The organism is Campylobacter sp. Cr9 (genome assembly GCF_020138295.1).
In the GTDB taxonomy this organism is placed as follows: Bacteria; Campylobacterota; Campylobacteria; order Campylobacterales; family Campylobacteraceae; genus Campylobacter_E.
Window position 1 is genome coordinate 1 of record NZ_JACGBH010000006.1, and the last position, 57671, is coordinate 57671.

Genomic DNA, 57671 nt, shown 5'->3' on the forward strand with positions numbered 1-57671 from the left:
GATTAAGGCGGGAACTACTACAAGTGGATTTAGCATAAACGGAGTTCAAATCGGAACAGTTGATGTTAAAGATAAAGACGCTAATGGTGCTTTAAGAGCTGCGATTAATGCTGTAAAAGATCAAACAGGGGTAGAAGCTTCTGTAGATGCTAAGGGTAGATTAGTACTTGCTAATAGAGATGGTAGAGGTATTAAGGTAGAAGATAACACAACAGGTGCAGCACCTGCAAAAGATTTCCATAACCTAGTAACTCAAGGTAAAGCAGGTCAAGATAATGTAAAAAAAGCTGTAGATTTAAATGTAGGTGCGACTTGGACTACAGCTGCAGGAACAGAAGGCTCTATTAAGAATAAAGACAATAGCTTTGCAGATGTTAAGAATGCTTTAGGTGCTCAAGATGCACAAATTAGAAAAGATGCAACAGATACGGCAAAAGCTGAAGCTCTAGCTACTAAAGCTGCAAATGATATAGCAGATGTTCAAAATAAAGCTATTGACGAGCTAAAAACAAAATTATCTGATGGCTTAGATACATTTAGAAAAGGTTTAACTCTTAAAGCTAATGCTAATCAAGCAGATTTTAACACTTTACAATCAGCTTTTATTACAGCTATTTCAACTATTGAAAAAGCAACTAGTTTAGAAGCAATATCAGACGCATTAACCACATTGGATGGTGTGGCTAGTACAGGTGCTAGTTCATTAGCAACAGTAACTGATCAAAAAATAGAAGATTTGCATGATTTAGCAGCAGGAAGTGTAAAAACATATGCTGAAACAATGCAAAAAGCTGTAAAAGCAACTCAACAATCATTTGTTGATAATGGTGTAGATGTTACTAAAGGAACGGCACAAACAGTTAATGATGCTTTAACTGACTACAAAGCTCAACTAGATACGCAATTAGGAACAACTGGTTTTAATACGGCAGGAAATACAGCTGCTAATGCAAAGGCAAGATTTGATGCTATTGCAGCATTGGCTCCTGAAGATACTGCATATAACACAGCTGTTGCAGATGTAGTAGGTAAAGAAGTTATCTTAACAAATTTAGCATTACCTACAACCGGCGCTATGCAAATGGCAGCAAATGATTTGGTAATAAGTGATGCTTCAACAGATCCTGATATGAAAGCTATTAATGATATGTTTAAGGATTTAAAAGCACAAACAACGATTGAAGGTGCTAACGCATCTCTTAAAAAAATTGATGATAAGTTAAAAGAATTAGTAGATGGAGCTGTAGGCAAAAGTATGGATAGCAAAGAAGCTCAAAAAGGTATCATAGCTCACTCATTGCAACAATACTTCAGTGCTGTAAAAACAAGCATAAACGAGCCTGAAGCAGGTGGTCTAGGTAACATGATAGGTTTAAATGCTACAAACTCAACAAATATGGGAAGACTTAGCCTAGTTGCAAACAATGGTAGAGATATTCAAGTTGAAGTTAAAGATGCTAATGGCTTTATAGCTAACTCGGCTTTAGGATTTGATAAGAATGTTAGCGAAAAAACTGTTTCATTAAGAGAAACAAATGCTAAGATAGATGTGGATACTGCAGATGCTATGGGTTTTAACAATGAAGAATGGCAAGCAACTGATGCAGGAGATAATGTTAATGGTTACGCAGCAGGCGTTATGACACTAAAAGGCGCTCAAGCTATGATGAATATTGCTGAAACAGCTCAAAAAGCTCTTGAAGCAATTCGTTCAGACCTTGGTTCTGTTCAAAACCAACTTGTTTCAACTGTAAATAATATTTCAGTTACTCAAGTAAACGTTAAAGCTGCTGAGAGTAATATTAGAGATGTTGACTTTGCAGAAGAAAGTGCTACATTTAGTAAGCACCAAATATTAGCTCAATCAGGTGTTTATGCAATGAGCCAAGCTAACGCTGTTCAACAAAACGTAATGAGATTATTACAGTAGTAATAATAGAAGTTTTTAAGGTGCTTGTCGCCTTAAAAACGACTAAGGTTATTGCAATAGTAATAATTAAAATAATATTTAAAGGTGCTATTCTTAGCACCTTTTTACTTCTTTAACTTTTTAAAAAATATAATCAAAAAACATTTTAAACTTTTTAAGAATTTAAAATAGGAATTTGAAATTATCATATTATTTAATTTATCACTCACAAGATTATCTCTAAACCAAAGCATAAAGCTTTAGTTTTTTTGGGGATAATGAGAGTGAATTTATTTGCTTGATATATTTTATATTTTTAGCTTTTTTATTTTTAAATTTATTTTTTTAAATTCCTATTTCAAATTCTTTTTTGTTTTTAACCACTCTTGAGACTATTATTACAAACTAGCAAATAAATTGCTAGTTTGTAATAATAATGCGAGTGAATACTAAGAGCTAAGATTTTAAAAATTTATGCATAATCTAAATAAAAGTTTAAACGCCAAATTCCGAATTCAAATTCTTTAAAACTTCTTGGAATTTGAAATAAGAATTTAAATATTTATATTATTTGCTTAGCAATCTTAAAACTATTGCTTAAATGCCAAATTCCGAATTCAAATTCTTTATTTTTGTTTTACGAATTGCAAGATAAAAAGTATCGCGAAAGAAAGAGCTAATAATATTAAGCTTATTTCATTTGCCTTGCTAAGCTCAAGATTTTCCAATGCTTCAAAAACAGCAATAGAAGCTACTTTAGTTTCGCCTTCTACGCTTCCGCCTATCATCATCACAACCCCAAATTCTCCCATCGTATGCGCAAAACTCATAACACAAGCACTAATTATGCTAGGCTTAATTAAAGGTATGCAAAGGCGAAAAATAAGATTAGCTTTAGTTTTTTGCAATAATTTCGCCCTATGAAATAAATTATCAGGCAAATTTGAAAACGCACTATAAATAGGATTAAACATAAAAGGCAAAGAATAAATAATAGATGCAATCAACAATGCCTTGAAATTAAATACTAATTTAATGTCAAATTGTGCTAAAAATTTGCCTAAAAAATTATTAGGACTAAAGCAAACTAACAAATAAAATCCTAAAACGGTTGGTGGTAATACTAAAGGCAAAGATAGCACACTAAGTAAGACTTTTTTGCCAAAAAAATCATTTCTGCTTAAATAAAACGCAGGATATAAACATATAAAAAATAATATTAAAGTAGTTATGAAAGATAGTTTTAATGATAATATTATGGGCGTTAAATCGTGCATAAAAACTCGTTATTTTGGATTTTTTCTAAATAAAATTCTTCTTTATTTAGGCATTTTTCAATTCTACCATTTTTTACGAAAAACACCCTATTTGCAAGAGCATTTATCTCAAAACAAGAATGCGAAACAAAAATTATCGTGCTTTTATAATCTTTATTGATTTTTTTAATTAGCTTAATTAGGGCTAATTTATTACTATCATCTAAAGCACTTAAAGGCTCGTCTAATAAAATATATTTTGAGTTTTTACTCAAAGCACAAATTAATGCTAAGCGTTGCTTTTGCCCTCCACTAAGGCTTGAAATGGGTTTATTTTTAAGCTCTTTTAGATTAGCAAGCTCTAATAATTCATCATAAAATTTAGCGGTTTTACTATCAAGTAATTTGCCAAATTTATATTTTAAATCATCAAATAGGCTTTTTGTATTAGTAAAAACTAAATTGTCATAAACATTAAAATTTTCAAATAAAGTGCAGTCTTGAAACAAAAAAGCAACATCTTCTAATAAAGGCTCATCAATAAGCCCTGCAATTAGTTTTAACATAGTGCTTTTACCACTGCCACTATCTCCAAAAAGTGCGATGATTTCAGAGTCTTTAAAGCAAATCTTCGCATCAACACTAAAATCATCAAAATTATGCTTTAAAACAAGCTCATTCATAGCCATATTTACTAAATACTTCCTTTGCCTTATCGCTTAATAAAAAGTCAAAAAACACCTTAGAATCAGGGTTTTTGCTAGTAATTATCATACCTTGTAAAATAGGTTCGTATAAATTATCATCAAGCTTTAAAATATTTTTTTCACTATATCCTAATTCTTTTAATTGTTCTAAACTTGAAGCCGCAATAAAAGCATAATCACAAGCTTTTGTAGCTTGTAGCAAGGTTGCTTGAATATTGGTTGCTGTTATTATGTTTTTGCTATTAGGCACTTTTTCTAAAACTTCTTTTGCTGCTTGTCCGTAAGGTGCTGTTTTTGGATTTGCGATTGCTATGCAAGGTGCTGTTTTTAAATCATCTAGACTAGGTGTTTTTTTAGCTGAAAATAATAATAACTTGCCTTTAACATAGGTGATTGCTTTATTATTTACTAAATTTTCTAAATCTTTAGCAAAGTCCATATTAGCAGCTAAAAATACATCATATTCTGCTCCGTTTTTAATCTGAGCATTAAACGCACCGCTTGCACCCGAATTAATATTTAGCTTTATATCAGGGTGTAAATCTTCAAAAATTTTCTTTAGCTCATTTAATGGATAAGCTATGTTTGCAGCTGCTGCTATGTTTAAATTACTTGCTAATAAATTTGAAGCAAGAACTAAGCTTAATAATACTTTTTTCATACTAACTCCTTTAAAATATAAAAAATTATATAATAAAAAAGCTTTTATAAATATTAATTTTATAATTTAAAATATAAAAAACTATATAATAAAAATTAATTTTTTTATTTAATTTTGCAATTATTTAATAATGATAAAATTTTGCCCTAAAATATTTTAAGGAGATCTTATGAAAAAAGTTTTACTAAGCTTAGCAGCTGTAAGCGCTTTAACACTAATGGGCTGTGATGATAGCAAAAAAGAAGAAGTAAAATCAGAAGTTACACAAAGTGTAAAATCAGTTGTAGATGAAGGTGCTAAGAAGATAAATAATGCAGTTGATGATGCAGCTAACAAAATCACTGAAAACATTGCACCTATCGTAGAAAAAGCAGAGCCTATCATAAATCAAGTAGTAGCTAATGCGAGCGAAAATATTAGCGAAACTTCAAAAAATGTTGCAAATACTTTAAAAGAAAGCACAAACGAAGTAGCTAACGCAATCAAAGAAAATGCAGATAATGTAGCACAAGCTATTACTTCAAGCATTGATAATGCAAGCAAGAATATTGAAAGTGCTTTAAGTGTTGATGGTGCAACTTTATTTAAAAAATGCGTTGCCTGTCACGGAAAAAAAGCTGAAAAATTAGCTCCTGGTGCTGAAATTATCATAAATACTTTAAGCGAACAAGAAATCTATGAAGCATTAAGTGGTTATAAAGCAGGAACATTCGGCGGAAAATCACAAAAAACTATGCAATTACAAGTAAAAAATCTAAAAGATGAAGATTTTAAAGCGTTAGCAAAATACATCAAAACTCTATAATCTAAACGGCTTTTAAGCCGTTTAAAATATTCAAAACATAAGAAGTTTTAATATAATAAGCAAAAACTATAAAGGATTTTTATGATTTTTGTTTATTGTAAAGAAAATTCTAGCGTTATAAAATACGAAATCAAAACTAATGAGAAAATCCCTGAAAATGTTTTGTGGGTGGATTTATTTAACTTTACTTTAGATGAAATTAGTTTCATTGAAAACAACTTTTATCTAAAGCTTCCAAACGATGATGAAAAGTATAATATAGAAGAAAGTGCAAGATACTGGGAAGAGCAAGATACTATCACAATAAATAATGTATTTTTAAACAAAGACGCCCTTGATAACACAACAACTACAAAAGATACAATTACATTTTTACTAAACAAAAAAGTATTATTTACTATAAGAGCTAAAGAACTTCCTACCTTTATAAATGTAGAAAATATAATACTTGCAAATCCAACTCATTATAAAAGCGGTTATGAAATATTAAATGAGATTTTTGATATTAGAGTGGATAAAGATGGCGATGTTTTAGAGTGGATTGACAAAGAATCAAGGGTGTTAAAGGCTGAGATTTTAGCACAAAATGTATCGCTTGATTATGATTTTTATCTAAGCAAAATCTCAAATCTTCAGGATTTAAATATGCAGATTAGGTATTCTTTATTTGAGAAGAAAAAGACCTTATCATCACTAATTAAAAGCGATAAAATAAGCGCTCATATAAAAGAAAATCTTGATATTATTTTAAAAGATTTAAATTCTTTAATTGAATTTAGCCTTTCGCAACTTGGGATTTTAGACAATATTCAAACGATTTTAACAAGTAAAATTGACATAGAACAAAATAAAATCATAAAGCTTTTTACGATAGTAACCGTTGCAATGATGCCACCTACTTTAATAGGCACAATTTATGGAATGAACTTTGAAAATATGCCTGAATTAAAATGGGAATACGGGTATTTTATAGCTGTTAGTTTGATGGTAATTTCAACAATAATTCCTATTGTATTTTTTAAGAAAAAAGGTTGGTTGTAAAAAAGAATTTGAAATAGGAATTTGATTAAATTATAAACTCAAATTCCTATTCGTAAATTTAAAAATTATTTTATAAATACCTTTGTCATAGCTTCATTAATAAGCATTGAAGCTCTTTCGTAATTTTCGTTTTTAACCCACATTTGAACGCTAACTTCAATGTTTGTATCATTTACGCTTTTTACACCAACAAAAATAGCTGGGTCTTTTAAGATTAATTCATTTGAGCCTAAAGTGTTTTCAATTTCTTTTCTTAATTCACATAAAGCTGATGGCTCAATTGTTTTTGAATAATCTATTCTTCTTACTTTTTCACGAGAATAGTTATAAATACTATTGCTAATTACTTGAGAGTTTGGAACTATTATATTTGTATTATCGTGCATTCTAAGAGTAACTGAGAATAAGCTAATATCAGCTACAAAACCTTCAACCGCACCGAATTTTACATAATCACCAATCTTGAAAGGTCTAAAAACAATAACTAAAACACCAGCTGCAATATTTGAAAGCGTTTCTTTAAATGCAAAAGATATTGCAAATGAAGTCGCAGTAAATAAAGCCACAAACGAAGTTGTATCTACACCTATATTATTAAGCGCTGCTAATATACCAACAACTAAAATAATGATTTTTGATAATTTAACTAAGAAATTTGTTAGCGTTTCATCTGTGCTTACTTTCATTAAAGCAATTTTTAAAATCTTGCCAACAATATTCATAAGAATTAAAGCTAAAACAATAATAATAATTGAGCCTAAAATCTTAAATCCATACTTAAGTGCAAAACCTTCAAAATCAAAACCTGCACCTTGTAAATCAATCATTTTGTTTAGAGTTTCAGCTGTCGCTGCTTTTACATCTTGAACCGTTGATTCCATAAACATCCTTTGAAAAAATTTGAAAATCAATATTAACAATTAATTACTTAATTTTAATTAAAATATTTACTAATTTTGATAAAAAGGAGAGATTATGAAAAATATTTTAATTCCTATGGCAAATGGGGCTGAAGATATTGAGTTAATTAGCATTATTGATGTTTTATCAAGGGCTAAACAATACGGAGCTAATTTAAATATTATCTGTGCTAGTTTAGAAGATGATTTAAATGTAGAGCTTGATACAAAAATGGTTTTAAAAGCTAAAGTAAAGCTTAGCGAAGTGGATTTAAATAGCATTGATGCGATTGCTTTAGCTGGTGGATTTGGCGGTATGACAAATCTTAAAAATAGCGAGAAAATAAAATCTATATTACAAAATCTTAATTCACAAAAGAAATTAATAGCAGCGATTTGCGCTTCACCTATTGTATTAGATAATGCAGGGGTTTTAAGCTCTGAATTTACTTGCTATCCAGGTTGCGAAAAAGGTCTTAAAGGAACTAGATTAAATGAGCCTGTTGTAGTGCGTGATAATATAATTACAAGTGCAGGGCCTATTACTTCTATTTATTTTGCTTTAACAATTGTAAGAGAGCTTGGCTTTATTGAGCAATATAATGGAATGCTTGATGGTTTATTAGTAAATCAATTTGGCATTAAATTTTAGGAGTAAATCTCCTAAAATTCACAAAGAATTTGAAATAGGAATTTAGATTCTTAATTAAAAAATATCAAGCAAGTGATTTTGCTTAAACTATTATTGAAATTAATCACAATAATATTAATAATATAATTTTATCTTGCAGTAATCTTTAAATACATTAAACTCAAATTCCTATTTCAAATTCTTTAAAAATAAAGCAACTTAATATCAAGTTTAATGGTTGTAGGCGATTTAGTTTTTTTGTTGGCTGTGGTGATGAAGTTAAATCAGTTGATTATTATAATAAATACCTAGAAAAAGCTAAAATAAAAAATGTAACAAAAATGAGAAAAATAAATGAAGATCAAAAACAAGATTGCAAAAACACATCAGAAGATAGATTTAAGTAGATTTGCGAAATCTTGGAAAAAGCCAAACAATCATTCCTAGCGTTACCGAATGGGAATTAAAGAACCTAAAGATAAATAAACATATTATATTAATTTTATTTCTACTTCTAATACCAAATATGCTTTTAGAGACTGCAAACACTCCTAGCTCCGATGGTCTTTTAGCGGAATTAAATCAAATATTAAAGTTAGCTATCAAAAACATTTTTTTAAAAAATTTAAATTAAGGGATTTTTAATAGTAAGAATGTTCTTATTTAACAATAAGCCTTTAAATATTCTAATTCCTATTTCCAAGAAAATTTTAAAGAATTTGAAATAGGAAATTAAATCTATTTAAACTCAAAATACACAAATTGCTATAAATAAATCTTTCAAGAATATTTTATTTTAACGAAGGAGCTAAAAGTTAAAACAAAATATTCTTAATTTTAATAAAATATAAAATGAAAAAGATTGTTAAAAATGAAGTGGCCGGGAGAAAGGGATTCGAACCCCTGGAGGCTTGCACCTCAACGGTTTTCAAGACCGCCGCTTTCGACCACTCAGCCATCTCCCGAAAATTATTAAACAAGCGATAATTTATGCTAAAAAGCCTATTGGAGGTGATACTCGGATTTGAACCGAGGATCAAGGCTTTGCAGGCCCATGCCTTACCGCTTGGCTATATCACCTTATGGTGCCCAGGGCCGGACTTGAACCGGCACGGTAAAAACTACCGAGGGATTTTAAGTCCCTTGCGTCTACCATTTCCGCCACCTGGGCTTTAGTATATAAAATAACTGGAGCGGGAAACGAGGTTCGAACTCGCGACCCCAACCTTGGCAAGGTTGTGCTCTACCACTGAGCTATTCCCGCATATGAAATAAAGACTGAATTATATATATTTAATCTTAAATAAAACTTAAAACTAAAAATATTTTTTTAAGATACTTGGATATTTACTAAATTTTTTCCGCTTTTTTTACCATAATAAAGTTCTTGGTCTGCTATTTTGAAATATTTTTCAAAGTCATCTTTATTAGGATTTTGTATAAAAATTCCACCTATTGTTATAGTTGGTTTTATATTGTATTTTTTAAGTTCTTGTCTTGCTACTGAATTTTTTACTATATTCATACAATGCTCTGCTTCTTGATTGTTTTTAAGATTTACTTTTACTATAAATTCTTCACCACCCCATCTAGCAACCACGCCTTTATATTCTAATATTTCGTAATAAATTACTGATGCTACGCTTTTTAAAACAATATCGCCTATATCATGACCATAATTATCATTTATAGCTTTAAAATTATCTATATCACATATTGCTATTAAAATTGATTCATCTTTATTAAGATTAGAAACGACCTTTTCTTCAAAATACTTTCTATTAAAAAGACCTGTTAAAAAATCTTTGTGTATCAAATAGGTCAAATCTGCTAGTTTTTTGCTCTGAGAAACTGTTGCTAACGCACCATATACAATCATAAAAACAGCACTAGCAAAAGAATTTACATAGAAAAATAATTCTTGAGCATAAGAGTATTCGCCAACCAAATAATCTTTAAAATAATGTAATCCATATACACTCAAAATTAAACCGCAACTTACCATTGCAATACTAGACCATCTAGTAAAAAACGTAAATTGCAAGAAAAACAAACACATTAAAACAACATTAAACCCACTAGCAAAACCTAAATAATAAGAGCCTACGATTTGATGAGTAAAAATCTCAAAAAATGTCATAAAAAAGGCTAGTTTTGTTCTATGTATTGAATAAAAACAAATTGCTAAAATATAATTTGTAATAGAATAAATATTAAAAATAGCCATCGGAGTTATTTCATTAAAATAAAAAATCAAACAATAACAACAATGGGTAAGGAGTATAGATATTAAAAGCCAAAGGTTTATATCAAATTCTTTTATTAGTTTTAAAAAATTAGTTTTAATAGCTCTTCCTTGTTTTGGTTATATTTAGTTATTTTGCCTAAAATTATTTAATAATTAGATGATAAGGATTAATATGGAAAGCACACTTGTTTCGCTTGGAGTATCAACTTTTAAAATTGCTTTAATGCTGTCTTTACCAATGCTACTTGCTGGACTAATCGCAGGTCTTTTGATAAGTATTTTTCAAGCTACAACGCAAATTAACGAAATGACTTTAAGTTTTGTGCCTAAAATAATCCTAGTTGTTATCATAATAATATTTTTAATGCCGTGGATGATGAATCAAATGATAGATTTTACAACCATGATTTTAAATAAAATTCCAAGCTTTGTAAAATGATTTATCTAGCCCAAACCGACACTACTGCGGGGTTTTTAAGCAAGGATTATAAAGAAATTAATTTTGCCAAAAAGCGAGATTTGAATCAACCTTGCATAATAACAAGTGCTTATCTAACAAGCTTAAAACTTTTAGCAAAATGTCCAAATAAGTTTAAAAACAAAATAAGAAGAGCAAAAAAAACCACATATATTCATAAAAATGGCTTATCTTTTAGGCTAGTAAATGATAATAAACATAGTATATTTCTAAAAGATTTTAAATATTTATACTCAAGTAGCGCTAATTTACACGGAGATAAATTTAATATAAACTATGCAAAAAGTATCGCAAATATAATTGTAGATGATAATCTAAACGAATCTAGCTCATCTACAATGATAAAACTAAGCAATCATAAGCTAAAAAAAATTAGATAATTCCTATTTTAAATTCTTTAATCAGCAAATAAAATGCTTTTTATAAAACTAATTATCATTAAAAATATTATAAAAATAATAAAAATTGAAACTATAATACTAACGCTAAAAAGTTCTATGAGATTTGTATTGGCAACAATTAAAGCACAAGGTAAAAGAGCAAATATAAACGACCAAAACAGCTTTAATGTCGTGCTAGGTGTGTTGTTTTTACTAAAAAACTCAAATTATATAAATAATTCCATCAAGAGTGCTTACATAAAATAAAATCATGCAAAAAGCTAAAAGTATTTTTGTGATAATAGGAAATTTTAATGTATCTAAAATGCTTAAAATAACATTATCTGCAAAATTTTCTAAAAGTAATTTAGACACATCTAGTAACCCACTAATTTATAAATGTGTTCTATAATTACTCATTATCATAAAAGATACAAAAGTTCCCAGTAAACCAAAAAATAATCCACCAAAAATAATATTTTTAAAACTTCTTCCATACAAAATCTTTGCTATAAAAAATAAAGTTACGACAGAATAATAAATCATATAAGCTAAACAAAACGATCCGTTTAAACACAAATCTATCGCTAATATTATAGGGCAAAAATAATTCATTTCGTGTTTTAAAATATGAAAACTAAGCCTTTTATCTTATTTTTTATTGCGCATGAAAATATTATAATACTTACATCAAAACCAATAATTTTAATATTTATAAAAACCTAAAAATATAACAAGACACAAATGCAATTAACTTATTAGCTAAAAATACATATGCCAAGAAATAAAACTAAAATTTTATTTGTTTAGCAAATTTGTAAAATTCCTTAGCATACTCATATTGTTTATTGGCATAATCATAAAAACTAGCACCATTACTAATTTGTATCATTGCCCATAAATACCACAAAAATCCACCAAGTGCAATATATGAATAAATACGAAAACGCTCTTTATTATTTGGCTCTCTTTGTAAATATCTAAAAGATAGATCATCTACCTGTGTTTTATCAAAATAAGCATATAACACAAATTGCCCAAGTTCTGCGAGAGGATCACACATGCCAGCATACTCCCAATCAATCAATATACACTTCTCATCAGCAAATAAAAAGTTATCTCCCAAAGTATCCATATGAGTTAAGCATTTTGGATTATTCATAGAATCGAGAATATTTATTAATTTATAAATATCTTGTTTTGTCTGCTCGTAATCTTTTATGAAATCAACATTATATTCACGACATAATTTTTCATAGCTAAATATTTTTTCCCTAAAATCAAACTCATTTTCCACTTGAATATTTGCATTATGTAAAATTCTTTCAAGTTTCATACAAGCATCTAAATCTTTATCATTTCTAGGGTTTGCAACTCTTGCATTTGTAATAAATTTTGCAATTTTCATACCACTATCAGGATCGAAATAAATAGGATTGTCATCTATGTTTAAATGCCTTATGGCCTGATATATCTTATATTCATCTAATCTATTGATAAATTTATTAGTTCCTTGACCTGGAATTCTAAATATATATTTTTCCGAATCTATTTCAAAATAAAAAGATTTGTTCGTAAGCCCTTTATCAAGAGTTTTAAAATTTATTATTTGATATTCTTGAACATCAAACACTTTTGCTATCGTTTTTATATATAAATTTTCAGAATTATATTTATATTTATCATCAAAATCTCTTAATTCTTCTAAACTATCAAATTCATAAATATCATTGTTGCTAACCTTTTTAATCCTCATTTTTAGTATGTCAAGGTTTTTAACAAATAAATCTTCCCAGTAATAATCACTAAATTCATCTTTACCATACGCATTTTCTAAAATTTTTATAAATTGTTTAGAAAAATCATCAGAAAAATATGCGGGTCCAAGCATAAAATATCCATTTTTACCACCTATATTTACATTATTTATATATCCATTTTCATCTTCGCTCATAACCCATTCTTTTGTATAATCATCAGTATAAACACCCATATACCAACTATATTCTTCTATGCTTTTATATGGATTAATAGTTAAATAATTATCGCTTGAAAGAATATATGTGTTTTTTAAATATTTTCTAGCATGATAAAGTGAAGCGAAATTATTTTTAGTGTTGTAATCTGGGTTATAAATGATATTTACTCCATATTTTTCTTTTAAATATTCAAATTGTTCTTTTTTATAACCAACTACAATATGTATTTCAGAAATACCCCCCCCCGCTACTAATTGTTTTATCTGTCTTTCAATAAGAATTTCGTCTTTTACTCTTAAAAGCCCTTTTGGTGTGTCATAACTAAGCGGAGCAAAACGAGAACTAAGTCCTGCTGCTAAAATAATTGCATTGTTTTTCATATTAAAGTCCTTAATTTTTTAAATATTTTATAATAACTTGTTAAAAATACTTAAAAGATACTTTCTGATACCAAGTTTGAGATTTTTTATATACTTTGATATTGCATTTCTTATTTTGAATTAATTTATAAAAATTCCCCAAATCATCTGTTACAGTTATATTTATTGCTTTGTTAAAAAATTTAATAATAAATAAAGTTTATTTATTTCTAATAACTTTATACTTTAAACTACATTAAAATACTTATGATTATTTTAAAACTCTAATATTTCCTACGACATCGTATTGTTTATAAAATAATTTTAGTGGTAAGACAAAAATAAAATGTATATATGTACTAACAATTTATCAAGTATTAATAAATATTTTTTACAAAATAAACAACATTCATACTTATAAATTATTAATTTAAAATATCCTAACTTATATTTTAATCTGATTAACTATGTAGTCTAGAATATATTTAGAAGTATTGAAATCATTAAAGCTGATATGATTTTTAACAAAGTTGTGTCTTTTTTCCTTTTTATAATCCATCCCTCCTATTACTATATTATTAATATAATCCAAAATATCATTCTGATTATAAGCAATATAATAATGTTGTAAACACTCTTTACCTAAATCACTAAAAGTTAAGTTGGTAGCCTTTTCATTTTTAAGTAAATAACACCCAGGATTATCAACACATAAATATTCTGCTAAAAAAGATCCACAATCAGTAATAATACCATCAGACTCAACAAATTCCTTAAAATACTCATTTGTATATTTTGGCACAACATTAGGATAACTTTCTAAAGTATTAAAATATTTTTCTGTTTTTTCAACCCCCCAATAATCATCACTTTGCATTCTAATTTTTAAAAAAGGATGGGGTCTAAATATAAAATTAATATCAGGATATAATTTTGGAAGTTCAAGAAAAAAATCACTAAATTTTAGAAATGTAGATAGTTTAAGATCTGGAACTGAATCCCCTATAGAATGATGAGGAGCCAAAATAATTGTTTTTTTAAAGTTATTTTTTTTAGAAAAACATTTAATAGCATCTAGTTTTACGCATCCAGATGTAACTAATTTATTATCCAAGTCTCTATACATCAGTGTTATTTTATCTTCTGCATATTTTGCATCTAAAAATATTTTCCAACAAAATCTCAATTCACTCTGAGAAAAAATATTATATAAATCATAATTAAAGTTAGATGTAAAACCATAAAATATGTGTATCGGTAATACTTTTTTATCAAATAAATATTCGGCTCTATGCAAGGGGTTTAATACATTACGATAAGGAGTAGTCAAGCAAGTTATATCCAACCTATCCGACACATCAACACACTTGCCATTATTCTCATCATAAGCCTTAATAATCTCTATGTCAGGATATTTTTTAACAACATAATTATGCGTACTATCAAAAGCTTCCATTTGCTCTTTTTTTGGCAAATCATTATAAGGAATTATAACAATGATAGGATTAAATATTTCATATTCTAAAATCTTATCTATCAACGGAAAAGCAGGAAACATAGAATCTCTAATGATAAAAAACCCAAAATTGATTTTTTGCCCATCTTTTAATTTTTGCTTTATATTTATTAAATTCTTAGCAATACAATCATTAACATGATTTATATCAATTTTTTCTTTGGATTTAATGTAATTAAAAAAATATTTCTTATTAATATATGTAAAAACCTTTTTCTTTCCAAAATAAATTTCTCTCCTACCATCTTTAAATTTAATTTTTTTAATCATTTACTACCTTCTATTTATTTAACTATATTTTTCTACATACCACTTAACGGTTTTTACTATACCGCTATCAAATGTCTCATCGGCTTTCCAGTCAAGCTCATTTTCAATCTTACTTGCATCTATTGCGTAACGCCTATCATGACCTGCTCTATCTTCTACAAATGTTAGCAAGTTTTTATAACTTTCATCTTTTGGTAAAAGCTCATCTAAAATCTCGCATATCTTAGCGACTATCTCAAGGTTTGTGCGTTCGTTTTTACCACCTATATTATAAGTCTGCCCCGCCTTGCCTTTATGATACGCTATATCAATGCCTTTGCAGTGGTCTAGCACATACAGCCAATCACGAATATTTTTACCATCGCCGTATATCGGGATAGGCTTATTTGCAAGAGCGTTTCTAATGATTGTTGGGATTAGCTTTTCATCGTGTTGTTTTGGTCCGTAGTTATTAGAGCAATTTGTAATAATCGTATTTAACCCATAAGTTTCATGATATGCACGAACTATCATATCAGAACTTGCCTTGCTTGATGAATAAGGAGAATTAGGCGCATATGGAGTAGTTTCACTAAACAGCCCAGTCTCTCCTAAAGTGCCATAAACTTCATCTGTACTTATATGATGAAATCTAGCATTTTTATACTCATCTTTATAGGCAAATGGTTTATTCATCCAGTATTTATAAGCTACATCTAAAAGCGTAAAAGTTCCATTTACATTTGTTTTTATGAAAGCTTCTGGATTTTTGATAGAATTATCCACATGGCTTTCAGCTGCAAAGTGAATAACCCCACTTATATCAAACTCTTTAAATATAAACTCCACTAGCTCTCGGTTGCAAATATCGCCTTTTATAAATTTAAAGCGTGGATTTTTCTCGCATTCTTTTAGGTTTTCAAGGTTTCCTGCATATGTCAAAAGGTCAAGATTTATAAGGTTATACCCACTATATTTATCCAAAAAATACGGAACAAAGTTTGAACCTATAAATCCAGCTGTGCCTGTTAATAATATATTTTTCATTTAAGTTCTCCTAGTCTTTTTAAACAATCTTTTACACCCTCACTCCAGTGCGAAATTCCTATTTCAAATTCTTTTTTGATTTTGTCTTTATCTAGCACACTATAGCTTGGGCGAGTAGCTTTTGTGGGATATTCGCTAGTTTTTATGGGGCTAATCTTACATTTATTACCACTTAATTCATTTATAAAATATGCAAAATCATACCAACTACAAACCCCTTCGTTTGAGTAATGATAAATATTTATGCCACTTTTAAATTTCGTTTGTTTGCTAAGTATAAAACCAGCTAAATCCTTTGCATATGTAGGACTTCCGATTTGATCACTCACAACACCTAAGCTATCTTTAGTTTTAAAAAGATTTAGCATAGTTTTTAAAAAATTCTTACCATAAAAACTATAAACCCAAGAAGTGCGGATTATACTAGCGTTTAGATTTGGTGTATTTAAGATAGCTTGTTCTGCTAGCTCTTTTGAGCGTCCATATACTCCTAAAGGATTTGTTTTTTCATCTACTTTATACGGCGTATGTTTAGTGCCATCAAATACATAATCAGTTGATATGTGAATCAAATAAACATTATGTTTAGCACATATTTTAGCTATTTCTTCAACACTTTTATGATTGATTAGATATGCTAAGTCTTTTTCATCTTCGGCTTTGTCTACTGCTGTGTAGGCTGCTGTGTTGATGATGGTATTAATTTTATTGTTTATTATAAATTGTTCTAAAATAGATGAGTTGCTAATATCAAGCTCATTTTTGCTAACAAAATAAAAATTATCATTATAGTTACTTGAAAGCTCTTTTAATTCACTTCCAAGTTGTCCATTTGCACCTGTTATCAAGATATTAGCCATAGTAATTTACCCCATATTCAAACAGCTCCTTGCATTCGCTAAGCAGTGGTTGGACTTTATCTTTATCTGATAAAACTATATCATCTGGATAAGCAAAATCTATACTTTTATAGCTAATCCCCCTATCGCACTCGCGTGAGTAAAAATTATCTACTTTGTATGTAAAAATCGCTTCATCGCTAAGCACTAAAAACCCATGAGCAAAACCACGAGGGATAAATAATTGTTTTTTGTTTTCACTACTTAGCTCAACTGCCACATACTCGCCAAATGTAGGGCTACCAACCCTAATATCCACAGCAAAATCTAGCACTTTACCACTTATAACCCTTACAAGCTTGCTTTGTGCAAATGGTGGTAATTGATAATGAAGCCCACGAAAGACATTTTTAGAAGATTTGCTTTCATTGTCTTGACAAAAATTAATCCTAAATCCTAAAAAATCATCAAGCAAATCTTGTCTAAAAGTCTCACAAAAATATCCCCTATCATCACTAAAAACCTTTGGCTCTATAATGATAACTCCGTCTAATTTCGTTTGTTTGAAGTTCATCTTATTTCTTTTTTGCTTTGATTTGCTTTATCTATTAAGTATTTGCCATATTGATTTTTACTTAGCGGCTCAGCTAGTTTTAAAAGTTGCTCACGGCTAATATACCCCATATCATAGGCTATTTCTTCAAGACAAGCGATTTTAAGAGATTGGCGTTTTTCAATTGTCATCACATAATTGCTTGCTTCTAAAAGCGATTCATGAGTACCTGTATCAAGCCAAGCAAAACCACGACCCATAAGCTCAACTTTTAATCTATCTTCTTCTAAATACATTTGATTTATGCTTGTAATTTCTAGCTCACCACGAGCCGATGGCTTAACAGTTTTTGCCTTTTTTACAACATCATTTGGGTAAAAATAAAGCCCTGTTACAGCATAATTACTCTTAGGCTCTTTTGGTTTTTCTTCTATGCTAATTACTTTGCCGTTTTCATCAAATTCTGCTACACCATAACGCTCTGGGTCTGCTACATAGTAGCCAAAAACAGTGGCTTTACTTTCTTTTGCATTGATAACGCTTTGTTTTAGCATATTTATAAGCCCATGACCATAGAAAATATTATCACCTAAAATTAAGCATACATCATCATCTTTGATAAACTCTTCACCTAACAAAAACGCTTGAGCTAAGCCATCTGGACTTGGCTGCTCTACATATGAAAAGCTCATCCCAAGCTCTTTGCCATCGCCTAAAAGTTTTTTATAACTTGGTAAATCATCAGGTGTCGAGATAATCAAAATATCCTTAATCCCTGCAAGCATCAAAACTGATAATGGATAATACACCATTGGCTTATCATATATCGCTAAAAGATGTTTGCTATTTCCTTTTGTGATAGGGTAAAGTCTAGTGCCGCTACCACCTGCTAAAATTATTCCTTTCATCTACATTCCTTTCTGAAATATAACCTCAAATCATTTCTTATTTTCTTTAAAAATAATCTCTTTGTTTTATAACTCTTAATAAACGGTGACAATATCTTATAAAAACAATATTTAAAATAATTAAAATACTTCACATAAAACATATAACTTTGCGAAATATTAAACAACTTAAATATATATGCATTTGCCAACTCCAACGGAGCACAATACTTGATGTAATACCGCTCATCTTGAACAATATTAACCAATATTTTACCGCTATTCACATCTCCTATTTTAAACAAATTTAAAAACCTTCTAAATGCGTCAAAAGAATTACCCAATACTTTTGTTTTAATCCAAAACATATTATTAGTTATAATAATTTTATCATCACAATACCCATTTGACATATATGCTGACAATACAAATTGATTAAAATGAAAATGCGGCACCATCATTGGTATATACATTCCAAGCCTTGCATCATTATACAATTTATTAATTATGTTTGCTATATACAATTTATTATACAATAGGGCTTGTATTGTAATTTCAGCAAAATCTTTTTTAATGCAAGTCTGTATATTTTCAATAATATCATAAAAATCCATATCATGAATAAAACACACATGATCATAAGACATTATTTTTTCGTAAATTACTTCTGCATTAAAAATAATTTTTTCATCATAATTAACAAATTGTTGATTGAAATCATTCTTGTTGCAAATCAAAATAATATCTAAATAGTTAAAAATACTATTGATTAAGTTAACATATTTTGTTTTTATATACTCATCATGTATATAAATAAATAATGCATTTTTATTTTTTAAACCATTAGAATGTATGTATTTATCTGAAATAATATCGTACAAATTAATCAAATATCCTAATTCATCCAAAGAATATAAAGCTAGTAAATCATCCCAAACACAATCATATAATTTTGCATTAACTTGTTTTATATTATTTAATATACTTGAGGTATTAGGCACAACACTAAAGTTATATAATACATGTTTATATTCAGAAAAACTTTTTCTTTTAATTATAGGACATTTATCAATAACAACTTGTTCGTATATTAATATAGTAGGATTATTATTAATTAACTCGCTATATTTGATGAAATTAATATATACACTAGAACTAAAACCTTGTTGCTCAAAATAATAAGTCAATTCGCACTCACCATATGCTATAGCCTCACTAAAAGACAAAAACACTTTTAAATTATCCCAATACCTCTTAAAATCATCACTTTCTAGTAAGCTTTTCCTAAAAACCAAGAAGTAGGATTGTATATGCTCTTTTATATAATATTTCTTTTTATTGACCTTGATACTATCGTTTGTTTTTGGATGTCTATTTATACCCCAAAAATCACACTCTCTTTTCGCCATTTCATCAAACATTTCAGAAAATGGATATATAGGACCATAATAACTATTGTTCGTAAGTATTAGTTCATCATAATTTTTAAGTTTATCATATCCTATATGCTCGATTCCGGCTTTATATGCTGCAAAATCAAATCCTATATTTTCTCTTTGCAAAACCTCTACATTTAAATCTTTTAATTTTTGCAAACCATCATCATTAATGCTACCATTTACAATAACTAAAATATCTCTTGCAACTTCTTTTAATCCATTTATACAATAAGTTACATAATCTCTTACTTCACCATTTTTTTCATAAAAAACATATATAGCTATTCTATTACTCATAGATAAATTCCTAAATCCATAAATTTTTATATTTCAATAATACCGTGTTCAAAACTTTATAAAAATATTTTTTATTTTTTGTTGTTTTTTTATTAATTTTAATCTTATTAAATTGAATATATTTTTATATCCGTAATTTTTTTTATGGTAATTAATTTCCATGCTTATTTTGTCTAAATTTAATCTTGTTAAATACTGTTTTGTAAATTTTTTAGAAAAATTATTTTTTATACAAGAGCTACCTATTAGATCAATCGCTTTCTTATAATCTTGCAAGCAATTTTGAAAATTAACATTACTTAAATTATTACTAACTGATGTTTCGTATATATTGTATTTATAAAAACTATGATTTAATATTGCCACTTTTTTTGAAACATTAATTACATGATAAAAAACAGAAACATCTTCTGTTAAATTAGTTTTAAAACTATTATCAATACTATCTATCAAAGAAAGTGCTTTTAGATAAATCTCTTTATTATATATTTTCAACCATAAAACCCACTTAAGTTTATTTTTAATAAAAAATTTTTGAAATTTTTCTATTTTGTATAATTTAAAATCAGGAAGACTTTTACTTATATTTTTTACACAACCATTGTCTATAACATGCCCATTAAAATATATAAAATCTACACTATACCTTTCTATCTCATTATACAAAATTTCACAAGCATTAAGTTCTAGTTCATCATCAGGGTCTAAAAACATTAAATATTTTCCATTAGCATTTAAAGCTCCAGTTCTTTTTGCTCTAAAAATGCCTTGATTTGTTATATTGTCAATAAGTTTTATTCTGCTGTCTTTTTGCATATATTCTTGTATAATTTTTACACTATCATCTTGTCCTTTATCATCTACAAAAACTATTTCTATATCTTTTAAAGTCTGATTAATACAACATGTTATTGATTTATTTAAATATTTTTCAGAATTATAAATAGGAATTATTATTGATATTAGTGGCATATTTACCCTTATAAATATAAATTAACACATTATTGCTAAACTTTTTTAATATATACCTAAAAAAGGAAAGAAAAATGATAAAGACTTGTATATTTCCAGCGGCAGGTTATGGAACCAGATTTTTACCTGCTACAAAAACGCTACCTAAAGAAATGCTACCTATACTTGATAAGCCTTTAATTCACTATGCTATGGAAGAAGCTATTGAAGCAGGACTTACAAATATTGGTATTATTACAGGTAGAACAAAAAGGGCTTTGGAGGATTATTTTGATATATCTTATGAGATAGAAGACGCTATAAAAGGCAGTGAAAAAGAAAAGCTTCTAAGCGATGTTCGCCGTCAAATGGAAGTTTGCAATTTTACATTTACTAGACAACGCAAAATGAATGGTCTTGGAGATGCTATAAATCACGCAAGATATATGGTAAATAATGAAGCTTTTGGAGTAATCTTAGCCGATGATTTATGCGTAAATGATGAGTGCGGTGTAATGAGTCAAATGGTAAAAGCCTATGAAAAATATCGTTGTAGTGTTGTTGCACTTATGGAAGTGCCAAATAAAGATACCAAAAAATACGGAATTATAGAAGGCGTAAAACTAGAAAAAAACATCTATAAAATCACCGACATGGTAGAAAAGCCTGACCCAAAAGACGCTAAAACAAACTTAGCTATTATAGGTCGCTATATCCTAACCCCTGATATTTTTGACATCTTAGACAATACCCCTGCAGGCAAAGGCGGAGAGATACAAATAACAGACGCACTAAACACTCAAGCAAAAGAAGGAAGATGTATTGGGCTAGTATTTAGCGGACTTAGATTTGATTGCGGTAGTGTAGAAGGCTTTTTTGAAGCTACAAAATACTTTTATGAAAGAGATTTTAAATGATAAATTACGAAGGGTATTTTGAAAAAACTAGCAAAGAAATCATAAATGATTATATAAATAGAATGAACGCTGAAAGAAAAAGTGGCGAAGTGGGGTTTTATGATTTGCCACTAGAATTTGAAATAGGAATTTCAAAATTAAAAAAGGCTAAAGAAAACTTTAAAAACAAAAGTCATTTTGTAGTGCTTGGAATGGGTGGAAGTAGCGTTGGCACAAGGGCGATTGCTAGTTTTTTAGGCATTAAAAACATTGATTTTTTAGACAATATCTCAACCACTCTTTTTAATGAAATCTTAGAAAAAATTAGCCTTGAAAAAACCCTTTTTATCCTTGTTTCAAAATCAGGAAACACTATTGAGTGCATAAGTTATTTTAGGATTTTATGCGACGTGCTAAATCTTAGCGTAGATGAGCTAAAGCACCATTTTATCGGCATTTGCATGAAAGAAACCAAGCTTTATGAGTTTTTGCAAACAAACGAAATTTTGCATTTTGATATAGAAGAAAATGTTAGCGGTAGATTTTCAGTGCTTAGTAATGTTGGACTTGTGCCATTATATCTTGCAGGGGCTGATGTAGAAAGTATCATAAATGGTGCAAAAGCTTGTATGAATGATACTTTGGCTCGTGAACATATTATAAATCTAGCCTACACGCTAACAACGAAAATGATTAATAAAAACTATGTTTTATTTACATATTGTGAAGAATTACGCCATTTTAACGAGTGGTTCGTGCAGCTTGTAGCTGAAAGCCTTGGCAAGTTTAAAGAATACAAACGCGTTGGACTTACACCGATTAGCCTAATAGGTCCAAAAGACCAGCATTCGTTTTTACAACTCATAATTGAAGGTCCAAAGGATAAATTTGTTGAGTTTATCCGTATAAAACCAAGCGAGAATAGCCCAAAAATAAAGCCTATAAAAGGACTTGAAAACCTTGAAAATCAAAGCGTAGGACATAGCCTAGATGAGCTACTTTACGCTCAAAGCAAATCTTGTCTTGATGCTATAAAGGCTGAAGGAATTGATACAAGCTTAATTGAGCTTGATAGCAAAAGTGCCTATAATATCGGGTATTTGATATATTATTATGAGCTTGTTGTTGGAGCTTGTGGGCTTATGATGGGGATAAATACTTACAATCAACCAGGCGTTGAAAGCGCTAAAAAACTTCTAAAAGTCTTACTTACTACGAAATAGGTTTTATAAGACCTATTTCTTGTGCGAATTAAAAATCAAATTCCTATTTCAAATTCTACGAAATTTCTTATTATATTAGATTAAAAACAAAAGAATTTGAATTAGGCTTTTAAGTTTTTAAATTAATTAAATTAATTTAAAAAAACTTCCGCCACTACCACTTAAAAACAAGCCTTTGTTAGCATAGTTTATAGTGCTAGGATATAAAGCATTGCAAGGTTTTAATAAATCATTTAGCTCGTCGTTTTTAAAAGTGCTTAAAAGCTCCTTTGTTTTTAGTCTGCTAAGCTCGTCGTTTTCATAATATTTTGGCTCTTTTGCAAACTCGCAAAACACATCTTTGGTGCTACAAGGCTCTGAAAATTCTAAGCCAAACTCGCATTCATCATCGCTAAAGTCTTCTATAATTTCTCCATATCCACTAACATTTGCGCTCTTTAGCCCACTAGCAAAAAAGCTAACATCAGCTCCACTCTTACTTGCAATTTGCATAATATCAAAAGGCTTTATATCATTTAATAATTTTATAAAACAAGCTGCGTTTGAACTAGCCCCACCAAGCCCTGCAAAAGTTGGGATATTTTTTTGCAAAATTAGAGCAAAATTATTTTGAAATTCCTGTTTTAAATTCTCATCAACTAAGCTTAAAACCTTTGAGAAAATATCACTTTTTGAATAAAAATTGCTTACCAAATTATCATTTATTAAATACATTTTATCAAGCAAAACATCTTCTTTAAACTCACTTTCATAAGCTATGTTTTTGATTACGGAATTTAGATTAGGAATTTGCTTTAGATGATAATCTTTTGCTTTATCTTTTGGCACTAAAAACAACTCATCATATAAATTATCAAGCCTATAAAATCTTGAAATTAATTGATGATAGCCGTTTTTTTTGCCTGTAATTTTTAAAAATACATTGATTTTTGCAAAAGATTTCATTGCTTATCTTTTTTATACATTGAAAGAGAACTTACCAAACTATCTAATAAATCGCTTGATGATGCAGCTGATTGAATGTTTTCATCTTTTACGCAATCTACCAATTCATCTCTTAAAATCAAAGTTTGCTTTGGTGCTTCTATGCCGATTTTTACACTATCGCCTTTGATTTCAAAAATCTTGATTTTAATCCCACCATCAATTACTATTCCTTCTCCTGCGTTTCTTGATACTACTAACATTTTTCCACCTTATTTAAAATATATTCTATTTTTTCATCTAGTTTTATTATGCTAAAACATTCTCCTAAATCAATTTTATATGTTTTATATTCTTGATATTTAAAATCATTTAAGCTAAGCTTTTTGCCTAATAAAACATCGTTTATATCGCCTAAATATTCGTTTTCTTCTAAATCAACGCTTGCAAATGCGTTATAAATTTTAAACTCTTTAAACTCACCTTCGCTAATTCTTCTAAGAGAACTTAGCGTTCCTACTACGCCTAATTCATCGCAAATTAGCTGTGCGTATGAGCGAACATAAGTTCCTTTGCTAGCACTTAATCTAAAGCTTATAAATGGGAAATTATAATGCAAAAGCTCTGCTTTTACACTCATTACACACTCGCTTAACACTACTTCTTCGCCATTTCTCGCTAGTTCATAAGCTCTTTTGCCATTGATTTTTTTAGCACAAAATATAGGCGGAGTGTATTTTATATCGCCTTGAAATTTATTAAAAGCAGCCTTAATTTGCTCTAAAGTAGGCTCATTTACATTAGTTAAACTTATGTTTTCATTATCAAGACTAGGGCTACTTGCACCAAGCCAAATTGTAGCCTCATAAACCTTTGGCTCAAGATTTAAAAAGCGAAATAATTTTGCATGTTTTTTATCAGCACACAAAAGCGCTCCACTAGCAAAGGGATCAAGCGTTCCTGAATAGCCTAATTTTACGCCTAACTTTTTGCCTAATTTACTTGCGTAAGTGTTTGAGCTTATATTTATAGGTTTATTTGCTAGAAAAATCATCTTTTACTCATAATACAAAATCAAATCTTTGCTAAAAAAGTCATTTCTTTGCTCTTTTAATGTTTTTAGATTTGTTTTTAGTATGTTTTCAAGCTTTGAGCTTTTGCATTTTAAAGCTGTGCTTTTAATATCACTAAAAGAAAACTCGTTTGTATATCTATCGCCGTTTTTTGCCTGAGTTAATTTGCCATAAATTAGATTACAACCTACAAAAATAGTAAATTCATCATTTTTTATCACAATACCCCAAGCTTTTTCATTAGGTGCTTTAAATAAAGAATTTTTATATTTTATCGCTTGTAAAAACTCGCCTTTGCTTAAAAGTTTGCCATTACTCATATCAATGTTTGAGATATTATATAATTTAAGAAGCTTGTCTTTAAATTCGCTAATTACTTTCTCATCATAATTTTTATAAACAACTAAATCTTTTAGATTTATCTTGATTTCTTCGTTTTCTAAAAACTCGCTATTTCCGATTTTAAATTCCTTAAGAGTTTTTAGTATAAATTCTTCATCAGCTTTTGCTGTTTTAGAACACATATAGGTATTTTGCTTAACCTCATCTAAGATTAATAAGCCATCATTTTGTTTTATTTTGCCATAAAACATATTGCATTTTGTATTTAGTTCAAACTCGTCTTTATTAATAATAAAATTATAAGGGTTACTTCCAGCTAAAACACTATTTGTCTTCTTATCCACTAAGCTTTGTATTTCGTAATTGCCATCTTTAATAATCGCATTAGCGTTTGCAAAAAGAACTAAAAATACACTTAATAATAATTTTTTCATTTAGTTGCTGCCAAATTTTATCTTTATCTTATCATTGCCTAAGATATTTTCACGCTCTAAACTAAGCTCATTTAATGAATCTAAAAGTAGTTTTTCAAGCATTGCTTCTCTTTTAAAGCACATCATTTTAGTGCTTGCTAAGTTGTTGAAAAATAATTTTCCGTTTTTTTGCTTAGTATCTGCAATTAATTTATTGCAACCTACATAGATTATAAATTTATTTTTATCTAGAAAAAAAGCCCAACCACCAGTGTTTTGCTCACAAACGCCACTTTTAGTATCTAAAATACAATCTATTCTATATTCGCCATCTTTAATAATTTTTTCATTATTTTGATTACTTGCACAAGCTATGAAAACTAATGCAAGTAAAGATATTAAATATTTTTTCATTTATTTTCTTCTATTGTAATTTTAACTTTATCATTTTCTAAAGAATTTAGCGAAATATCTAGCTCAGTTAATGAAGTTGCAACCAAATTTTCAACCTTCATCAAATCATCAGGACACATCATTTTTGTACTTGCAGGAGCTTTGAAAATTAACTTGCCATTATTTTGTTGAACTTCTCCAAAAATTCTATTACATCCAACAAACATTCCAAATCTATTATTCTCAATCATAATAGACCAATTTCCTGTATTAGGGTATTGTGAATTGTTTTGTTTATCAAGAATATGGGTTATTTTATATTCGCCATTTTCAAGAGTTTTATTTGCATTCATTTCATTTCCTTGATTTTGTATATTTGCACAGCCAAAAAACGCTAATGCACTTAACAATATTAAAGATTTTTTCATTTATTCTCCTTTGATTTTGTTGATACTTTCTCTTAATAAGCCTTCATCAGCTTTACCTAAAATAAAATACTCATTACCTAGTTTTTGATATTTGCCATCTTTTAACATAACTTTAAAAGGTAATTGAACTTGGGTGTTATATTTTATATCATTTGTAATTGCTTCTACGATTAAATCTGCTCTTTCATCATTTGTTAAAAAATAATAAGCATTGTAATTTTTAGCAAATTCTTTTAACTTTTGTGCGTCTGCATTTTCTGCATAAGATAAGCCTAAAATTACTAAATCATCTAAATGCTTTGATTGAATATCAAAAAGCATAGGAGCTTCTAATCTACAAGGCTGACAAAATGTTCCAAAAATATCAATTAATAATAATTTATTGCTATCAACTATCTTAAAGCCATTTTCTAATCTTTGTATTTTAAGCTCTTGATTATCCCAACTCTTAAGAGTTATTATATCTCCTGCTTTTAATTCTTTTACGCTTTCATCTTTGCTACAAGCAGTTAAAAATAAAGCAAAAATACTTAATGCTAATAATAATTTTTTCATACTATCTCCTTAAAATCTTCTAATAAATACGCTATGCATAGGTTTATTTTCTTTATCTAATTTATAGTATTTAAAACCTATTTTAGTCCCAAGCTCAAACGGATGATTAATCTCATCTATCGTAAAACCACTACCTACTACGATAGTAGTTAATTCTTTATTATCTATACTTAAATTATCATCTTCTAATGCTCTTAAAGCATTAGCTTTTTTCCATTTGCATTCATAATTGATTAGTTTATTATCAGAATCAAGATTTACCTTAGAAACAATACAGTTATCTTTATAAAATCTTTTAACTTTTATGATTTTTTCTTTTAAAGGCACATCATAAGCCGTATTTTTCTTATGCATATAAACACCTTCAGAACCTTTTAATACCATATGATTAAAAAAATCAATAAATTCATCACTATCGCTAAACTCATATTGCTTAATAAATGTAATATTATTATTTGGATGTTTTTGTAACCATTCTTTTAATACTTTTAACCTATCCATTAAATCACCTTTTTGATAAGGCACATCTGCTACATAAAACTTAGTGCATTTTAATTTATTTAAAGCTACATCATTAAAAGTGTCGTAATAATCAGTCCCACAAAATAAAGCCCCTTTAATATCAAAAGGTGGGAAATCTTTTGTATAACTCTTACTTATCTCGTATGTTTGATTATCGTTGTTAAATAATCTTTCTCCATCCCAATTAACACCCATTCCATCAATATATTCGCTAACATAATAATCTTGTACATTAATATCTTTTAACTCATCAAAATCGTTATAATTAAAAGTTTGAGACATCAAAACACTACAAAATGAACAAAAAACTAAAAAAAATTTCATTTATTCTCCTAAAGTTTATATAATCCTTTAAATAACTTTAAATTTAACATCTAAATTAATTTATTAAGGGGACTTATGATTTCTAAAATTTCTATTTCTAAAAAACTTTTGTTACTCACAGGAACTTTTTTAATTATATTATTAATTTATAATATTTTATTAATTAAGAGCAGTTATGAAACCTACAACTCTTCTATAAAAGCCCAAGATAATGCAAAAATTATTTTAAAAACAAATAATTTAATCCATTTTTTACAAGTTGAGCGTGGTCTTAGTGTAGGAGTTTTAGCAGGAGCAAATAGCTCATCAATGTTAGCAAATAGAACTAAAGTTGATGCTTTAATAGACGATGAAAACACAAAAGCAAAAATCAATAATTTAAGAGCAATGGTTGATGCTAAAGAAAATAGAGCAAAGGTTTTAGCAGCTTATACACAAGCGATTAATTCTTTATTAATGCAGACAAAAGAGCTTTCTTTAAACCTTGATGAAAGTTATTCAAGCCTTAGCGATGCTTTAAATCTAGTAGCAAAAACTAAAGAAAGATATGGTTTATTGCGTGGGACTTTAAACGGAGTATTTAATGCTAATACTATGGATATTGCAACTTTTTCAAGTGTTAGTTATATGAATACGAGCATATTAAATAAACTAAAAGAATTAAACGAATTAAAGCTTAAGTTTTTAGATGATAAATTACAAACAATATCAAAACTTGATGAGAATTTGAAATTTCAAGAATACATAAATATTGCGTTCAATAATAATATAAATGGAAATTTTAATGTAAAAGCTAGTGAGTTTTTTGATGTTGCTACAAAACTGATTGAAGATTATAAAGAACTTGAAGATGATATTACAAATAAAATCCTTTCAAAAGCTAGCGAAAACGAAAGCAATTCAAAAGAAGCCATTATTTTACAAATCATAATTGCTATATTTGCTCAAGGAATAAATATGTTTTTAGCTTTTGTAATTTCAAAAAATATTATTAATAATCTTGATTTGATTAATAAAGGTCTTGATAGCTTTTTTGATTTCTTAAAGTACAAAAGCGATGATGTAATGACAATAAAGACAAACAATAAAGATGAGTTTGGAAAAATGGCAAAACAAATAAACGAAACCGTTTTAGAGCTAAAAGAAAATTATAAAAAAGATCAGACCTGTATAGATGAAATTACAAAAATCACAAATGAAATAAAATTAGGAAAGCTAGATAATGATATATTTAGCGAGCCGTATAACCCTAGAATTAAGGCTTTAAAAGGCATATTAAAAGAAATGTTAGGAGTATTAAAGACTAAAATCGGTAAAGATATTAATAAAATTGATGGTCTATTAAAAGAATATGCAAATATGAAATTTGTAAATAATATAAAAGAGCCTATCGGAGAAATTGAGCTAAGCTTAAATACTTTACAAAAAGAAATAAAAAATATGCTTTATTCTCAAGAAAATATAAGCAATAGTTTAAAGAATAATTCAAAAAATCTAAAAGATAGTATGAAACAGCTTTTAATCGGTAGCAATAAAGCAAAGAGCAATCTTGAAGAAAGTGCAGCAGCAATCAATCAAATGTCAAGCTCAATGGGTGCAATTTCACACAAAAGCCACGAAATCATTCAGCAAAGCGATAGTATAAAAAGCGTAATTGATGTCATTAGACAAATCGCAGAAGATACTAATTTATTAGCCCTAAATGCTGCTATTGAGGCTGCGAGAGCAGGTGAGCATGGACGTGGATTTAGCGTTGTTGCAAGTGAGGTTGGAAAATTAGCTAATAATACTAGCTCATCGCTAAATCAAGTAGAAGCAAATGTGAAATTATTAGTTCAACAAATCCACGATATAGGAATGAGTATAGAAGAACAAACCCAAGCTATTAATCTAATAAATAAAACAATTTGCGAAATAGATAATCTAAACAAAGATAATGATTTAGTTGCAAATAATACAAACAATGCTGCAAATAGCGTTGATGATTTAGCTAGCAATATAATTGAAGATTTAAAGAAAAAAGAGTTTTATTAATAAAACTCCTTGGAATTTGAAATAGGAATTTGAAATTCCTATTTCGTAATTCTTTTATCTTTAAAACCTGCATTTATTAAAAAATAGGATAAAAAATGAATTTTAGACATATGCAACTATTTTTAAAAGTAGCACAATTACAAAGCTTTACAAAGGCTGCAAACGAGCTTAAAATACCTCAACCATCATTATCTCAAAGTATCTTTGCTTTAGAGAATGAATTAAAAACTACACTTTTTAATAGGAACACAAATCCAATAACGCTAACAAAAGCAGGAGAAATCTATCTTAAAAAAGCAAACTTAATAAAGGATATGGTTGCTGAATTAGATAATGAAATTTCAGCTTTAAACAGAGCAAAAACAGGTAAAATTCGCATTGCTTTTTCTCAAAATGGTTATAATATGATACCAAATCTCTTACCTACTTTTTGCAAGCGTTTTAATGATGCAGATATTAAAATCTCACAAATATTTTCAACCCTAAAAATAAAACAAATGATTGAAAATGATGAGATTGACCTTGGGATGCTAATTTTACCAATTGATATAAAGCAACTAAAATATGAAGTTATAAAGACTAGCAATGTATTTTTGGCACTTCCTTCAATACATGAATTATCTTTAAAATTTAAAAATAAGAAATTACCAACAATCTCAATTCAAGAATTAAAAAATGAAAAATTTATCTTGCCAAAATCTACACAAAGAAGTAGATTAGATATTGATATGGTTTTTAAAAAACAAGGATTTACACCTAAAATTTTATGTGAAACAGAAACATTTGATATAGCAAACTCAATAGTTGCAAGTGGAGTTGGTGCAACATTTACGATTAGTGAATTAATAAAAGATGATAAAAAAGACAAAATAAAACTATTTAATATATGTGATACTGAACTTGTTAGAACTCTAATTATTGCTTATAAAAAAGATAAGAAACTTTCAAATTTAGAAATTGAATTTATTAAAATGGCAAAAGAATTAGGGGCATAGCCCCTAAAACTACATTAATTTTGTAGCATCAATTATATTTAAATTAAGACCTAGCTTTTTGCTATCAAGTCCAAGCGCTAAGCCTACTAATTGAGAAAGATGAATTATTGGCTTTCTAATTTTAGAATTCATAGCGTTTTGATAGCGTTCTTGATAAATATCAAGCTGCATTTGACAAAGCGGACAAGGAGTAACAACACAATCAGCACCATTTTCATCAGCATTTTCTACTATTTGCGAAGACATTTTTTGAACCGATTTAACAGCTGGATAACTAGCGTGAAAACCACAGCAATCAAGGCGTTTTTCAAACGGCACTATATTTGCACCTAAAGCACTAACTACTGCTTCAAGGCTTTTTGGGTTTGTTGAGCTTTCTTTAAAATTATGTTCTCTTTCAGGGCGAAGGCTATGGCAACCATAAAAAAGTGCTACATTTAAATTTGAAAGCGGTTTAACTACTTTTGATTTTAAAGTATCTAAGTTCTCATATAAAACCCATAAAAGACTTGTAATTTCATTATTTCCTTGATACTTCATATTTCCTTTTGCTAAAAACTCATTTATACGATCTTTAGCACCTTTATCTAAGGCATTTTTTGCACGAGTAAGTGTTAGCATACAGGTGCTACAAGTGGTAAGCATTGGCATATTCATTCTTTCAGCTAATGCAATATTTCTAGCATTTGCTACAAGAGTTGCAATCGGATCTACATCTTGTGCTTGAGAAGCACCACAACAGCTCCAGCCTTTAATCTCATGTAAAGTTATGCCTAAAATAGGTGCTATTGCTTCTAGCGACATTTTTGATTCTTTTGCTGCCTGACTTAAAACACAGCCAGGGAAAAAAGCGAAATCTTTATTTTGCATAATTACTCCTTATTAGCAGCTCTTGCTGCTTCAATCATTTTCATTAAATCTTCATGGCCTTCTATCTTACGCTCACCAAAAATATGTAGTGGATTCATCTTGCCTGCTTTCATTAAATTAAATGCGATATCCATTTTTGTAACATTTGCCAAAACACCTTCAGAACGAAGTGCTAAATAAATTTCATTTAATCTACCTGTATCTTCTAAGTCTAAAAGAAAAGCTTTAGCATGAGCTGGGCCTGTGCCTTCTTTTAAGCCTTTTTTCATAGCCATTACTCTTAGCATTGCTATATCATCAGCAGCACTAATTCCTTTTGGACAGCGATTAGCACATTCTTGACAATGAACGCACATCCAAAGACCATTATCAACTGAAGGTTTTATATGTTCCATAGGGTCTTTTGAGCGTGAATCAGCAGCAGCACGTAAAGCATGAGTAAATACAAAAGGCTCCATATAATCATCTGAATTTGCTTCAAGCTTACTACATTCACTAGCACAACAACCACATAAAATACAATCCCATTGCTTTTTAATAGCATCAACTTCAGCTTGAGTTTGAACGCAACCTTTTTTCTCAGAAAATTCTTCTTTTGGTGTAATGGTTGGTTTTACCTTTCTTAAGTTTTCAATACCTGGCTTCCAATCAACTACTAAATCAGAAAGGACTTTAAAATTTGCTAATGGAGAAATAGTAATAGTGTTTGGATTATCATATTCTTTAAGCAAATCGTCCATTTTAGTATCACAAGCAAGATATGAATGACCATTCACACGCACACCACAAGCACCACAAATAGCCATACGACAAGCAGCTGTAAAATTTAGCGTAATATCTTGTGTGCGTTTTATATGTTGTAATAAGCCTAAAAGTGTTTTTCCTTTAACTTCTTCTATATCAACTTCGTAAGTTTGAACATATTTTTTTGTTCCATCAAACCTATCAATTATAATTTTCATTAGTATTTCCTTTCTTCAGGTTGAAACTGAGTTATAACAACATCTTTATAGTTAAGATTTAATTCGCCATCTTTTAATGTAACTAAACTATGCTTTAAGAAATTTTCATCATCTCTTTTTGGATAGTCTTCTCTAGTATGAGCACCACGACTTTCTTTTCTATTTAATGCACCTAAACAAGCACATCTTGCTAAAAGTATTAAGTTACCAAACTCTAAATACTCAATAAGTGCAGTGTTGTAAGTCATATTTGGATTTGAAATCTTAAGATTGTTATATTTAGCCCAAATTTCATCTAGGATTTTCATATGTTTTTCAAGCTTTTCGCCGGTTCTAAAAATACCCATATTATCCCAGTTGTATTGTCCGAATTCTTCTCTTAAATCATAAAGTTCATTTGGTTTTGAATTGCCACTTGTAATATCTTTAAGTTTAGCTTTCCATTTTTTAGCAAGTTCTTCTGCATGTTTTCCTGAGCCATAATTTGTTCTATTATTTGCATATTCACTTGCACCCTCGCCTGCAAGTTTTCCTGTAACTGCAGCATCTGCTAAGCTATTTCCACCTAAACGATTTGCTCCATGAATTGAAGCACAACTAGTCTCACCTGCTGCAAAAAGTCCAGCTAAATGAGTACTCATATCATCAAATTTAGCAATTTCTATCCCACCCATAGAATAGTGTGCTGTTGGGCGAATTTTTATAGGTTCTTTTACTAAATCTATACCTTCAAATAAAAGTCCTATATGGCGAATTTGAGGTAATTCATCCATTATTTGCTCTTCTCCTAAATGCGTAACATCTAAAAGAACATAAGATCCCATTCCCTCACCAAAACCATTGCCAAGGCGAATTTCGCTCTCAATTGAACGAGAAACAATATCTCTTGGAGCAAGCTCTAAACGATTTGAGTATTTACTCATAAAGCGTTCGCCTTTATTGTTAATTAGTTTTCCACCAAGTCCTCTTGCAGCTTCAGTAATTAATGCTCCACCATTTCTTACACCAGTTGGGTGAAATTGAAGCATTTCAGGGTCTTTAAATGCAAGTCCAGCCCTTAAAGCTGCTGCTATTCCATCTCCACTTGCATTAAATGGAGTTGAGGTGCGATTAAAAAACACACGAGTATAACCACCAGTAGCAAGGATAACTGATTTTGCCAATACAGGCACAACATCTCCTGTTTGCATATTCAAAAGAACAACGCCTTCGCATTCGTTATTATCAATTGCAATATCTAGTAAATAATGATCTAGTAAAAACTCAACTCCATTTGAAATAGCCTCATCAAGGCATGTATGCATCATGATTGAGCCAGTTTTATCGGTAGCATAATTACAGCGTTCGTATTTAGCACCACCTGCAAAGCGTCTTGCGACAGTTTTATCTTTTTGTCTATTAAATGGCATTCCTGCATAATCAAGCTCATGAATTGCTTCGGTAGCTTTTGTTGCAAATTTTATAATAGCGTCTTGATCGCCTAAAAAATCACTTCCTTTTACAGTATCATATGCATGAAGCATATTTGAATCGCCATTTTCAAAGTCAATTACACCATTAATTCCACCTTCAGCCATACAGGTTGCATTACGAGATGGCATTCCTTTATTTACCACAACAACATCTAAATTTGGATGTTTTTTCCTAACAGCAACAGCTGCTCTAAGACCTGCTCCGCCCGAACCGATAACTAAAACATCAGTACAAGCAAGAGAGTTTTGATTAGTGCTTTTAAATACACTACTTAAAACTGAAGCTGAATTTGCAAAGTTTTGCTTATTCAATTTTTCTTCATTCATAAGAAACTCCTTTAAATAAGATTGTTTGTATCTTAATTTTTAATTTTTCCTTAAAATAAAAAATTAATAATAAAATCTTATTATAAATTATATTATAAGTCAAATATTATTTTATGTATTATCTAATAAGAAAAATCTTATAAGTATTTAATGTATAACTTGGTTTGATGATTGAATATGTGTGTTTAATGAATTTATATGGATTGTTTTATTAAAAATCAAAGAATTTGAATTCGGAATTTGATTTTTTAAATTTCAAATTCCTATTTCAAATTCTTAATGTTTTTGCATTAATTTTGTAAGTTTAAATAATAATCTATTTGTTCTCTACCTAAAACTCTAATTAAGTTTGTGCTACCTGTCTCGCCTACTGGATAACCTGCTGTTATAACATAGTTTTTATTCTTATCCATTATGCCTTTTTTTACCCCTACTTTTACACAATTATGTAAAAGCTCATGCAAACTAGAAGCTTTATCTACTACATAAGTTTCGCTAAGTCCCCAGCAAATACTAAGGCTTTTTAGAGTTTTATCGCAATGGCTCATTGTAATGATTTTTGTATCAGGTCTATATCTTGCCATTTTCTTAACACTTGCACCACTGCTTGTAAGACAAATTAAAGCGTCTGCATTAATATCTTTTGCAAGTTGAACTGCTGATGCTGCAATGGTATCTGTCATATCTCTTTTATCGTGATTAAAATTACAATATGGATAAATCTTTTCTATTTCGCTAATTGTTGCTGACATAATACTAACAGCATTTACAGGATCGATTCCAACTGCACTTTCTTCGCTAAGCATAACAGCGTCAGTTCCATCTAATACAGCGTTTGCAACGTCGCTTATCTCTGCTCTGGTTGCACTTTTATTATTTGCTAAAGAAAATAGCATTTGAGTTGCAGTAATTACAGGCTTACCCATTTCATTAGCTTTTTTGATGATTGATTTTTGAATGCTTGGCACTTTATAAAATGGCACTTCAATACCTAAATCCCCACGAGCAACCATTATTCCATCACTTACATTTAAAATCTCATCAATATTTTCAACCGCATCGAACTTTTCAATCTTTGCAAATACTTGAGTTTTATTTCCGTTTTCTGCTAGGATTTGCTTTGCATTTTTTATATCATAAGCGTTTTGAACGAAAGATATTGCCATATAATCAACATCGTTTTTTACGCCCCATAATAAATCATCTTTGTCTTTTTTAGTAATTACTTCTATGTTTATTTTTGTATTTGGAAAATTTATTCCTTTATTTGAAGCTAATTTACCATCGTTTTGAACTTGGCATTTTAAATAATCTTGCCCTACTTCTTCAACGATTACTTTTATAGAACCATCGCATAAAAATATCGCTTCGCTAGGTCTTACAGCTCCTAAGATTTCATTATAATTTGTGCTAACTTCATAATGATTATCTGATTTTTGATTAGCTTTAATTGTATGTCTATAAATGTCTAATCTATCGCCCTTTTTTAATAAAAACGGCTCAGGAAGCTCTAAAACTCTAATTTTTGGACCTGAAATATCTTGTAATACGCCGATATTCTCGCCTAATTCATTTGAGATTTTTCTAACTTTATCAAGGTTTGCTTTATGATATTCATGTGAGCCATGAGAAAAGTTTAAGCGAAATACATTAACCCCTGCTTTTATCATTTCTCTTATACATTCTTCGCTATCACTTGCTGGCCCTAAAGTTGCAATTATTTTTGTTTTTTTCATTATTCTCCCCTTAGTTCTTTATTAAATAATTCTTCGTTAAATTCAAGCTTTAAGTAATCAACCACCATTCTTAAATCTCTTAAAGCATTTCCCATACAGCTAGTTGCGCCTGGACTTGGAGTCATATTAAATATAATTCCTTGATTTTGTGGCACTATGCTTGCTTCTCCTAGCATTAGTTTCTTTTCTGTTTTATTTAGCACTTGTGGGCGAACTCCACCAAAGCCTTTTGCATAAGTTATATCATCGGTTGTAAGACTTGGGACAATCTTTCTTGCGTCTTTTACAAATAAAGATTTATTCAAATACGGCACTTCAAATAAGAAATTTCTTAAAATATAATTTCTAATAGTGCTATCTTTCATTAAATCAAGTAAGATTTTTATAGTGGTTCCATCAAGGCGTAAAGTAGTAAAAAACTCAGGCAAACTCTTAAGCCCATGATAACGCTCAAGTTTTGGTAAAACTAAAGCAGTTGGACCAAAACGAGTATTCATATCGCATAAAATATCAGGATCGCCGTGTAATGCTGCGAATGGTAATTTTGGATTTTGAACCATATAAACTTTACCATTTAATAAATGTTTTTTTGTTAGATAAAAGCTACCTGCAACAGGCAAACATGCGTAATCTAATCCATAACCCATTTTATGTGCTAAATACAATGAGTGCGCACCTGCATTTACTACAACAAAATTTGCACTAAATTCGGTTTTATTAGCACTTATTAGATAAAAAGTATCACCTTTTTTGTAAATATTTACGATTTCTTCATTAAAAAATATTTGATTATCAGGATTAGCCTTCATAGCTTCTTCAGCTAAGCTCTCGCTCATTTTTCCAAAATCAACGGTTGTATAGCAATCATTTTCTAAAGCACCCATAGCAAATATTTCTTCAGGTCTATCCCCACCACCTAAAGCTTCTACTACTTTTGGCTCAATTTTTTTGATTTCTGCTTTATCAAATTTTCTAATATATGGATATAGTTCTTTGAATTCTTCGTAGCGTTTTTGCATAAAGGCACATTCTTCTTCACCAACAGCTAAAGCCATTTTTTGATGAGAAAACATAAACTTATTTTCTGCTTTTACTAATTTTGCATAATTTACAATCATATCAGCGTTAGGCTTAACTTTTGAAGCTTTTTCATAAGTGTAATTTGTCTCAATATCTCCGCTGTGAATTGTTTGAGAATTGCTAGTTCCTTTAGAATTAAGAGTGCTTAAAGCATGATATTTTTCTATTAAAGCTACTTTTTTTACATTTGTATATTTACTAAGCTCGTAAAATAACGCAGCTCCACTAATTCCACCACCGACTACAATAACATCAAAATGCTGTGCCATATTCCATCCTTTTGTATTTTTTAAAAAAATGATAATTTTATTTATTTATAAATTCAAGTCTTTAATTAATTTTTGCATTCCTTGAAAAACCAAGTTTTTCTCGTTGATTGCGTTTTTAAAAAATTGATTTAAAAAGCTAGAATCTCCACCTGTTAGGTATATTGTTTCATCTTTGGCAAATTCTTTAATGCAAGTTACTATGCTAGAAATTATTCCGTAACTAATAGCATCTTTTGTAGAATTTGGTAACGAACCTAGGTCTAATGTGGTATTTAAATCATAATTTAATCTACAAGATATATTTTTATAAGCATTAAGATAAGATTCAATTCCAGGTAATATAAAACCACCTAAATGTTTTTTATTTTTCATTAAATCAATTGTTATTGCACTTCCTGCATCTACAATAACACCAGTATCAATATAATAGCAAGATGCAATTCTATCAACTCCTAAGCCTATATAAGAAGTATCTAGGCTAAAAAAGGGTTCAAGATTTATAAAATTACTAGGCAATACCGAAAAATTTGCATTTACGCTTATATAAAAAACTTTTTCTTTAAAACTATTAGGTGAAAAATCTTTTAACTCTATTCGCTTTAAATGTTCGTTTTTATAAACGCAAGCTGTTGTATTACCTATATCTATTAAAGTCATTTTAGTTTGTAGCTTTTATCGTTGTAAAACAAAATATCATCTTTAAAATATGCATTCTTTTTAATCTTAGAATTTAGATTAAACACAGCAATTTCATTTAAATTTTCATCAAGCTTAATTAAATAACCATTATGCTCTAAAGCATATAAATAGCCGTTATTTGCGTGAATTTCACTATAGTTTGCATATTTAAATTTGGTTTTTGAAATTTCGTTTAATAAATAATCAAATTTATAAATAGTTCCATCACTTGCTAAAACATATATTAATTCATCTTTAAGAAGTGCTTTTTTGATATTTATTAATTTTGTATATGTTTTATTATCTAGTATAGTAAATAGTTTGCTTGAACTTGCTGCAATTAATTTATCATCACTTGCGTCTAAGAAAATTATATTATTAAAAAATTCTTGAGTTCCAACATTTATAGCTCTAATGAAAGTATTATTTACATTACTTAATATTACTAAATTACCATCTAAAGTAGGAGCAATAATAACATTTCCGCTAAAAATAGGATTTGCTAATTTTTTAATAACCCCATTTGCTTGTCCGTAATTATCGCTAAATAAATAATTTTGCTCTAATAAATCAAATAAAATAACATTATTTAAAGCATCAACCATTACAGCTTTATTGCCTTCGGTTTCTATACTTACAATTTTTGCTTCAAATTTTTTATCAAATACTACTTCTTTATCTTTTAATATTTTTAAAAAACCTAAGTTATTAGATATAAAAGTTAAATTATCTTTTTGATTTATGATTTCATAATCTTTATAATTTTTTAATATATTTTCAGTTTTTATATTTATTGAACTTAACTTTTCTGTGTTTTGTGGCTCATAATATTGTTTTGAACCTGAACATGCTAAAAATAATAATGATAAAGCTAATAATGAGTATTTTTTCATTTGTTGCCTTGATAATGTTTTAAGCTATTTGCTACTTTATAAAATACTGAATTAGCATTAATTAAATCTAGTTTTACCCTAGCCTCTTCTATTTTATTTGCTTGTAATAGTTCGTATGCTTCTTGAATTGTTTTTAAATCTTTTAAGAAAATTCCTGATTCAAATTCCTTAGCTTTATAAATCTCTAAAAGCAGTTTATCTTCATTACTTGGCTTAAATGTAGCTAATTCTTCAATATACTTTTCGTCCATTAATAATGCTAAATATAAATTAGGATTTAAAGATTTTAATTGATTTAATTTATCATTATCTTTAGTAATTAATAACTCATTATATAAACTATTTGCTTCTTTTGTATTTTTAATCTTTATGCTATCGTTAATAGAATTAAATGCAAAATAAGCAATGATTGCAATTATTATAAATATGATTATAAATTTATTTTTTCTTAAAAAACGCTCAATTTTGATTCCAAATTCTTCAACACTATATGTATTTTCTTTCAATTTAAATTCCTTAAATTTTGATAAAATTAAAGCTGAAATTGTAACAATTTTTTGTAAATCTTGATAAATTTAGTGCTATATTAAATTTTTATTATATAATCGGATTTAATTTTAGATTAACAAGGTGAGATTATGTTAATAGATGAAAAGTTATTAGAAAGACTAGAAAAATTATCATCACTTAAATTAAGTAACGAAGAAAGACAAACTTTGCTTAATGAATTTGATGATATTTTAAAATTTGTAGATAATTTAAATGAAATTGATACTAATAATTTAGAAATTAATAATTTAAATTATACCCCATTAAGAGAAGATATACCTGAAAAATCAGAAGTAATTGAAAGCATTTTAAAAAATGCTCCTTCAAGAAGCGAACACTTTTTTTCAGTTCCTAAAATTATAGAATAAGGAAAGATTATGGATAATATTCATCAACAAGAAGAGCAAGTAAAAGCCATTCAAATGAATGGTATTCTAGCATTTATGAAAGATAATGATGCGAGTGACTTACACTTTATTCCAGGTAGAAAACCACTGCTTAGAATTCATGGTGTTTTAAATGATTTGGAGTTTGATGTTCTAAACTCAGATATCATTAAAGCATCTTGTTATAGTATTTTATCAGACGCTCAAAAAGCAACTTTAGAAGAAGAGCGTGAATTAGACTTCGCATATTCAGTAGAAGGCGTTGGTCGTTTTAGAGCAAACTATTATTATGTTGAAGAAGGAAAACTTGCAGCTGCATTTCGTTTAATTCCTGAAAACATTCCTAGTTTAGATGATTTAAAAGCTCCTTCAATTTTTAAAGAATTAATCAAAAAAGAAAAAGGACTTATCCTAGTAACAGGTCCAACAGGTTCTGGTAAATCAACAACTCTAGCAGCAATGCTAAACGAAATCAACGAAACTGAAAGTAAGCATATCTTAACGATAGAGCACCCAGTTGAATTTATGCATAAAAACAAAAACTCAGTATTTTCATACAGAAACGTAGATATAGATACAAAGAGCTTTCAAACCGCTTTAAAATACGCGTTAAGGCAAGACCCTGATATTATCTTAATCGGTGAGATGAGAGATAGAGAAACAATAGCAGCAGCAATCACAGCAGCTGAAACAGGACACTTAGTATTTGGAACACTACATACAAACTCAGCTATGCAAACAATTAACCGTATTGTAGATAGCTTTAGTGGCGGAGAGCAAGATCAAATAAGAAATATGCTATCGTTTTCATTACAAGCTGTTATTGCACAAAGCTTGATACCTAAAAAAGGTGGTGGTCGTTTAGCAATTCACGAAATTCTTATTAACAATATGGCTATTGCTAACTTAATTCGTGAAAATAAAAACCATCAAATTTATTCTCAAATGCAGTTAAACCAACAAGGAACGGGAATGAAAACTCAAACTCAAAGCCTTGTAGAAGCTGTTCGTGCAGGTTTAATTACAAGAGAATTAGCTTTAAGATATAGCACACAATACAACGAATTAGTGAATTTGATATGAATAGCGGCTTATTACTTGATTGTATAATAATCGGCGTTACTTTAATATTAGGCCTAGGTGGAATAATCTCAGGTCTTATTAAAGAAGGTTTTGGATTAGCAGGTATTTTAGTAGGTGTTTATGTTAGCACAAGCTATTCAGAAAAAGTTGGCAATTTAATTAAACAATATGTTTATAACACCGATAACGAAATGTTATTAAACCTATTTGGTTTTGTGTTAGCGTTAGTTGTGGTTTGGGGAATATTTATAATTTTAGGAAGAATAATATCAAAATTAGCGTCTTTAAGTGGTCTTGGTATTATTGATAGAATTATGGGTTTTGTATTTGGAGCTGGAAAAATATTTGTGATTTTTTCTATAATAGCAAGCTGTATAAATGAAGTTCCTATTTTAAACAATAAAATAGGACAATTTTTTGCAAATAGTATGGTATTTCCTGTACTAATAGAAACAGGTTCAATTATTGCAAATACTAAAGCAGTTCAAAACACAATAAATGCTAAAAAAGAAGCAGTAGAAAAAGAATTAAAAAAAGAAGAATAATTTTAAAAGGAGATAAAAATGGAAAATAATATGGAATATGATGCTCTGTTAGAAGAGTTTAAAAAAATCTTAAAAACAAGTGGATTAAAATATACAAAACAAAGAGAGTGCTTACTTAAATTACTTTACAACAATGAAGAGCATAGCACTCCTGATGAATTATATGAAGCTTTAAAAGCAATGGATCCAAACCAAAATATAGGGATTGCTACAATTTATAGAACACTAAATTTATTGGAAGAATCAGGAATGGTTACTTCAATTTCTTTTGGTTCTGCAGGTAAAAAATTTGAATTAGCAAACAAACCACACCATGATCACATGATTTGCAAAACTTGTGGAAAAATTATTGAATTCCAAGATGATACAATAGAACAAAGACAATTAAAAATTGCAAAAGAACATGGATTTAAATTATCAAGCCACTTAATGCAATTATACGGAACTTGCAAAGATTGTCAAAAAAAATAAATTATATAGAAAGGTAAAATATGTTTGAAAACCCACTAGAACAACAAAAAATTAAGAAAGCCGAAGAGTTAAGGTCTTTAGGAGTTAATCCTTATTCTCATTTTGTAACAAAGCCGATGAGTATTAAGGAATTTAAAGATAAATATAATTTCATAAACGAACTTGAAGAAAAGAAATCAGAAGAAGTTTGTGATTTAGTAGGTAGAATTAAATTTATGCGTGATGGTGGGAAAGCCGTTTTTGCCAATATTGAAGACTTTAGCGATAGCATTCAAATCTATTTTAATAAAAGCACAATAGATGAAGCTTGGTTTGATAATATCAAAAAATTAATTGAAGTTGGAGATATTATTAAGGTTAGTGGTTATGCATTTGTAACCAAAAAAGGCGAATTTAGTATTCATGTTAGCAAATTAGATTTAGTAACAAAAAGCATTTGTATTTTACCTGAAAAATTCCATGGCTTAGTAGATATGGAAAGTCGCTACCGCCAAAGATATCTTGATATGATAATGAATGCGGAAGTAAGACAAGATTTTATAAATAGAAGTAAGATTGTTTCTTTTGTTAGAAGATATTTTGAAAATTTAGGGTTTTTAGAAGTTGAAACTCCTATGATGCACGAAATTGCAGGCGGAGCAAACGCAAGACCATTTATAACCCATCATAATACTTTAGGTGTTGATAGATTCTTAAGAATTGCACCTGAGCTTCACTTAAAGCGCTTAATTGTTGGTGGATTTGAAGCGGTATTTGAGCTAAATCGTTGTTTTAGAAATGAAGGAATGGATCTTACTCACAATCCTGAATTTAGCACTATTGAGTTTTATTGGGCTTATCATAATTATAAAGATTTAATGGCTTTAACAGAAGATTTATTAAGCAAGCTAATAGAACATTTAGGGTATTCTTCAAACATCATTACTTATGATGATAAACAAATTGATTTTAGCACTCCATTTGCAAAGATTCCTTATAAAGAAGCTTTAGTAAAAATAGGCGGAATTGATGCGAACATAGTTGAAAATAAAGAAGAAATATTAAAAAAACTAAGAGCTGATGGTTTTGAAGCTAATGAAAAACTAGATTTAGGACATTTACAAGCTGAATTGTTTGATAATTATGTTGAAGACAAGCTAATCAATCCTACATTTATTACAGATTTTCCTGTATCAATTAGTCCATTAAGCAGAAGAAGTGATGAAAATCCTGATATAGCTGAAAGATTTGAATTATTTATAGCAGGTAAAGAATTAGCTAATGGATTTAATGAATTAAACGATCCATTAGATCAATACGAAAGATTTTTAGCACAAGTTGAAGCTAAAAAAGCAGGTAATGATGAAGCTTGTGAAATGGATGAAGATTTTGTAAATGCACTAGGTTTTGGTATGGCTCCAACTGCGGGAGAAGGAATAGGAATTGATAGGCTTGTAATGATGCTAACAAATAAAAAATCAATTAAAGATGTAATATTATTCCCTGCAATGCGTCCTAAAAAGGATTAATAAATTTAAAAGGGGTTAAAATGATATTTGATACAGAAATAAACGACATAATAAAAGAAGAATTTAAAAGACAAGATGAAAATCTTGAAATGATTGCTAGTGAGAATTTTACATTCCCTGAAGTTATGCAAGTTAGTGGAAGTATTCTTACAAATAAATACGCAGAAGGTTATCCATCTAAAAGATATTATGGTGGTTGTGAGATAGTTGATAAAGCTGAAGTTTTAGCGATTGAACGTTGCAAAAAATTATTTAATTGTAATTATGCAAATGTTCAACCACATTCAGGCTCACAAGCAAACCAAGGAGCTTATTCTGCACTTATTAATCCTGGTGATGTTATTTTAGGAATGGACTTAAGCGCTGGCGGACATTTAACACATGGTTCTAAAGTAAATGCGAGTGGCAAAGTATATACTAGTTATAGCTATGGAGTAGATGTTAATGGCTATTTAAATTATGATGAAATTGAGCGTATTGCATTAGAAACAAAGCCAAAATTAATAGTTTGTGGAGCAAGTGCTTATGCAAGAATTATTGATTTTGAAAGATTTCGCAAAATTGCAGATAAAGTTGGAGCATATTTATTAGCAGATATTGCACATATTGCTGGACTTGTTGTAGCAGGTCTTCATCCAAGCCCATTTCCACATGCACACATTGTAACTTCAACAACTCATAAGACTTTAAGAGGTCCAAGAGGCGGAATTATCATGACAAATGATGAAGAATTAGCTAAGAAAATTAATTCAGCAATTTTCCCTAATCTTCAAGGTGGCCCATTAATGCATATAATAGCAGCAAAAGCTGTAGGTTTTAAATACAATCTTGATGAGAGTTGGAAAAGCTATGCAAATCAAGTTATTAAAAACTGCAAAGTTTTAGCAGATGAATTAATAAAAGCAGGTTTTAAGCTTGTTAGTGGTGGGACTGATAATCATTTATTATTAATGGATTTTAGCGAATGTGATTTTAGTGGAAAAGATGCTCAAATCGCATTAGAAAATGCAGGAATAACTGCTAATAAAAACTCAGTTCCAAACGAAAAACGCTCGCCATTTATTACAAGTGGTTTAAGATTAGGAACAGCTGCACTTAGTGCTCGTGGAATGAAAGAAGAGCAAATGGTGCAAATAGCACAAATTATTAAAGAAGTTTTAAATAATATTAATAACGAAGAAATTATTAAAGCTTCTAAATTAAAAACTTTAGAAATATCTAAACAATTTCCATTATATAAGGATTTAAAATGCTAACAAGTAATGATATAGCTCTTATTAAAATGATTAATTCACATTATTTTATTAAAAGAGATAATATAGTAAGCAAAATAGAGCATAAAGGTAGAACTTTTTATAATAAATATGAAAGAATTAATGAATTTTTATCACCAAGCCTTATGAGAGAGCATGCAGAAGGTAAAATCATAATCGCACACAATCTAGTAAATGCTCAAGATAAAGTAGAAAATATTGTATTTGATTACAATGGCTTTAATACTGAAAAGTTTTGGCACAGAGCACAATTATTATTAAGAGAAGAAGGTTTTATTAATTTTACAGCTTATAAAAGCAAAACTCCAGGACATTTACATCTTTATATTCATAAAGGTCATACAGCTTTTACTGAAGGTTGTGGGTTAGCTAATAAATTAAGCGCAATGTTAGCTCAAAAAATGCCTGTTGAATGGAGAGTATTCCCTACTCTTGATATGCCAAAAGAATATAATATATTAGCACTACCTTATGAAATTTATCAAAAAGAGCGTGGAGCGTCTTGGTCAAAACATATGTAAAGGATGAAAAATGCAAGAACACAATAAATTTGAAGATTTGGTATTAGAAAACAACAATAAGAAAAATAAACAAAAGCAAGTTTTATTTAAAATCATTATGGTAATTATTGTATTTTTAATAATACTAATAATTTTTAAAATTGTAGGAAGTAGTGATAATTCAAAACCTGCTTTACCTCCGATAGAGCCTAGTGCAAAATTTGAACAAAAAAGTCAAGATAATGAAGTATTTGAGAATTTAAAAAGCGAAAACGATGGCTTTAGCGATGATTTTTCTTCATTAGAAGAAAGACTTAAAAAAGAAAATAACATAGTTGAAGCAGAACCTAAAAAATCTCAAGAAGTTCAAAATGTTGTAAAAGAATTAGCAAAAGTAACTCCTATAAAAGAAGAAGTTAAACAAGCTACTCAAGAAACAACAAAAGTTCAAGAAAGCCCAAAAGAAGTAATTCAAGCAAAACAAGAAGTTAAAAAAGAAACTAAGCCTAAGCAAGAAAGCTCAGTTTTTGATACCTTGAATATATCAAAGCCAACTAATTTAGTAAAACAAGAAACTAAAGCTCCAAGCACAAGCAATCAAGGAAGCTTTATTCAAGTTTATGCTGGTAAAAACATTGACTTAAAATCTCACGAGATTAAAAAGCTTGATACATTAGGCTTACAATATAAAGTTGTAACAGATAGCAAAGGAATGAGTAGAGTTATCGTTGGTCCATATTCAAACAGCGATAAAGCAAATGCTTTAAAATACATAAGAGATAATGTGAAAAAAGACGCATTCTATTATCATGCAAAATAATAACTTTGGAGTGATAGGAAATCCTATCGCTCACTCTAAATCTCCAATAATTCATAATTTTTGGTATGAAAAATTAAATATAAAAGCAAATTACGAAAAGATTTTAGTAACAAATACAAAAGATTTAAAAGAAAATATATTAAATTATAAAGGCGTTAATATTACATTGCCTTATAAAGAAGATGTAATTAATATCGTAAATGAGCAAAGCCAAGAAGTAAAAATAATAAAAGCTGCAAATACAATTATCAATGATAATGGCTTTTTAAAGGCTTATAATACTGATATTTTTGGCTTTTTTGAGCCTATAAAAAACGAAAATATAAAAAATGCTCTAATAATAGGTGCAGGTGGGGCTGCTAGGGCTGTTTATTATGCTTTAAAAGAAAATAACATAAATATTAAAGTAATTAATAGAAGTAAAAAAGAAGATTTTTTATGCGAAGTTGATACTAATTTAAAAGAATTTGAATTTGACATTTTGATTAATACAACAAGTGCAAGTTTAAATAATCTTTTGCCGCTTAATGAAGATGTTTTAAAAACTTTAGCAAAAAATGCAAAAATAGCTTATGATTTAGCTTATAATCACGATATATTTTTAGATTTTTGTAAAACTCATAATAAAAACATCAAAACACAAGATGGTCTTGATATGCTTGTTTATCAAGCAGCACTTGCTTTTAAATATTTTTGCGGAATTTATCCTAACGAAGATTTAATAAATGGTGCAAAAAAACTCATTATCTAAAAGTATTAAGGGTCTAAAATCATATATTTTTGGTAAAGAAAGCGAAAACAAAGCTCAAAATTATTTAACGAAAAATGGCTTTAAAATAATTACAACTAATTACAAATGTAAATTTGGTGAAATTGATATAATCGCAATAAAAAAGAACATTTTGCATTTTATAGAAGTAAAATCTAGCAAAAACTACGAAAGTGAATATTATTTAACAGCAAAAAAACTAGAAAAAATCATAAAAACAATATATATTTTTAAAGAGCATTTTCAAGATTATAATAATTTTGATTTTTGCATAGATTTGATAGCTATTAATAATGATAATATTAATTTCATTGAAAATATAAATTAAAATAATTTGAAATAGAAATTAAAAAAACAAAACTTAAAAAATGGGAATAAAAAAAGTGGCTCCGGATGTAGGATTCGAACCTACGACCAAGCGGTTAACAGCCGCCTACTCTACCGCTGAGCTAATCCGGAATAAGTAGTTATCGTTAAGTAAAAGCGTAATAATAGCCAAGAAAATTTTATTTGTCAAGGATTTTTTAAAAAATTTTAATTTTTTTTGATAAAAATTAGCTATTTTTAATAAAAATTAATGATTTTGATTTGAAATTATGTTATTTTAGCTAAAAATAAAGGAGATTTATGAAAAAACTAATCGCTAGTAGGGTAGGGGCGTTTTATTACGAAAATAATAAAATCACGCCTTTTGAATATGACGAAGCACCAACCGAACTTATACAAAATTATAAAAGCCGTATAAATCATAGCTCAAGGATAAAAAATCCTTGTGTTAGAAAAGGCTTTTTAAATGGCGATAAAAACCGCTTTAATGATGAGTTTGTAGAGATTAGCTGGGATGAAGCCTTTGATTTAATAGCAAAAAATCTAAAGCATTATTATGAAAAATACGGCTCAAGCAGTATTTACGCAGAAAGTTATGAGTGGGGTGGAGTAGGTAAGATTGGCTGGGGTAGAATGCTAATTCATAGACTTATAAATACTCTTGGTGGTGGGGTGTTTGAATTAGGCGATTATTCTACAGGCTCAGCAATCGCAGCTATGCCTTATGTATTTGGCACTCCTACTGTGTATGAAAGAGCTACTGATTTTAAAGAGATTATAAGAAATGCTAAAGTAGTGGTATTTTGGGGTGCAAATCCTTTTGTAACTAGCAAAATCGCTCATGATATTCCTATGCACGAACACGAAAAATATCTAAAAGAAATCGCTAAAAGCAAGGAAGTAATTTTCATAGATGTTAGGGTAAATGAGAGTGCAAAGGCTATGAATGCAAAAACTCTAATTCCGAATTCAAATTCCGATATGGCAATGGCTATAGCAATGTGTAATTATCTTTATGTAAATAACCTTTATGATAAAGAATTTATCGCAAATCACACAACAGGATTTGATGAGTTTAGGGACTATTTTTTAGGCAAAGTTGATGGGATTAATAAAGACTTAGCTTGGGCTAGTGATATTTGTGGAATTAGCGAAGTTGAGCTTAAAAATCTAGCTTTAAAGCTTAAAAATAATCCTAGCAATATTTTATTAGGCAGGTCAATTCAAAGACAATTAAACGGCGAATTTAACTATCTAGCAATAATTTGTTTAGCTTGTATGTGTGGGCATATTAGTAAAGATGGCTTAGGAATTGAATTTAATTTAAGCAGTGGTTGCAAGGGCGAGAGTGCAAAAAATACCGAAAGTTTAAAGAATATTAATTCTCTTTTAGGCGAGATAAAAGGGCAAAATCATTATATACCAAGCTCAAGGCTAAATGAGTGTTTATTAAATCCAAACTCTACTACAACCTATAAAGATGAGCTTATAAAATACCCTGATATAAAGCTAATGATAAATGCTTGCGGGGCGTATTTTACTCATCAGCCAGATTCAAACGAGAGTTTAAAGGCTTTAAATAAGCTTGATTGTATCATTACTCTTGAGCCGTTTTGGACGTCTTTAGCTAAGTTTAGTGATATTGTTTTGCCTGTTGCAATTGAAGGCGAGCGATATGATATAGAGCAAAGCACAAATAAAGAGATTTTGTTTGCACTAAAGCCTATAAAAGAGCCCTTTTATAATGCTTTGAGTGATTTTACAATTTGTAAAGAAATTGCAAAAAGATTTAATAAATCTTATGAATTTTGCAAAGATTTAGATGAATTAGAGCTAGTAAAAATGGCTTATTTAGACATTGCTAAAAGATACGAAGCAAAAGGGATTTGTTTAAGTTCATTTGATGAGTTTTTAGAGCGTGGATATGAGAAGGTGCAAGGATTAAGCGAACTTGAGCCTTATACAAGATTTAAAAATATTTCTAAAATTAATCTTATTATAAAAGGCAAAATCGCAAAATACGAGATAAAAGATGAATTAGCTAGCAAATATCCATTATTTTTAATCTCAGCGCATAGTCCTTATAGACTTCACTCACAGCTACACAATAGCGATATAAGAGATAGCGAGAATAATCTTGAGCCTGTTTATTTGCATACTGATTTAGCTAAGCAAAAAGGCATTAAAACAGGCGATATTATAAGGGTTTTTAATGATAGAGGAGAATTACTTGCAGGTGCAAGAGTAATTGATGATATTAATCCTAAAAGTATTTTGATTTTTCAAGGGGCTTGGTGGGATAAGTGTGATAATATGTGTATAAATGGAAATGTAAATGTTCTAACTTGTGCAAATCCTAGCTCAAGCGTATCAAATAGCAACACAGCTCATACTTGCAAAGTAGATTTAGAAAAATTTCAAGGGAATTTAAATCAGGAAATTAGAGTTTTTAAAGAGCCTAAAATAATAAAAAAACCACTATAAAAGCAGAGTTTTTACTCTGCTAAAAAAATATTTTATTTTGTATTTTTAAAATTGGAACACCTTTTGCTAAAACCTGCTTAGATATTTTATTATAAAGGATAGAAAAATGATGAGATCACTTTGGTCTGGAGTATCAGGTCTTCAGGCACACCAAATAGCAATGGACGTAGAAGGTAATAACATAGCAAACGTTAATACAACAGGCTTTAAGCACTCTCGTGCAAATTTCAGCGATTTAATGAATCAAACAAGCAAAGTTGCAACAGCTCCACAAGGAGAGCTTGGTGGTAAAAACCCTATGCAAGTTGGACTTGGAACTCAAATTAATTCAATTACTAAGATTTTTGCTCAAGGAAGTATCCAAACAACCAAGAAAAACACAGACTTAGCTATCCAAGGAGATGGATTTTTCGTAGTAAGCCCAGATGGTGGTAAAACTTATAAATATACAAGAAACGGCGACTTCGTTCGTGACGCTTATGGAAACTTTGTTGATAATAACGGATATATAGCACAAGGTTGGTTAAGAGATGAAGTAACAGGCGAAGTTGATACTACATCTCCTATTAGAAATATTGTAATCAAGCCAGGTCTTACAACTCCTGCAAACCCTACAACTTTAGTAAGTTTAAAAGCAAACCTAAACTCAGGTAATAGCATAGGCGATAAAAAAACTCCTATCTATCAATTAGATAGCAATCACGAATGGACTAATATAAACGGCGATGGCATTAAGGTTGATGCGGGCGTTCATAAAGAAAACGATGTTTCACAAAATAGATTTATTACTACAAAAGACGGACAATTACGCTTAAATGAGCGTGGTGTTGATATGGGAGTATTATTTAATGCTAGTGGTGAAAGCCTTGGACTTAGAAAAGGTCAAGGGATTTGGGTTAGCTATGCAGAAGCTAGAACTCAGCAATTAAATTTAGGAACAGCTACTAATGCTATAGACAATAATGGTAAATTTAATACAGCGGCTACTCTAAATATAGAAATTAATGGAACTCAAATTAGTAGTAGTGTATCAAGTGTAGCTGATATTGCAACTGCAATTAATGGAGTAAGCGGTAAAACAGGTGTAAGAGCTGATATAGTAAATGGAAATCAACTAATACTTGTAAATGACAATAAGCAAGGCACAACAGCTGCTATGAAAAATATTATTGTAAGAGCTGGCAATGGCGGACAACAAGATAATACTGGATTGCTTACAAATCAAGCTAATGGTTTTAATGATAAAGGAGACGGTATAGCTAGTATTAAAGTAATTACTGCTTATCAATATACTTATGATCCAAATCCAACAAATACAGCACACGCATTAAATGCAAATACAGAAAGAAGTTTTAATACAACAGAAGATTTAAGAGAAGCTATGCAAAAAGATGCAAGGCTTTATGTAAATTATGATGGAAGACAAGTAACAGATGCTCAATGGGGTGCGAATGGAACTAAAAACGACGGAGTAGAAGTAATAGTAGATGCTAAAGGACAATTCGTTATAAAAAATCCAAAAGGCGATGCATTTAATGCAGATGATGGCGATTTGATTGATATGAGTACAGAAGCTATAAACAGAAGAGCTAAAGCTATGTATGATTTAGGTCAAGGAAACGGTAATCCTAATCAAAATAATCCACAAGTTGGTGCTTGGGATTTATTAACAGCAGCAGAACAAGCTAATTTTATAGCTGCTAATCCAGTTTTAACAACACCAACAAATACAAATGCAAACGAAGATGACTTCAATATGTTCTTAAGCATTAGCAACCTAACAAACCCTGCAAATAATGTTAATGAAAACGATAAGTTTATGAAAACTATGCAAGGTATGCAAGGAGCACTTACAAGTGGAGATGGTATTCGCCAAACTCAAGGATTATATATGAGCGCACATAGTTCAAGTATTGATATATTTGACTCACTTGGAACAAAACACTCAATTAAATATGACTTCACAAAAATAGGCTACACAGATGATGGTGGAACAGAGTGGGGAATAGTAATTCAAGTTCCAGAACCATGCGAAATCAACATTAGTGGCGAAGGTCCAAAAAACGTTCTAACAGGAACAATTAGATTTAATAGTGATGGTTCATTACAAGGATTTAGCCCAAGCTCAGTTAGCTTTACAGCAAACAATGGTTCAACTCCAAATCAAAACATAGATTTTTATTTCGGTAATCCAAATGATTTTGATGGAATTACTAGCTATGATAGAGAGAGTAATACAAGTGGTATTTCTCAAGATGGCTTTAGTGGTGGGGACTTAAACGGAATTAGAATTGATGAAAGTGGAACAATCATCGGAAGCTTTACAAATGGTAGAAGCTTTGGTCTAGCACAAATTGCTATGGCAACATTTACAAATAACGAAGGTTTAGAGGCTGAAGGTGGTAACGTATTTACTCAAACTTCAAACTCAGGTGAACCAGTAATCGGAGCTGCTACAACAGGTGGTCGTGGTAAAATCCAAGCATCTAGCCTTGAGATGAGTAACGTTGATTTAAGTACATCACTAACAAACTTAATCGTAATTCAAAGAGGTTATCAAGCAAACTCTAAAACAATCACTACAAGTGATCAAATGCTTAACACACTTTTACAATTAAAACAATAATTCTTAGGATTTAAGCTTAGTCTTAAATCCTTTTTTTACTTTTTAAAACTCAAATTCCTATTTCAAATTCCAATTTTTTAAATAAAGAATATAAAAAATAAATAAAAATTATAAAAAAACTAAATTTTATAGTAAAATAAAAGCTATTTCGTTTAAGGAGTTTTTATGTATAAATCAAGCATTAAATTAGCTTTAAGTTCTTTAGTTGCTATGAGCTTACTTACAGGTTGTGTTACTACTACACTTGAAACTACTGCAACAATGACTCAATCAATCTTCATTGACCCAGTTGCAAAAGAAAAAAGAATAGTATTCTTAAATATTAAAAATACAAGCGGACAAAACATTAATTTAGAAAGCAAATTAAGAATGTTACTTGAGCAAAAAGGATATATGATTACAGATAATCCTGACAAAGCTACATTTATTCTAAGCACAAATATTTTATATTGCGATAAAAAACAAGAAAACACAGCTGCAGCTGCAGCGGGCTTAGGTGCTAGTGTTGGTGCTGGTGTTGGCGCTTACAATCACGGAACTGCAGGTGCAACAATTGGAACAGGTCTAGGCGGAGCTTTACTTGGTGGAATTATAGGAAAACTTACAGAAGATACAATCTATCAAATGCAAGTTGATATAAATATTAAACAAAAAGCAAAAGGCAAAGTTTTAAGTAGCAAAGGAGCTACACAAGGTCAAGCAAGTGTAAGTGATGGAAGAAAAAGTGGCTTTATGAATAGCTTTTCAGGTCCTGTAAGAGGAAATAAAACAGGTAGATTAAACTCAAATATTTCAAGCTCAACAGCACAAACATACGAAAGTGATTATATTGAACAAGTTACTATGATGTTTGCAGAAGCTACTAAATTAAATCTAAAAATTGAAGAAGCAATTCCTGCTTTAGAAGATAAAATGGCAAATCAAATTGCTGGTTTATTTTAATTAATAACCAAAATTAAACTTCCTTTAAATAATAATTCTTATAATTTTTATCAAATTATTATGAAAGGAAGTTTATGAAAAAAGTTTTTTTAAGTTCTACTCTTGCGTATTTTTTAGCAAGTTCTTTAAATGCAAGTTACGTTATAAACCCTAAAGAAATAATAGATATTTATGAAGATAGTTTAAATAAAACTAGCATAAATGCAAAATTTATAAAATCAATTAATCCTGATGAAAGTTTTAAAGCACACTATCAAAATTATTTTGAAGGCAAGTCAAAAACCGATTTATATTTGCGTGACATTGATATTAAAAATAATAAAGTCATAGCAAGTGGGAGCTATCACTCATCTATTTTATTATATGATTTAGATAATGATGAGGTTATTTATAACGATTTTTATGCGATAAAAGATGCAGACCATAAAGAATTAGGTAAAAAATATCCAGAAGCAAAACAAGATGAAGAAGAAAAGAAAAACAAAAATGATGATGAATGGAGCGGGGCTAGTGAGCTATTTGTAGAACAAGCTGAATTTATTGATGATAAAACTGCATTTGTTAATACTATGCCAAAATATTTAGGAAGAGATAATAAAGAAGCAAAACCTTATTTACACCACGCTGGAATTCATAAAATTGAGTTTAGTAAAGATAATAAAATTAAAGAACTTGCTTTTACTAAAGGTGAATATTTTTTGTTTAGAAAATTTCAAGATGGTGTAATTACTCTTGATAATAATGAAACTTTTAATATTTTTAATAAGGATTTAAAGCTAAAAAAGTCTTTTAAAATCCCAAATGTTGTAAAAGCTGATGTAAGGCTTAATAGATTATTTGTATTGTTAAAAGGCGATAAAAAAGGCATATATGAATACGATTTTAAAAGCTCAAATCTCATAAAAATTGCAGATTTTAAAGAACAATATTTTGGTCGCCCAATAAAAGCAACCGCAAGCCCCTTTTTAGTAAGCCCTGATGCTAAATATATTTATTATGCAAGCCCACATAATTATAATTCTAAGCTTTGCAAAGTTGCTATAAATAATGGCAATACAAATTGCTCCAATACAGGCTTTGCACTATTTGCAGGCTCTTATGCAATAAGTCCTAATGGTAAAACTCTAGCTTATACTTTTGGAGATAGATTAGGGCAAACTCATATTTTTAATATAGAAGATAAGCCATATTTAGCAGGAAGTATAAAAGGCGGAAATGTAAGCTATGCAGCAGCTTTTAAAGATGATGATACTTTAGTAGTTTCTAATAATCGTAGAATTTTAGATATTTATAAACTACAAAAAGGCGAAATTATTGATATTAATCAAAAATTTGAAAACCTAAAAGAAAATATCTTTTCTTTTATAGCTGCTGATATGGAAAATATCGTAATAAAAGTAAAAGAAAGTGGCGGTAAGAAAAAAATAAAATCAGATATTATTTTCCCACAGCACATAGATGGAATAAATATATCGTATTTATTACCTGATGAATTTGAAGAATTTGTAGATAAAAATGGCAAAATTTTTGATATTCCTAAAAATGATTTAAGCGGAGAATTAAGTGTGATTTTAAAACTTAGTAAAGATGGAAAAATTATTCGTGAAGAAGCACTAAGTTCATATTTTAAAATAAAAGTTAAAAAATGAAAGAATACGCATTCGCTTGTTTTAGCACAAAATGTGTAATTAAGCTAGATGCTAAGGAAGAATTAGCTTCTAGCATAGCTTTAAAATGCTTTGAAATTTGCAAAAATTTACACCTAAAATATAATTATTTTGATAAAAATTCTTTAGTTTCAAAAATAAATCAAAGAGATAAAAATCGCATAAAATTAGACAAAGAAAGCCAAAAAATATTAGAAATTACCTTAAAATTAAGCGAAATTACTGATTATGCTTTTGATATAACTTTAATCAATAAAAAGCTTGAAAATAACGCTATTTATGGAAAAAATGCCTTTATTTTAGATAAAAGATTTATTGAATTTAGTGATTTAAAAACTCAAATTGATTTAGGCGGAGTGATTAAAGAATACGCCGTTGATGAGTGTGCTAAAATATGTGAAAAATATCCTTTCATAATCAATTTTGGCGGAGATTTAAAGACAAATAAAAATATTTTCGTAAATCTTAAAAATCCAAAAAATCCAAGCGAAGCAATTAAAAGAGTAAATATAAACAATCTTGCACTCACTACTTCAGGACTTTATGAAAGAGCAAATCATATAATAAATACTCAAGATTTTAAATATAATCAAGTTAGCGTAATAGGAGAAAGTGCTTTAAATTGTGGAGTATTTTCTACTGCCTTATGTTTTAAAGATTTTGAATTACCAAAAGAATATCAAGCAATCTTGATTGATTTTGATAATTTAATTTATGAAAAATAATAAAACTCTAATTCCTATTTTAAATTCTGGAATTTAAAATAGGAATTTCACGAAGTTTTTTGATTAAAAATTATAGCTTATCCCTAAGTTTATAATCTGATTTGATTGTTTTTTAAACTCGCCAACAGTTGGCAAAAAATTACTCGTAACATGATTTAGATTATTAGTTTTTACATCGGCGTATTTTTGATACATTCCTGAAAGATTAAAAATTAAATTTTTATTATATCTATATTCAGCTCCCAAAGAATACATATACATCCTACTATCCTTTGCTAAAAAGCTAATTTCCTCACGCCTAATAGGGCTATCTTCGGTAGCAAAACCAGCCATAAAAGACCAGTTTTTATCATAATTATATCTATAGCCTATACTTAAAAGAGTGGTATTTTTCCAGTTTTGCTCAAGAGAATCATCTAATAATGCAGCTAGCATATATTCTTGCATTTGCTCTTTATCAGTATCGCTAAAATCAATCATCTGCATAGCTTGTTTAATAATTTCTTGAAGCGCACCTGAATTAGCACAGCCATTTTCTAGACAAAGCTGAGCTGTTGCTTGTATTAACTGCACTGTTTTTTCAGGCATTTGTGGAGCATTTATATCTACTTTTAGTTTTTTAAATTTATTCCAAAAAGTCCTTCCTACATTTAGCATAAATTCATGCTTTCCTAATTCATAAGCTATACCTAAATTTATACTAGCAGGATATAAAAATTCAGTCCTAAAATCTCCACTGAAATTAATCTTATCATCTTGCGAACTAAGAGAATTTAAAATACCACCATTTGAATCAAAATTATAAATATCAAGTAATACAGCAGCCACTGTAGTATTAAATCCAAAAAGATTATTAAAATATTCATCATTGAAAGCCATATCGCCGTATTCTTGCAAAATATTATCAATAAACATTGCAGCTTCATTACCGCCAATTCCACCTGATTTAAAATAAAAATCAGTCATTTCAAATTTTGATATTTTAAAATCTAAAGAACCATAAAATTTACTTAAATATTTAGAATTATAAACAGCAGAAAATCTTAATTTTTCATCAAAATATTTAGGCGCATAAGTTAAAGCTAATTTATATCCATAATTTATATCGCTTTTTGTATCGATTTTGCCACTATAAGCCCAATATGTATCATTTGTAGGATTAAAATAATTTATGCTTTTAGCATTGTCCTTTTCTAAATCAAACTCAAGCTTAGAAAAATTTGCACTAACACTTGCACCAAAGCTAAGTTCAGGGGTAATTTTGCTTGAAATTGATAAAGCCGCAGTTCCACCACGAATATCCATATTTTTTGTTAAAGACTTTGCAAAATCATCATTCCAACCATAAAGCCCTGCAAAATCAGTATAAGCTGCAAAGCCTAAGCTAGTATCATCGCTAAGTTTATATAAATATGCAAAAGTAGGTAAAGCTACTGTGTAGCTTTTGCCTTTTGC

At 29.2% G+C, this 57671-nt stretch carries 58 protein-coding genes, 5 tRNA genes and 1 pseudogene (1 of these 64 running past the window's edge); 27 read left to right on the forward strand and 37 right to left on the reverse strand.

The window, feature by feature from the left end; translation table 11 throughout:
- On the forward strand, nucleotides 1-1930 hold a 1930-nt coding region (locus AVANS14531_RS03830; protein ID WP_336611387.1), incomplete at its 5' end, for a flagellin.
- 605 nt (nucleotides 1931-2535) lie between these two features.
- Here the strand turns inward: AVANS14531_RS03830 and modB are convergent.
- From modB to modA, 3 genes are read right to left on the reverse strand one after another with little or no spacing between them, the layout of a single operon-like run.
- Nucleotides 2536-3186, reverse strand: coding sequence for a molybdate ABC transporter permease subunit (gene modB / locus AVANS14531_RS03835; RefSeq protein ID WP_336611388.1), 651 nt, complete (start codon nucleotides 3184-3186; stop codon nucleotides 2536-2538).
- Nucleotides 3174-3854 carry an ATP-binding cassette domain-containing protein gene (locus tag AVANS14531_RS03840; protein WP_336611389.1) on the reverse strand — a complete coding sequence of 227 codons (681 nt, stop codon included), beginning with the start codon at nucleotides 3852-3854 and terminating at the stop codon, nucleotides 3174-3176. The genes modB and AVANS14531_RS03840 overlap by 13 nt, the downstream gene beginning before the upstream one ends.
- A complete protein-coding gene (modA, locus tag AVANS14531_RS03845; protein ID WP_336611390.1) occupies nucleotides 3841-4533 on the reverse strand; it encodes a molybdate ABC transporter substrate-binding protein in 693 nt (230 codons plus the stop codon). Before modA ends, AVANS14531_RS03840 begins: the two co-directional genes overlap by 14 nt.
- A gap of 169 nt (nucleotides 4534-4702) precedes the next feature.
- Here modA and AVANS14531_RS03850 point away from each other — a divergent pair, with 169 nt between their 5' ends.
- Both AVANS14531_RS03850 and corA read left to right on the forward strand, forming a co-directional pair.
- Entirely contained in the window at nucleotides 4703-5338 is a 636-nt protein-coding gene (locus AVANS14531_RS03850; RefSeq protein ID WP_336611391.1) for a c-type cytochrome, read from the forward strand.
- Nucleotides 5339-5419: 81 nt separating this feature from the next.
- Nucleotides 5420-6379, forward strand: a complete 960-nt coding sequence (gene corA, locus AVANS14531_RS03855; RefSeq protein ID WP_336611392.1) for a magnesium/cobalt transporter CorA — start codon at nucleotides 5420-5422, stop codon at nucleotides 6377-6379.
- Nucleotides 6380-6444: 65 nt separating this feature from the next.
- Here the strand turns inward: corA and AVANS14531_RS03860 are convergent, their stop codons facing one another.
- Nucleotides 6445-7260, reverse strand: coding sequence for a mechanosensitive ion channel family protein (locus AVANS14531_RS03860; RefSeq protein WP_239817590.1), 816 nt, complete (start codon nucleotides 7258-7260; stop codon nucleotides 6445-6447).
- 94 nt (nucleotides 7261-7354) lie between these two features.
- Between AVANS14531_RS03860 and AVANS14531_RS03865 the strand changes: the two genes are divergently transcribed.
- Nucleotides 7355-7930 (forward strand): DJ-1 family glyoxalase III, encoded by a 576-nt coding sequence (locus AVANS14531_RS03865; protein WP_442862394.1) that lies wholly within the window; start codon nucleotides 7355-7357, stop codon nucleotides 7928-7930.
- Between the two features lie 856 nt (nucleotides 7931-8786).
- Here AVANS14531_RS03865 and AVANS14531_RS03870 read toward each other — a convergent pair.
- From AVANS14531_RS03870 to AVANS14531_RS03890, 5 genes are all read right to left on the reverse strand, one after another.
- Nucleotides 8787-8874, reverse strand: a tRNA-Ser gene (locus tag AVANS14531_RS03870).
- A 41-nt stretch (nucleotides 8875-8915) separates the two neighbouring features.
- Nucleotides 8916-8989: transfer RNA gene (locus tag AVANS14531_RS03875), tRNA-Cys, on the reverse strand.
- Between the two features lie 3 nt (nucleotides 8990-8992).
- A tRNA-Leu gene (locus tag AVANS14531_RS03880) sits at nucleotides 8993-9080 on the reverse strand.
- 18 nt (nucleotides 9081-9098) lie between these two features.
- Nucleotides 9099-9173 (reverse strand) — tRNA-Gly (locus tag AVANS14531_RS03885).
- A gap of 66 nt (nucleotides 9174-9239) precedes the next feature.
- Nucleotides 9240-10136 (reverse strand): GGDEF domain-containing protein, encoded by an 897-nt coding sequence (locus AVANS14531_RS03890; protein ID WP_336611393.1) that lies wholly within the window; start codon nucleotides 10134-10136, stop codon nucleotides 9240-9242.
- 193 nt (nucleotides 10137-10329) lie between these two features.
- Here AVANS14531_RS03890 and fliQ point away from each other — a divergent pair, with 193 nt between their 5' ends.
- Entirely contained in the window at nucleotides 10330-10596 is a 267-nt protein-coding gene (fliQ, locus tag AVANS14531_RS03895) for a flagellar biosynthesis protein FliQ (protein WP_239817592.1), read from the forward strand.
- Entirely contained in the window at nucleotides 10593-11015 is a 423-nt protein-coding gene (locus AVANS14531_RS03900; protein WP_336611394.1) for a Sua5 YciO YrdC YwlC family protein, read from the forward strand. Before fliQ ends, AVANS14531_RS03900 begins: the two co-directional genes overlap by 4 nt.
- 17 nt (nucleotides 11016-11032) lie before the next feature.
- Here the strand turns inward: AVANS14531_RS03900 and AVANS14531_RS09215 are convergent, their stop codons facing one another.
- Nucleotides 11033-11197, reverse strand: a complete 165-nt coding sequence (locus AVANS14531_RS09215) for a hypothetical protein (RefSeq protein ID WP_442862397.1) — start codon at nucleotides 11195-11197, stop codon at nucleotides 11033-11035.
- Here AVANS14531_RS09215 and AVANS14531_RS03905 point away from each other — a divergent pair.
- Nucleotides 11133-11282 carry a hypothetical protein gene (locus AVANS14531_RS03905; protein ID WP_336611395.1) on the forward strand — a complete coding sequence of 50 codons (150 nt, stop codon included), beginning with the start codon at nucleotides 11133-11135 and terminating at the stop codon, nucleotides 11280-11282. The two genes, AVANS14531_RS09215 and AVANS14531_RS03905, sit on opposite strands and share 65 nt — an antisense overlap.
- Before the next feature lie 126 nt (nucleotides 11283-11408).
- On the opposite strand, the gene AVANS14531_RS09220 is transcribed toward AVANS14531_RS03905, so the two are convergent.
- The 9 genes from AVANS14531_RS09220 to AVANS14531_RS03945 form a co-directional block, all read right to left on the reverse strand.
- The gene (locus tag AVANS14531_RS09220) at nucleotides 11409-11630 is read right to left on the reverse strand and encodes a BCCT family transporter (protein WP_442862395.1); all 222 of its coding nucleotides are present in this window, start codon (nucleotides 11628-11630) and stop codon (nucleotides 11409-11411) included.
- Between the two features lie 175 nt (nucleotides 11631-11805).
- Entirely contained in the window at nucleotides 11806-13374 is a 1569-nt protein-coding gene (locus AVANS14531_RS03910; RefSeq protein WP_336611396.1) for an NTP transferase domain-containing protein, read from the reverse strand.
- Nucleotides 13375-13798: 424 nt separating this feature from the next.
- A complete protein-coding gene (locus tag AVANS14531_RS03915) occupies nucleotides 13799-15139 on the reverse strand; it encodes a CDP-glycerol glycerophosphotransferase family protein (RefSeq protein WP_336611397.1) in 1341 nt (446 codons plus the stop codon).
- A gap of 18 nt (nucleotides 15140-15157) precedes the next feature.
- Nucleotides 15158-16165: a dTDP-glucose 4,6-dehydratase gene (gene rfbB / locus AVANS14531_RS03920; protein ID WP_336611398.1), complete on the reverse strand. Its 1008-nt coding sequence runs from the start codon at nucleotides 16163-16165 to the stop codon at nucleotides 15158-15160.
- Entirely contained in the window at nucleotides 16162-17025 is an 864-nt protein-coding gene (gene rfbD, locus AVANS14531_RS03925; RefSeq protein ID WP_336611399.1) for a dTDP-4-dehydrorhamnose reductase, read from the reverse strand. The genes rfbB and rfbD overlap by 4 nt, the downstream gene beginning before the upstream one ends.
- Nucleotides 17018-17578 (reverse strand): dTDP-4-dehydrorhamnose 3,5-epimerase, encoded by a 561-nt coding sequence (gene rfbC / locus AVANS14531_RS03930; protein ID WP_336611400.1) that lies wholly within the window; start codon nucleotides 17576-17578, stop codon nucleotides 17018-17020. The genes rfbD and rfbC overlap by 8 nt, the downstream gene beginning before the upstream one ends.
- Nucleotides 17575-18465 carry a glucose-1-phosphate thymidylyltransferase RfbA gene (gene rfbA, locus AVANS14531_RS03935; protein WP_336611401.1) on the reverse strand — a complete coding sequence of 297 codons (891 nt, stop codon included), beginning with the start codon at nucleotides 18463-18465 and terminating at the stop codon, nucleotides 17575-17577. The genes rfbC and rfbA overlap by 4 nt, the downstream gene beginning before the upstream one ends.
- On the reverse strand, nucleotides 18462-20180 hold the full coding sequence (locus AVANS14531_RS03940; RefSeq protein ID WP_336611402.1) for a rhamnan synthesis F family protein: 1719 nt from the start codon (nucleotides 20178-20180) through the stop codon (nucleotides 18462-18464). The genes rfbA and AVANS14531_RS03940 overlap by 4 nt, the downstream gene beginning before the upstream one ends.
- 48 nt (nucleotides 20181-20228) lie before the next feature.
- Nucleotides 20229-21152 (reverse strand): glycosyltransferase family 2 protein, encoded by a 924-nt coding sequence (locus AVANS14531_RS03945; RefSeq protein ID WP_336611403.1) that lies wholly within the window; start codon nucleotides 21150-21152, stop codon nucleotides 20229-20231.
- 74 nt (nucleotides 21153-21226) lie between these two features.
- On the opposite strand from AVANS14531_RS03945, the gene galU reads away from it, so the two are divergent.
- Nucleotides 21227-22048: a UTP--glucose-1-phosphate uridylyltransferase GalU gene (gene galU / locus AVANS14531_RS03950; protein ID WP_336611404.1), complete on the forward strand. Its 822-nt coding sequence runs from the start codon at nucleotides 21227-21229 to the stop codon at nucleotides 22046-22048.
- On the forward strand, nucleotides 22045-23250 hold the full coding sequence (locus tag AVANS14531_RS03955; protein ID WP_336611405.1) for a glucose-6-phosphate isomerase: 1206 nt from the start codon (nucleotides 22045-22047) through the stop codon (nucleotides 23248-23250). Before galU ends, AVANS14531_RS03955 begins: the two co-directional genes overlap by 4 nt.
- Nucleotides 23251-23376: 126 nt before the next feature.
- Here the strand turns inward: AVANS14531_RS03955 and AVANS14531_RS03960 are convergent, their stop codons facing one another.
- Genes AVANS14531_RS03960 through AVANS14531_RS03995 form a run of 8 tightly spaced genes read right to left on the reverse strand, consistent with a single transcriptional unit; the run spans nucleotide 23377 to nucleotide 28224 of the window.
- Complete coding sequence (locus AVANS14531_RS03960) at nucleotides 23377-24195, reverse strand: 4-(cytidine 5'-diphospho)-2-C-methyl-D-erythritol kinase (protein WP_336611406.1); 819 nt, start codon at nucleotides 24193-24195, stop codon at nucleotides 23377-23379.
- Nucleotides 24192-24437 (reverse strand): carbon storage regulator CsrA, encoded by a 246-nt coding sequence (gene csrA / locus AVANS14531_RS03965; protein WP_239817611.1) that lies wholly within the window; start codon nucleotides 24435-24437, stop codon nucleotides 24192-24194. Before csrA ends, AVANS14531_RS03960 begins: the two co-directional genes overlap by 4 nt.
- A complete protein-coding gene (truB, locus tag AVANS14531_RS03970) occupies nucleotides 24431-25228 on the reverse strand; it encodes a tRNA pseudouridine(55) synthase TruB (RefSeq protein WP_336611407.1) in 798 nt (265 codons plus the stop codon). The genes csrA and truB overlap by 7 nt, the downstream gene beginning before the upstream one ends.
- A gap of 3 nt (nucleotides 25229-25231) precedes the next feature.
- Nucleotides 25232-26023: a hypothetical protein gene (locus AVANS14531_RS03975; RefSeq protein WP_336611408.1), complete on the reverse strand. Its 792-nt coding sequence runs from the start codon at nucleotides 26021-26023 to the stop codon at nucleotides 25232-25234.
- A complete protein-coding gene (locus AVANS14531_RS03980) occupies nucleotides 26024-26416 on the reverse strand; it encodes an META domain-containing protein (RefSeq protein WP_336611409.1) in 393 nt (130 codons plus the stop codon). It abuts the gene before it with no gap.
- A complete protein-coding gene (locus AVANS14531_RS03985) occupies nucleotides 26413-26823 on the reverse strand; it encodes an META domain-containing protein (RefSeq protein ID WP_336611410.1) in 411 nt (136 codons plus the stop codon). The genes AVANS14531_RS03980 and AVANS14531_RS03985 overlap by 4 nt, the downstream gene beginning before the upstream one ends.
- Nucleotides 26824-27378 (reverse strand): TlpA family protein disulfide reductase, encoded by a 555-nt coding sequence (locus AVANS14531_RS03990; protein ID WP_336611411.1) that lies wholly within the window; start codon nucleotides 27376-27378, stop codon nucleotides 26824-26826. It lies immediately after the preceding gene.
- A gap of 9 nt (nucleotides 27379-27387) precedes the next feature.
- Nucleotides 27388-28224, reverse strand: coding sequence for an ATP-dependent DNA ligase (locus AVANS14531_RS03995; protein ID WP_239817617.1), 837 nt, complete (start codon nucleotides 28222-28224; stop codon nucleotides 27388-27390).
- 75 nt (nucleotides 28225-28299) lie between these two features.
- Between AVANS14531_RS03995 and AVANS14531_RS09225 the strand changes: the two are divergent.
- The 3 genes and pseudogenes from AVANS14531_RS09225 to AVANS14531_RS04005 all read left to right on the forward strand — a co-directional run.
- A pseudogene (locus AVANS14531_RS09225) lies at nucleotides 28300-29082 on the forward strand (nitrate- and nitrite sensing domain-containing protein); the annotation flags it as partial.
- Between the two features lie 648 nt (nucleotides 29083-29730).
- Nucleotides 29731-30258 (forward strand): methyl-accepting chemotaxis protein, encoded by a 528-nt coding sequence (locus AVANS14531_RS09230; RefSeq protein WP_239818554.1) that lies wholly within the window; start codon nucleotides 29731-29733, stop codon nucleotides 30256-30258.
- A 95-nt stretch (nucleotides 30259-30353) separates the two neighbouring features.
- Nucleotides 30354-31253 carry a LysR family transcriptional regulator gene (locus AVANS14531_RS04005; RefSeq protein WP_336611413.1) on the forward strand — a complete coding sequence of 300 codons (900 nt, stop codon included), beginning with the start codon at nucleotides 30354-30356 and terminating at the stop codon, nucleotides 31251-31253.
- A 9-nt stretch (nucleotides 31254-31262) separates the two neighbouring features.
- Here AVANS14531_RS04005 and sdhE read toward each other — a convergent pair whose 3' ends face one another.
- The 8 genes from sdhE to AVANS14531_RS04045 all read right to left on the reverse strand — a co-directional run bounded on the left by sdhE (nucleotide 31263) and on the right by AVANS14531_RS04045 (nucleotide 40046).
- On the reverse strand, nucleotides 31263-32123 hold the full coding sequence (gene sdhE, locus AVANS14531_RS04010; protein WP_336611414.1) for an 8-methylmenaquinol:fumarate reductase membrane anchor subunit: 861 nt from the start codon (nucleotides 32121-32123) through the stop codon (nucleotides 31263-31265).
- A 2-nt stretch (nucleotides 32124-32125) separates the two neighbouring features.
- Complete coding sequence (gene sdhB / locus AVANS14531_RS04015) at nucleotides 32126-33085, reverse strand: 8-methylmenaquinol:fumarate reductase iron-sulfur subunit (protein WP_336611415.1); 960 nt, start codon at nucleotides 33083-33085, stop codon at nucleotides 32126-32128.
- Nucleotides 33085-34884 carry an 8-methylmenaquinol:fumarate reductase flavoprotein subunit gene (sdhA, locus tag AVANS14531_RS04020; protein WP_336611416.1) on the reverse strand — a complete coding sequence of 600 codons (1800 nt, stop codon included), beginning with the start codon at nucleotides 34882-34884 and terminating at the stop codon, nucleotides 33085-33087. The genes sdhB and sdhA overlap by 1 nt, the downstream gene beginning before the upstream one ends.
- Before the next feature lie 290 nt (nucleotides 34885-35174).
- Complete coding sequence (gene pyk / locus AVANS14531_RS04025) at nucleotides 35175-36623, reverse strand: pyruvate kinase (RefSeq protein ID WP_336611456.1); 1449 nt, start codon at nucleotides 36621-36623, stop codon at nucleotides 35175-35177.
- Nucleotides 36620-37969 (reverse strand): FAD-dependent oxidoreductase, encoded by a 1350-nt coding sequence (locus tag AVANS14531_RS04030; protein WP_336611417.1) that lies wholly within the window; start codon nucleotides 37967-37969, stop codon nucleotides 36620-36622. Before AVANS14531_RS04030 ends, pyk begins: the two co-directional genes overlap by 4 nt.
- Before the next feature lie 45 nt (nucleotides 37970-38014).
- Nucleotides 38015-38626, reverse strand: coding sequence for a type III pantothenate kinase (locus AVANS14531_RS04035; protein ID WP_336611418.1), 612 nt, complete (start codon nucleotides 38624-38626; stop codon nucleotides 38015-38017).
- Nucleotides 38623-39540: a hypothetical protein gene (locus AVANS14531_RS04040; RefSeq protein WP_336611419.1), complete on the reverse strand. Its 918-nt coding sequence runs from the start codon at nucleotides 39538-39540 to the stop codon at nucleotides 38623-38625. Before AVANS14531_RS04040 ends, AVANS14531_RS04035 begins: the two co-directional genes overlap by 4 nt.
- Nucleotides 39537-40046 carry a hypothetical protein gene (locus AVANS14531_RS04045; protein ID WP_239817621.1) on the reverse strand — a complete coding sequence of 170 codons (510 nt, stop codon included), beginning with the start codon at nucleotides 40044-40046 and terminating at the stop codon, nucleotides 39537-39539. The genes AVANS14531_RS04040 and AVANS14531_RS04045 overlap by 4 nt, the downstream gene beginning before the upstream one ends.
- 132 nt (nucleotides 40047-40178) lie before the next feature.
- On the opposite strand from AVANS14531_RS04045, the gene gatC reads away from it, so the two are divergent.
- The 10 genes from gatC to AVANS14531_RS04095 are packed head-to-tail and all read left to right on the forward strand — an operon-like array spanning nucleotide 40179 to nucleotide 47773.
- The gene (gene gatC, locus AVANS14531_RS04050) at nucleotides 40179-40457 is read left to right on the forward strand and encodes an Asp-tRNA(Asn)/Glu-tRNA(Gln) amidotransferase subunit GatC (RefSeq protein WP_336611420.1); all 279 of its coding nucleotides are present in this window, start codon (nucleotides 40179-40181) and stop codon (nucleotides 40455-40457) included.
- 54 nt (nucleotides 40458-40511) lie between these two features.
- Nucleotides 40512-41558 (forward strand): type IV pilus twitching motility protein PilT, encoded by a 1047-nt coding sequence (locus AVANS14531_RS04055; RefSeq protein WP_336611457.1) that lies wholly within the window; start codon nucleotides 40512-40514, stop codon nucleotides 41556-41558.
- On the forward strand, nucleotides 41555-42103 hold the full coding sequence (locus tag AVANS14531_RS04060; RefSeq protein WP_336611421.1) for a CvpA family protein: 549 nt from the start codon (nucleotides 41555-41557) through the stop codon (nucleotides 42101-42103). The genes AVANS14531_RS04055 and AVANS14531_RS04060 overlap by 4 nt, the downstream gene beginning before the upstream one ends.
- An 18-nt stretch (nucleotides 42104-42121) precedes the next feature.
- On the forward strand, nucleotides 42122-42574 hold the full coding sequence (locus AVANS14531_RS04065) for a Fur family transcriptional regulator (protein WP_239817624.1): 453 nt from the start codon (nucleotides 42122-42124) through the stop codon (nucleotides 42572-42574).
- 20 nt (nucleotides 42575-42594) lie between these two features.
- Complete coding sequence (gene lysS / locus AVANS14531_RS04070; protein WP_336611422.1) at nucleotides 42595-44082, forward strand: lysine--tRNA ligase; 1488 nt, start codon at nucleotides 42595-42597, stop codon at nucleotides 44080-44082.
- 20 nt (nucleotides 44083-44102) lie between these two features.
- Complete coding sequence (gene glyA / locus AVANS14531_RS04075) at nucleotides 44103-45338, forward strand: serine hydroxymethyltransferase (protein ID WP_336611423.1); 1236 nt, start codon at nucleotides 44103-44105, stop codon at nucleotides 45336-45338.
- The gene (locus AVANS14531_RS04080; protein WP_239817627.1) at nucleotides 45332-45877 is read left to right on the forward strand and encodes a DUF1882 domain-containing protein; all 546 of its coding nucleotides are present in this window, start codon (nucleotides 45332-45334) and stop codon (nucleotides 45875-45877) included. Before glyA ends, AVANS14531_RS04080 begins: the two co-directional genes overlap by 7 nt.
- A 10-nt stretch (nucleotides 45878-45887) precedes the next feature.
- Complete coding sequence (locus tag AVANS14531_RS04085; protein ID WP_336611424.1) at nucleotides 45888-46676, forward strand: SPOR domain-containing protein; 789 nt, start codon at nucleotides 45888-45890, stop codon at nucleotides 46674-46676.
- Entirely contained in the window at nucleotides 46666-47427 is a 762-nt protein-coding gene (gene aroE / locus AVANS14531_RS04090; RefSeq protein WP_336611425.1) for a shikimate dehydrogenase, read from the forward strand. The genes AVANS14531_RS04085 and aroE overlap by 11 nt, the downstream gene beginning before the upstream one ends.
- Nucleotides 47402-47773, forward strand: coding sequence for a YraN family protein (locus tag AVANS14531_RS04095; RefSeq protein ID WP_336611426.1), 372 nt, complete (start codon nucleotides 47402-47404; stop codon nucleotides 47771-47773). The genes aroE and AVANS14531_RS04095 overlap by 26 nt, the downstream gene beginning before the upstream one ends.
- Before the next feature lie 56 nt (nucleotides 47774-47829).
- Here AVANS14531_RS04095 and AVANS14531_RS04100 read toward each other — a convergent pair.
- Nucleotides 47830-47904 (reverse strand) — tRNA-Asn (locus AVANS14531_RS04100).
- Between the two features lie 168 nt (nucleotides 47905-48072).
- On the opposite strand from AVANS14531_RS04100, the gene AVANS14531_RS04105 reads away from it, so the two are divergent.
- From AVANS14531_RS04105 to AVANS14531_RS04125, 5 genes are all read left to right on the forward strand, one after another.
- On the forward strand, nucleotides 48073-50256 hold the full coding sequence (locus AVANS14531_RS04105) for a molybdopterin-dependent oxidoreductase (protein WP_336611427.1): 2184 nt from the start codon (nucleotides 48073-48075) through the stop codon (nucleotides 50254-50256).
- Nucleotides 50257-50362: 106 nt separating this feature from the next.
- Nucleotides 50363-52882: a flagellar hook protein FlgE gene (flgE, locus tag AVANS14531_RS04110; RefSeq protein WP_336611428.1), complete on the forward strand. Its 2520-nt coding sequence runs from the start codon at nucleotides 50363-50365 to the stop codon at nucleotides 52880-52882.
- A 165-nt stretch (nucleotides 52883-53047) separates the two neighbouring features.
- Nucleotides 53048-53824 (forward strand): complement resistance protein TraT, encoded by a 777-nt coding sequence (locus tag AVANS14531_RS04115; protein WP_239817633.1) that lies wholly within the window; start codon nucleotides 53048-53050, stop codon nucleotides 53822-53824.
- Between the two features lie 74 nt (nucleotides 53825-53898).
- Nucleotides 53899-55473 carry a TolB family protein gene (locus tag AVANS14531_RS04120; RefSeq protein ID WP_336611429.1) on the forward strand — a complete coding sequence of 525 codons (1575 nt, stop codon included), beginning with the start codon at nucleotides 53899-53901 and terminating at the stop codon, nucleotides 55471-55473.
- Nucleotides 55470-56216 (forward strand): FAD:protein FMN transferase, encoded by a 747-nt coding sequence (locus tag AVANS14531_RS04125; protein WP_336611430.1) that lies wholly within the window; start codon nucleotides 55470-55472, stop codon nucleotides 56214-56216. The genes AVANS14531_RS04120 and AVANS14531_RS04125 overlap by 4 nt, the downstream gene beginning before the upstream one ends.
- A gap of 63 nt (nucleotides 56217-56279) precedes the next feature.
- On the opposite strand, the gene AVANS14531_RS04130 is transcribed toward AVANS14531_RS04125, so the two are convergent.
- Nucleotides 56280-57671 carry the 3' portion of an OmpP1/FadL family transporter gene (locus AVANS14531_RS04130; protein WP_336611431.1) on the reverse strand. The gene runs 270 nt beyond the window's last position, so the window shows 1392 of its 1662 coding nt (coding positions 271-1662); its start codon lies beyond the right edge, outside the window; it ends in the stop codon at nucleotides 56280-56282.

Excerpts from the sequence above, each read along its gene's own strand:
- sdhB (WP_336611415.1), bottom strand. The coding sequence starts at position 33,085 with ATGAAAATTATAATTGATAGGTTTGATGGAACAAAAAAATATGTTCAA.
- AVANS14531_RS09220 (WP_442862395.1), bottom strand. The coding sequence starts at position 11,630 with ATGAATTATTTTTGCCCTATAATATTAGCGATAGATTTGTGTTTAAAC.
- AVANS14531_RS03915 (WP_336611397.1), bottom strand. The coding sequence starts at position 15,139 with ATGATTAAAAAAATTAAATTTAAAGATGGTAGGAGAGAAATTTATTTT.
- AVANS14531_RS03960 (WP_336611406.1), bottom strand. The coding sequence starts at position 24,195 with ATGAAATCTTTTGCAAAAATCAATGTATTTTTAAAAATTACAGGCAAA.
- corA (WP_336611392.1), top strand. The coding sequence starts at position 5,420 with ATGATTTTTGTTTATTGTAAAGAAAATTCTAGCGTTATAAAATACGAA.
- AVANS14531_RS03980 (WP_336611409.1), bottom strand. The coding sequence starts at position 26,416 with ATGAAAAAATATTTAATATCTTTACTTGCATTAGTTTTCATAGCTTGT.
- glyA (WP_336611423.1), top strand. The coding sequence starts at position 44,103 with ATGATATTTGATACAGAAATAAACGACATAATAAAAGAAGAATTTAAA.
- truB (WP_336611407.1), bottom strand. The coding sequence starts at position 25,228 with ATGATTTTTCTAGCAAATAAACCTATAAATATAAGCTCAAACACTTAC.
- AVANS14531_RS04105 (WP_336611427.1), top strand. The coding sequence starts at position 48,073 with ATGAAAAAACTAATCGCTAGTAGGGTAGGGGCGTTTTATTACGAAAAT.
- AVANS14531_RS04005 (WP_336611413.1), top strand. The coding sequence starts at position 30,354 with ATGAATTTTAGACATATGCAACTATTTTTAAAAGTAGCACAATTACAA.
- AVANS14531_RS03990 (WP_336611411.1), bottom strand. The coding sequence starts at position 27,378 with ATGAAAAAATTATTATTAGCATTAAGTATTTTTGCTTTATTTTTAACT.
- csrA (WP_239817611.1), bottom strand. The coding sequence starts at position 24,437 with ATGTTAGTAGTATCAAGAAACGCAGGAGAAGGAATAGTAATTGATGGT.
- AVANS14531_RS04080 (WP_239817627.1), top strand. The coding sequence starts at position 45,332 with ATGCTAACAAGTAATGATATAGCTCTTATTAAAATGATTAATTCACAT.
- AVANS14531_RS03940 (WP_336611402.1), bottom strand. The coding sequence starts at position 20,180 with ATGAGTAATAGAATAGCTATATATGTTTTTTATGAAAAAAATGGTGAA.
- AVANS14531_RS03860 (WP_239817590.1), bottom strand. The coding sequence starts at position 7,260 with ATGGAATCAACGGTTCAAGATGTAAAAGCAGCGACAGCTGAAACTCTA.
- flgE (WP_336611428.1), top strand. The coding sequence starts at position 50,363 with ATGATGAGATCACTTTGGTCTGGAGTATCAGGTCTTCAGGCACACCAA.
- AVANS14531_RS03955 (WP_336611405.1), top strand. The coding sequence starts at position 22,045 with ATGATAAATTACGAAGGGTATTTTGAAAAAACTAGCAAAGAAATCATA.
- AVANS14531_RS04055 (WP_336611457.1), top strand. The coding sequence starts at position 40,512 with ATGAATGGTATTCTAGCATTTATGAAAGATAATGATGCGAGTGACTTA.
- AVANS14531_RS03865 (WP_442862394.1), top strand. The coding sequence starts at position 7,355 with ATGAAAAATATTTTAATTCCTATGGCAAATGGGGCTGAAGATATTGAG.
- AVANS14531_RS04040 (WP_336611419.1), bottom strand. The coding sequence starts at position 39,540 with ATGAAAAAATACTCATTATTAGCTTTATCATTATTATTTTTAGCATGT.
- AVANS14531_RS04060 (WP_336611421.1), top strand. The coding sequence starts at position 41,555 with ATGAATAGCGGCTTATTACTTGATTGTATAATAATCGGCGTTACTTTA.
- rfbC (WP_336611400.1), bottom strand. The coding sequence starts at position 17,578 with ATGAACTTCAAACAAACGAAATTAGACGGAGTTATCATTATAGAGCCA.
- AVANS14531_RS03905 (WP_336611395.1), top strand. The coding sequence starts at position 11,133 with ATGAGATTTGTATTGGCAACAATTAAAGCACAAGGTAAAAGAGCAAAT.
- AVANS14531_RS04030 (WP_336611417.1), bottom strand. The coding sequence starts at position 37,969 with ATGGCACAGCATTTTGATGTTATTGTAGTCGGTGGTGGAATTAGTGGA.
- AVANS14531_RS09230 (WP_239818554.1), top strand. The coding sequence starts at position 29,731 with ATGAAACAGCTTTTAATCGGTAGCAATAAAGCAAAGAGCAATCTTGAA.
- AVANS14531_RS03975 (WP_336611408.1), bottom strand. The coding sequence starts at position 26,023 with ATGAAAAAATTATTATTAAGTGTATTTTTAGTTCTTTTTGCAAACGCT.
- sdhE (WP_336611414.1), bottom strand. The coding sequence starts at position 32,123 with ATGCAAAATAAAGATTTCGCTTTTTTCCCTGGCTGTGTTTTAAGTCAG.
- lysS (WP_336611422.1), top strand. The coding sequence starts at position 42,595 with ATGTTTGAAAACCCACTAGAACAACAAAAAATTAAGAAAGCCGAAGAG.
- AVANS14531_RS04120 (WP_336611429.1), top strand. The coding sequence starts at position 53,899 with ATGAAAAAAGTTTTTTTAAGTTCTACTCTTGCGTATTTTTTAGCAAGT.
- AVANS14531_RS03840 (WP_336611389.1), bottom strand. The coding sequence starts at position 3,854 with ATGGCTATGAATGAGCTTGTTTTAAAGCATAATTTTGATGATTTTAGT.
- AVANS14531_RS04125 (WP_336611430.1), top strand. The coding sequence starts at position 55,470 with ATGAAAGAATACGCATTCGCTTGTTTTAGCACAAAATGTGTAATTAAG.
- AVANS14531_RS03900 (WP_336611394.1), top strand. The coding sequence starts at position 10,593 with ATGATTTATCTAGCCCAAACCGACACTACTGCGGGGTTTTTAAGCAAG.
- aroE (WP_336611425.1), top strand. The coding sequence starts at position 46,666 with ATGCAAAATAATAACTTTGGAGTGATAGGAAATCCTATCGCTCACTCT.
- rfbD (WP_336611399.1), bottom strand. The coding sequence starts at position 17,025 with ATGGCTAATATCTTGATAACAGGTGCAAATGGACAACTTGGAAGTGAA.
- AVANS14531_RS03910 (WP_336611396.1), bottom strand. The coding sequence starts at position 13,374 with ATGAAAAACAATGCAATTATTTTAGCAGCAGGACTTAGTTCTCGTTTT.
- AVANS14531_RS03890 (WP_336611393.1), bottom strand. The coding sequence starts at position 10,136 with ATGGCTATTTTTAATATTTATTCTATTACAAATTATATTTTAGCAATT.
- AVANS14531_RS04035 (WP_336611418.1), bottom strand. The coding sequence starts at position 38,626 with ATGACTTTAATAGATATAGGTAATACAACAGCTTGCGTTTATAAAAAC.
- rfbA (WP_336611401.1), bottom strand. The coding sequence starts at position 18,465 with ATGAAAGGAATAATTTTAGCAGGTGGTAGCGGCACTAGACTTTACCCT.
- AVANS14531_RS03995 (WP_239817617.1), bottom strand. The coding sequence starts at position 28,224 with ATGAAATTTTTTTTAGTTTTTTGTTCATTTTGTAGTGTTTTGATGTCT.
- AVANS14531_RS03985 (WP_336611410.1), bottom strand. The coding sequence starts at position 26,823 with ATGAAAAAATCTTTAATATTGTTAAGTGCATTAGCGTTTTTTGGCTGT.
- AVANS14531_RS04095 (WP_336611426.1), top strand. The coding sequence starts at position 47,402 with ATGGTGCAAAAAAACTCATTATCTAAAAGTATTAAGGGTCTAAAATCA.
- AVANS14531_RS03945 (WP_336611403.1), bottom strand. The coding sequence starts at position 21,152 with ATGCCACTAATATCAATAATAATTCCTATTTATAATTCTGAAAAATAT.
- AVANS14531_RS03850 (WP_336611391.1), top strand. The coding sequence starts at position 4,703 with ATGAAAAAAGTTTTACTAAGCTTAGCAGCTGTAAGCGCTTTAACACTA.
- AVANS14531_RS04115 (WP_239817633.1), top strand. The coding sequence starts at position 53,048 with ATGTATAAATCAAGCATTAAATTAGCTTTAAGTTCTTTAGTTGCTATG.
- modB (WP_336611388.1), bottom strand. The coding sequence starts at position 3,186 with ATGCACGATTTAACGCCCATAATATTATCATTAAAACTATCTTTCATA.
- galU (WP_336611404.1), top strand. The coding sequence starts at position 21,227 with ATGATAAAGACTTGTATATTTCCAGCGGCAGGTTATGGAACCAGATTT.
- AVANS14531_RS04085 (WP_336611424.1), top strand. The coding sequence starts at position 45,888 with ATGCAAGAACACAATAAATTTGAAGATTTGGTATTAGAAAACAACAAT.
- modA (WP_336611390.1), bottom strand. The coding sequence starts at position 4,533 with ATGAAAAAAGTATTATTAAGCTTAGTTCTTGCTTCAAATTTATTAGCA.
- sdhA (WP_336611416.1), bottom strand. The coding sequence starts at position 34,884 with ATGAATGAAGAAAAATTGAATAAGCAAAACTTTGCAAATTCAGCTTCA.
- fliQ (WP_239817592.1), top strand. The coding sequence starts at position 10,330 with ATGGAAAGCACACTTGTTTCGCTTGGAGTATCAACTTTTAAAATTGCT.
- rfbB (WP_336611398.1), bottom strand. The coding sequence starts at position 16,165 with ATGAAAAATATATTATTAACAGGCACAGCTGGATTTATAGGTTCAAAC.
- gatC (WP_336611420.1), top strand. The coding sequence starts at position 40,179 with ATGTTAATAGATGAAAAGTTATTAGAAAGACTAGAAAAATTATCATCA.
- AVANS14531_RS04065 (WP_239817624.1), top strand. The coding sequence starts at position 42,122 with ATGGAAAATAATATGGAATATGATGCTCTGTTAGAAGAGTTTAAAAAA.